The organism is Streptococcus jiangjianxini (assembly GCF_040225085.1).
GTDB lineage: Bacteria > Bacillota > Bacilli > Lactobacillales > Streptococcaceae > Streptococcus > Streptococcus jiangjianxini.
The window spans coordinates 1-53,759 of the sequence record NZ_JBEHGL010000011.1 but is presented as its reverse complement, the minus strand read 5'-3'; the positions used below and the strand labels follow the sequence as shown (position 1 = coordinate 53,759).

Annotated in this window: 76 protein-coding genes and 2 pseudogenes (1 of these 78 running past the window's edge); 70 read left to right on the top strand and 8 right to left on the bottom strand. The window is 39.2% G+C overall.

The window, feature by feature from the left end; genetic code table 11:
- The 3 genes in view from ABP870_RS06295 to ABP870_RS06285 are tightly spaced (at most 33 nt apart) and all read right to left on the bottom strand, a layout consistent with a single transcriptional unit that may run on beyond the window.
- A protein-coding gene (locus ABP870_RS06295; RefSeq protein ID WP_350014596.1) for a CPBP family intramembrane glutamic endopeptidase crosses the window boundary here: on the bottom strand, positions 1 to 18 show its beginning. It extends 654 nt beyond the left edge of the window; 18 of the gene's 672 nt are visible here — the first part of the coding sequence; the start codon lies at positions 16 to 18; the stop codon falls past the left edge of the window.
- A gap of 33 nt (positions 19 to 51) precedes the next feature.
- Complete coding sequence (locus ABP870_RS06290) at positions 52 to 504, bottom strand: hypothetical protein (protein WP_350014595.1); 453 nt, start codon at positions 502 to 504, stop codon at positions 52 to 54.
- A 12-nt stretch (positions 505 to 516) separates the two neighbouring features.
- Complete coding sequence (locus tag ABP870_RS06285) at positions 517 to 714, bottom strand: helix-turn-helix transcriptional regulator (RefSeq protein WP_350014594.1); 198 nt, start codon at positions 712 to 714, stop codon at positions 517 to 519.
- A gap of 956 nt (positions 715 to 1,670) precedes the next feature.
- Between ABP870_RS06285 and comGA the strand changes: the two genes are divergently transcribed.
- Both comGA and comGB read left to right on the top strand, forming a co-directional pair.
- The gene (gene comGA, locus ABP870_RS06280; protein ID WP_350014593.1) at positions 1,671 to 2,624 is read left to right on the top strand and encodes a competence type IV pilus ATPase ComGA; all 954 of its coding nucleotides are present in this window, start codon (positions 1,671 to 1,673) and stop codon (positions 2,622 to 2,624) included.
- Positions 2,518 to 3,576, top strand: coding sequence for a competence type IV pilus assembly protein ComGB (gene comGB / locus ABP870_RS06275; RefSeq protein WP_350014618.1), 1,059 nt, complete (start codon positions 2,518 to 2,520; stop codon positions 3,574 to 3,576). Before comGA ends, comGB begins: the two co-directional genes overlap by 107 nt.
- Positions 3,577 to 3,656: 80 nt before the next feature.
- Here comGB and ABP870_RS06270 read toward each other — a convergent pair whose 3' ends face one another.
- The 3 genes from ABP870_RS06270 to ABP870_RS06260 form a co-directional block, all read right to left on the bottom strand.
- On the bottom strand, positions 3,657 to 5,102 hold the full coding sequence (locus ABP870_RS06270; RefSeq protein ID WP_350014592.1) for a recombinase family protein: 1,446 nt from the start codon (positions 5,100 to 5,102) through the stop codon (positions 3,657 to 3,659).
- Positions 5,103 to 5,588: 486 nt separating this feature from the next.
- A complete protein-coding gene (locus ABP870_RS06265; protein ID WP_350014591.1) occupies positions 5,589 to 5,942 on the bottom strand; it encodes an ImmA/IrrE family metallo-endopeptidase in 354 nt (117 codons plus the stop codon).
- Positions 5,943 to 5,947: 5 nt separating this feature from the next.
- Entirely contained in the window at positions 5,948 to 6,304 is a 357-nt protein-coding gene (locus tag ABP870_RS06260; RefSeq protein ID WP_070043648.1) for a helix-turn-helix domain-containing protein, read from the bottom strand.
- Positions 6,305 to 6,613: 309 nt separating this feature from the next.
- Between ABP870_RS06260 and ABP870_RS06255 the strand changes: the two genes are divergently transcribed.
- From ABP870_RS06255 to ABP870_RS06240, 4 genes are read left to right on the top strand one after another with little or no spacing between them, the layout of a single operon-like run.
- On the top strand, positions 6,614 to 6,832 hold the full coding sequence (locus ABP870_RS06255; protein ID WP_350014590.1) for a transcriptional regulator: 219 nt from the start codon (positions 6,614 to 6,616) through the stop codon (positions 6,830 to 6,832).
- The gene (locus tag ABP870_RS06250) at positions 6,829 to 7,341 is read left to right on the top strand and encodes a hypothetical protein (protein WP_350014589.1); all 513 of its coding nucleotides are present in this window, start codon (positions 6,829 to 6,831) and stop codon (positions 7,339 to 7,341) included. The genes ABP870_RS06255 and ABP870_RS06250 overlap by 4 nt, the downstream gene beginning before the upstream one ends.
- Positions 7,338 to 8,045, top strand: coding sequence for a phage antirepressor KilAC domain-containing protein (locus ABP870_RS06245; protein ID WP_350014588.1), 708 nt, complete (start codon positions 7,338 to 7,340; stop codon positions 8,043 to 8,045). The genes ABP870_RS06250 and ABP870_RS06245 overlap by 4 nt, the downstream gene beginning before the upstream one ends.
- A gap of 10 nt (positions 8,046 to 8,055) precedes the next feature.
- Positions 8,056 to 8,193 carry a hypothetical protein gene (locus ABP870_RS06240; RefSeq protein ID WP_350014587.1) on the top strand — a complete coding sequence of 46 codons (138 nt, stop codon included), beginning with the start codon at positions 8,056 to 8,058 and terminating at the stop codon, positions 8,191 to 8,193.
- On the opposite strand, the gene ABP870_RS06235 is transcribed toward ABP870_RS06240, so the two are convergent.
- Positions 8,190 to 8,717: a hypothetical protein gene (locus tag ABP870_RS06235; protein WP_350014586.1), complete on the bottom strand. Its 528-nt coding sequence runs from the start codon at positions 8,715 to 8,717 to the stop codon at positions 8,190 to 8,192. The genes ABP870_RS06240 and ABP870_RS06235 overlap by 4 nt on opposite strands.
- Before the next feature lie 83 nt (positions 8,718 to 8,800).
- On the opposite strand from ABP870_RS06235, the pseudogene ABP870_RS06230 reads away from it, so the two are divergent.
- From ABP870_RS06230 to ABP870_RS05915, 64 genes and pseudogenes are all read left to right on the top strand, one after another.
- A pseudogene (locus ABP870_RS06230) lies at positions 8,801 to 8,987 on the top strand (helix-turn-helix domain-containing protein).
- Between the two features lie 126 nt (positions 8,988 to 9,113).
- A complete protein-coding gene (locus ABP870_RS06225) occupies positions 9,114 to 9,869 on the top strand; it encodes a polymer-forming cytoskeletal protein (protein ID WP_350014585.1) in 756 nt (251 codons plus the stop codon).
- 65 nt (positions 9,870 to 9,934) lie between these two features.
- Complete coding sequence (locus ABP870_RS06220; protein WP_350014584.1) at positions 9,935 to 10,099, top strand: BOW99_gp33 family protein; 165 nt, start codon at positions 9,935 to 9,937, stop codon at positions 10,097 to 10,099.
- Between the two features lie 2 nt (positions 10,100 to 10,101).
- Positions 10,102 to 10,269 carry a hypothetical protein gene (locus ABP870_RS06215; RefSeq protein ID WP_350014583.1) on the top strand — a complete coding sequence of 56 codons (168 nt, stop codon included), beginning with the start codon at positions 10,102 to 10,104 and terminating at the stop codon, positions 10,267 to 10,269.
- Positions 10,235 to 10,432 carry a hypothetical protein gene (locus ABP870_RS06210; RefSeq protein WP_350014582.1) on the top strand — a complete coding sequence of 66 codons (198 nt, stop codon included), beginning with the start codon at positions 10,235 to 10,237 and terminating at the stop codon, positions 10,430 to 10,432. Before ABP870_RS06215 ends, ABP870_RS06210 begins: the two co-directional genes overlap by 35 nt.
- Positions 10,433 to 11,242: a phage replisome organizer N-terminal domain-containing protein gene (locus ABP870_RS06205; protein WP_350014581.1), complete on the top strand. Its 810-nt coding sequence runs from the start codon at positions 10,433 to 10,435 to the stop codon at positions 11,240 to 11,242. It begins immediately after the preceding gene.
- Positions 11,243 to 11,251: 9 nt separating this feature from the next.
- Positions 11,252 to 12,097 (top strand): ATP-binding protein, encoded by an 846-nt coding sequence (locus tag ABP870_RS06200; RefSeq protein WP_350014580.1) that lies wholly within the window; start codon positions 11,252 to 11,254, stop codon positions 12,095 to 12,097.
- Positions 12,098 to 12,259 (top strand): hypothetical protein, encoded by a 162-nt coding sequence (locus ABP870_RS06195; RefSeq protein WP_350014579.1) that lies wholly within the window; start codon positions 12,098 to 12,100, stop codon positions 12,257 to 12,259. It abuts the gene before it with no gap.
- Between the two features lie 136 nt (positions 12,260 to 12,395).
- Complete coding sequence (locus tag ABP870_RS06190) at positions 12,396 to 12,575, top strand: hypothetical protein (protein WP_350014578.1); 180 nt, start codon at positions 12,396 to 12,398, stop codon at positions 12,573 to 12,575.
- A complete protein-coding gene (gene bet, locus ABP870_RS06185; RefSeq protein ID WP_350014577.1) occupies positions 12,572 to 13,300 on the top strand; it encodes a phage recombination protein Bet in 729 nt (242 codons plus the stop codon). Before ABP870_RS06190 ends, bet begins: the two co-directional genes overlap by 4 nt.
- 3 nt (positions 13,301 to 13,303) lie before the next feature.
- Positions 13,304 to 14,287, top strand: coding sequence for a DUF1351 domain-containing protein (locus tag ABP870_RS06180; RefSeq protein WP_350014576.1), 984 nt, complete (start codon positions 13,304 to 13,306; stop codon positions 14,285 to 14,287).
- A gap of 541 nt (positions 14,288 to 14,828) precedes the next feature.
- Complete coding sequence (locus tag ABP870_RS06175) at positions 14,829 to 15,266, top strand: RusA family crossover junction endodeoxyribonuclease (protein WP_350014575.1); 438 nt, start codon at positions 14,829 to 14,831, stop codon at positions 15,264 to 15,266.
- Positions 15,247 to 15,474 (top strand): hypothetical protein, encoded by a 228-nt coding sequence (locus ABP870_RS06170; RefSeq protein WP_350014574.1) that lies wholly within the window; start codon positions 15,247 to 15,249, stop codon positions 15,472 to 15,474. The genes ABP870_RS06175 and ABP870_RS06170 overlap by 20 nt, the downstream gene beginning before the upstream one ends.
- Complete coding sequence (locus tag ABP870_RS06165) at positions 15,471 to 15,674, top strand: hypothetical protein (RefSeq protein WP_350014573.1); 204 nt, start codon at positions 15,471 to 15,473, stop codon at positions 15,672 to 15,674. Before ABP870_RS06170 ends, ABP870_RS06165 begins: the two co-directional genes overlap by 4 nt.
- A gap of 32 nt (positions 15,675 to 15,706) precedes the next feature.
- Positions 15,707 to 15,859, top strand: a complete 153-nt coding sequence (locus ABP870_RS06160; RefSeq protein WP_350014572.1) for a hypothetical protein — start codon at positions 15,707 to 15,709, stop codon at positions 15,857 to 15,859.
- Positions 15,852 to 16,079, top strand: a complete 228-nt coding sequence (locus tag ABP870_RS06155; protein ID WP_350014571.1) for a hypothetical protein — start codon at positions 15,852 to 15,854, stop codon at positions 16,077 to 16,079. Before ABP870_RS06160 ends, ABP870_RS06155 begins: the two co-directional genes overlap by 8 nt.
- Positions 16,069 to 16,383, top strand: a complete 315-nt coding sequence (locus ABP870_RS06150) for a hypothetical protein (RefSeq protein WP_350014570.1) — start codon at positions 16,069 to 16,071, stop codon at positions 16,381 to 16,383. The genes ABP870_RS06155 and ABP870_RS06150 overlap by 11 nt, the downstream gene beginning before the upstream one ends.
- A gap of 2 nt (positions 16,384 to 16,385) precedes the next feature.
- Positions 16,386 to 16,691: a hypothetical protein gene (locus ABP870_RS06145; RefSeq protein ID WP_350014569.1), complete on the top strand. Its 306-nt coding sequence runs from the start codon at positions 16,386 to 16,388 to the stop codon at positions 16,689 to 16,691.
- A gap of 101 nt (positions 16,692 to 16,792) precedes the next feature.
- Entirely contained in the window at positions 16,793 to 17,419 is a 627-nt protein-coding gene (locus ABP870_RS06140) for a DUF1642 domain-containing protein (protein WP_350014568.1), read from the top strand.
- On the top strand, positions 17,409 to 17,540 hold the full coding sequence (locus tag ABP870_RS06135) for a hypothetical protein (RefSeq protein WP_350014567.1): 132 nt from the start codon (positions 17,409 to 17,411) through the stop codon (positions 17,538 to 17,540). The genes ABP870_RS06140 and ABP870_RS06135 overlap by 11 nt, the downstream gene beginning before the upstream one ends.
- Before the next feature lie 3 nt (positions 17,541 to 17,543).
- The gene (locus tag ABP870_RS06130) at positions 17,544 to 17,933 is read left to right on the top strand and encodes a YopX family protein (RefSeq protein ID WP_350014566.1); all 390 of its coding nucleotides are present in this window, start codon (positions 17,544 to 17,546) and stop codon (positions 17,931 to 17,933) included.
- Between the two features lie 201 nt (positions 17,934 to 18,134).
- Positions 18,135 to 18,299, top strand: coding sequence for a hypothetical protein (locus ABP870_RS06125; protein WP_350014565.1), 165 nt, complete (start codon positions 18,135 to 18,137; stop codon positions 18,297 to 18,299).
- On the top strand, positions 18,300 to 18,509 hold the full coding sequence (locus ABP870_RS06120) for a hypothetical protein (protein WP_350014564.1): 210 nt from the start codon (positions 18,300 to 18,302) through the stop codon (positions 18,507 to 18,509). It begins immediately after the preceding gene.
- Positions 18,509 to 18,919, top strand: coding sequence for a hypothetical protein (locus tag ABP870_RS06115; protein WP_350014563.1), 411 nt, complete (start codon positions 18,509 to 18,511; stop codon positions 18,917 to 18,919). The genes ABP870_RS06120 and ABP870_RS06115 overlap by 1 nt, the downstream gene beginning before the upstream one ends.
- 208 nt (positions 18,920 to 19,127) lie before the next feature.
- On the top strand, positions 19,128 to 19,544 hold the full coding sequence (locus ABP870_RS06110) for a DUF1492 domain-containing protein (protein WP_350014562.1): 417 nt from the start codon (positions 19,128 to 19,130) through the stop codon (positions 19,542 to 19,544).
- 389 nt (positions 19,545 to 19,933) lie between these two features.
- Entirely contained in the window at positions 19,934 to 20,812 is an 879-nt protein-coding gene (locus ABP870_RS06105) for a DNA adenine methylase (RefSeq protein ID WP_350014561.1), read from the top strand.
- Positions 20,813 to 21,133: 321 nt separating this feature from the next.
- Positions 21,134 to 21,463, top strand: a complete 330-nt coding sequence (locus ABP870_RS06100; RefSeq protein WP_350014560.1) for an HNH endonuclease — start codon at positions 21,134 to 21,136, stop codon at positions 21,461 to 21,463.
- Between the two features lie 161 nt (positions 21,464 to 21,624).
- Entirely contained in the window at positions 21,625 to 22,095 is a 471-nt protein-coding gene (locus ABP870_RS06095) for a phage terminase small subunit P27 family (protein WP_350014559.1), read from the top strand.
- Positions 22,096 to 22,098: 3 nt separating this feature from the next.
- Positions 22,099 to 23,847 carry a terminase large subunit gene (locus ABP870_RS06090; protein WP_350014558.1) on the top strand — a complete coding sequence of 583 codons (1,749 nt, stop codon included), beginning with the start codon at positions 22,099 to 22,101 and terminating at the stop codon, positions 23,845 to 23,847.
- Between the two features lie 187 nt (positions 23,848 to 24,034).
- Entirely contained in the window at positions 24,035 to 24,562 is a 528-nt protein-coding gene (locus ABP870_RS06085; RefSeq protein ID WP_350014557.1) for a hypothetical protein, read from the top strand.
- Positions 24,563 to 24,621: 59 nt separating this feature from the next.
- Entirely contained in the window at positions 24,622 to 25,863 is a 1,242-nt protein-coding gene (locus ABP870_RS06080) for a phage portal protein (RefSeq protein WP_350014556.1), read from the top strand.
- Entirely contained in the window at positions 25,805 to 26,467 is a 663-nt protein-coding gene (locus ABP870_RS06075; protein WP_350014555.1) for a head maturation protease, ClpP-related, read from the top strand. The genes ABP870_RS06080 and ABP870_RS06075 overlap by 59 nt, the downstream gene beginning before the upstream one ends.
- Before the next feature lie 22 nt (positions 26,468 to 26,489).
- Positions 26,490 to 27,668 carry a phage major capsid protein gene (locus ABP870_RS06070; RefSeq protein ID WP_350014554.1) on the top strand — a complete coding sequence of 393 codons (1,179 nt, stop codon included), beginning with the start codon at positions 26,490 to 26,492 and terminating at the stop codon, positions 27,666 to 27,668.
- The gene (locus ABP870_RS06065; protein ID WP_405054644.1) at positions 27,634 to 27,795 is read left to right on the top strand and encodes an Ish1 domain-containing protein; all 162 of its coding nucleotides are present in this window, start codon (positions 27,634 to 27,636) and stop codon (positions 27,793 to 27,795) included. Before ABP870_RS06070 ends, ABP870_RS06065 begins: the two co-directional genes overlap by 35 nt.
- A gap of 12 nt (positions 27,796 to 27,807) precedes the next feature.
- The gene (locus tag ABP870_RS06060) at positions 27,808 to 28,119 is read left to right on the top strand and encodes a head-tail connector protein (protein ID WP_350014553.1); all 312 of its coding nucleotides are present in this window, start codon (positions 27,808 to 27,810) and stop codon (positions 28,117 to 28,119) included.
- Positions 28,106 to 28,456: a head-tail adaptor protein gene (locus ABP870_RS06055; protein WP_350014552.1), complete on the top strand. Its 351-nt coding sequence runs from the start codon at positions 28,106 to 28,108 to the stop codon at positions 28,454 to 28,456. The genes ABP870_RS06060 and ABP870_RS06055 overlap by 14 nt, the downstream gene beginning before the upstream one ends.
- Complete coding sequence (locus tag ABP870_RS06050) at positions 28,453 to 28,830, top strand: HK97-gp10 family putative phage morphogenesis protein (protein WP_350014551.1); 378 nt, start codon at positions 28,453 to 28,455, stop codon at positions 28,828 to 28,830. The genes ABP870_RS06055 and ABP870_RS06050 overlap by 4 nt, the downstream gene beginning before the upstream one ends.
- On the top strand, positions 28,827 to 29,270 hold the full coding sequence (locus ABP870_RS06045; protein ID WP_350014550.1) for a hypothetical protein: 444 nt from the start codon (positions 28,827 to 28,829) through the stop codon (positions 29,268 to 29,270). The genes ABP870_RS06050 and ABP870_RS06045 overlap by 4 nt, the downstream gene beginning before the upstream one ends.
- Position 29,271: 1 nt before the next feature.
- Positions 29,272 to 29,829 carry a major tail protein gene (locus ABP870_RS06040; protein ID WP_350014549.1) on the top strand — a complete coding sequence of 186 codons (558 nt, stop codon included), beginning with the start codon at positions 29,272 to 29,274 and terminating at the stop codon, positions 29,827 to 29,829.
- A gap of 55 nt (positions 29,830 to 29,884) precedes the next feature.
- A complete protein-coding gene (gpG, locus tag ABP870_RS06035; protein WP_350014548.1) occupies positions 29,885 to 30,211 on the top strand; it encodes a phage tail assembly chaperone G in 327 nt (108 codons plus the stop codon).
- A 23-nt stretch (positions 30,212 to 30,234) separates the two neighbouring features.
- Complete coding sequence (locus tag ABP870_RS06030; RefSeq protein WP_350014621.1) at positions 30,235 to 30,408, top strand: hypothetical protein; 174 nt, start codon at positions 30,235 to 30,237, stop codon at positions 30,406 to 30,408.
- A 12-nt stretch (positions 30,409 to 30,420) separates the two neighbouring features.
- On the top strand, positions 30,421 to 34,644 hold the full coding sequence (locus ABP870_RS06025; protein ID WP_350014547.1) for a phage tail tape measure protein: 4,224 nt from the start codon (positions 30,421 to 30,423) through the stop codon (positions 34,642 to 34,644).
- Positions 34,645 to 36,138, top strand: coding sequence for a distal tail protein Dit (locus ABP870_RS06020; RefSeq protein WP_350014546.1), 1,494 nt, complete (start codon positions 34,645 to 34,647; stop codon positions 36,136 to 36,138).
- Positions 36,138 to 41,906: a phage tail spike protein gene (locus ABP870_RS06015; protein WP_350014545.1), complete on the top strand. Its 5,769-nt coding sequence runs from the start codon at positions 36,138 to 36,140 to the stop codon at positions 41,904 to 41,906. Before ABP870_RS06020 ends, ABP870_RS06015 begins: the two co-directional genes overlap by 1 nt.
- A complete protein-coding gene (locus tag ABP870_RS06010; RefSeq protein WP_350014544.1) occupies positions 41,899 to 43,923 on the top strand; it encodes a DUF859 family phage minor structural protein in 2,025 nt (674 codons plus the stop codon). Before ABP870_RS06015 ends, ABP870_RS06010 begins: the two co-directional genes overlap by 8 nt.
- A gap of 15 nt (positions 43,924 to 43,938) precedes the next feature.
- Positions 43,939 to 44,355 (top strand): DUF1366 domain-containing protein, encoded by a 417-nt coding sequence (locus tag ABP870_RS06005; RefSeq protein WP_350014543.1) that lies wholly within the window; start codon positions 43,939 to 43,941, stop codon positions 44,353 to 44,355.
- A gap of 13 nt (positions 44,356 to 44,368) precedes the next feature.
- A complete protein-coding gene (locus ABP870_RS06000) occupies positions 44,369 to 44,503 on the top strand; it encodes a hypothetical protein (protein WP_350014542.1) in 135 nt (44 codons plus the stop codon).
- The gene (locus tag ABP870_RS05995; RefSeq protein WP_350014541.1) at positions 44,493 to 44,786 is read left to right on the top strand and encodes a hypothetical protein; all 294 of its coding nucleotides are present in this window, start codon (positions 44,493 to 44,495) and stop codon (positions 44,784 to 44,786) included. The genes ABP870_RS06000 and ABP870_RS05995 overlap by 11 nt, the downstream gene beginning before the upstream one ends.
- 1 nt (position 44,787) lies before the next feature.
- Positions 44,788 to 45,042, top strand: coding sequence for a phage holin (locus ABP870_RS05990; RefSeq protein ID WP_062707836.1), 255 nt, complete (start codon positions 44,788 to 44,790; stop codon positions 45,040 to 45,042).
- 11 nt (positions 45,043 to 45,053) lie between these two features.
- Positions 45,054 to 45,782 carry a CHAP domain-containing protein gene (locus tag ABP870_RS05985; RefSeq protein ID WP_350014540.1) on the top strand — a complete coding sequence of 243 codons (729 nt, stop codon included), beginning with the start codon at positions 45,054 to 45,056 and terminating at the stop codon, positions 45,780 to 45,782.
- A 156-nt stretch (positions 45,783 to 45,938) separates the two neighbouring features.
- A complete protein-coding gene (locus tag ABP870_RS05980; protein WP_350014539.1) occupies positions 45,939 to 46,361 on the top strand; it encodes a hypothetical protein in 423 nt (140 codons plus the stop codon).
- A gap of 9 nt (positions 46,362 to 46,370) precedes the next feature.
- Positions 46,371 to 46,679, top strand: a complete 309-nt coding sequence (locus ABP870_RS05975) for a hypothetical protein (RefSeq protein ID WP_350014538.1) — start codon at positions 46,371 to 46,373, stop codon at positions 46,677 to 46,679.
- 164 nt (positions 46,680 to 46,843) lie between these two features.
- Positions 46,844 to 47,152: a hypothetical protein gene (locus tag ABP870_RS05970; protein WP_350014537.1), complete on the top strand. Its 309-nt coding sequence runs from the start codon at positions 46,844 to 46,846 to the stop codon at positions 47,150 to 47,152.
- Between the two features lie 5 nt (positions 47,153 to 47,157).
- A complete protein-coding gene (locus tag ABP870_RS05965; RefSeq protein WP_350014536.1) occupies positions 47,158 to 47,445 on the top strand; it encodes a hypothetical protein in 288 nt (95 codons plus the stop codon).
- Between the two features lie 78 nt (positions 47,446 to 47,523).
- A complete protein-coding gene (locus ABP870_RS05960; RefSeq protein ID WP_350014535.1) occupies positions 47,524 to 47,778 on the top strand; it encodes a DUF7720 family protein in 255 nt (84 codons plus the stop codon).
- 103 nt (positions 47,779 to 47,881) lie between these two features.
- Positions 47,882 to 48,439 (top strand): ImmA/IrrE family metallo-endopeptidase, encoded by a 558-nt coding sequence (locus tag ABP870_RS05955; RefSeq protein ID WP_350014534.1) that lies wholly within the window; start codon positions 47,882 to 47,884, stop codon positions 48,437 to 48,439.
- Positions 48,432 to 48,890 carry a hypothetical protein gene (locus ABP870_RS05950; protein ID WP_350014532.1) on the top strand — a complete coding sequence of 153 codons (459 nt, stop codon included), beginning with the start codon at positions 48,432 to 48,434 and terminating at the stop codon, positions 48,888 to 48,890. Before ABP870_RS05955 ends, ABP870_RS05950 begins: the two co-directional genes overlap by 8 nt.
- A gap of 62 nt (positions 48,891 to 48,952) precedes the next feature.
- Positions 48,953 to 49,186, top strand: a complete 234-nt coding sequence (gene comGC / locus ABP870_RS05945; protein ID WP_350014617.1) for a competence type IV pilus major pilin ComGC — start codon at positions 48,953 to 48,955, stop codon at positions 49,184 to 49,186.
- Entirely contained in the window at positions 49,167 to 49,583 is a 417-nt protein-coding gene (gene comGD, locus ABP870_RS05940) for a competence type IV pilus minor pilin ComGD (RefSeq protein ID WP_350014531.1), read from the top strand. Before comGC ends, comGD begins: the two co-directional genes overlap by 20 nt.
- A 22-nt stretch (positions 49,584 to 49,605) precedes the next feature.
- Complete coding sequence (gene comGE / locus ABP870_RS05935; protein ID WP_350014530.1) at positions 49,606 to 49,854, top strand: competence type IV pilus minor pilin ComGE; 249 nt, start codon at positions 49,606 to 49,608, stop codon at positions 49,852 to 49,854.
- Positions 49,832 to 50,269: a competence type IV pilus minor pilin ComGF gene (gene comGF / locus ABP870_RS05930; protein ID WP_350014529.1), complete on the top strand. Its 438-nt coding sequence runs from the start codon at positions 49,832 to 49,834 to the stop codon at positions 50,267 to 50,269. Before comGE ends, comGF begins: the two co-directional genes overlap by 23 nt.
- Positions 50,235 to 50,651 (top strand): competence type IV pilus minor pilin ComGG, encoded by a 417-nt coding sequence (comGG, locus tag ABP870_RS05925; protein ID WP_350014528.1) that lies wholly within the window; start codon positions 50,235 to 50,237, stop codon positions 50,649 to 50,651. The genes comGF and comGG overlap by 35 nt, the downstream gene beginning before the upstream one ends.
- A 42-nt stretch (positions 50,652 to 50,693) precedes the next feature.
- Positions 50,694 to 51,647: a class I SAM-dependent methyltransferase gene (locus ABP870_RS05920; protein WP_350014527.1), complete on the top strand. Its 954-nt coding sequence runs from the start codon at positions 50,694 to 50,696 to the stop codon at positions 51,645 to 51,647.
- A 60-nt stretch (positions 51,648 to 51,707) separates the two neighbouring features.
- Positions 51,708 to 52,898 (top strand): acetate kinase, encoded by a 1,191-nt coding sequence (locus ABP870_RS05915; RefSeq protein WP_350014526.1) that lies wholly within the window; start codon positions 51,708 to 51,710, stop codon positions 52,896 to 52,898.
- Between the two features lie 85 nt (positions 52,899 to 52,983).
- Here the strand turns inward: ABP870_RS05915 and ABP870_RS05910 are convergent.
- A pseudogene (locus ABP870_RS05910) lies at positions 52,984 to 53,759 on the bottom strand (ISL3 family transposase); the annotation flags it as partial.

The following is a 53,759-nucleotide window of genomic DNA, read 5'->3' as shown; positions in this document are numbered from 1 at the left end:
TTTGAAAAACTGTTTCATGAAAACTCCTTAAAATGAACTAGGACTATTTTATCATAAAAAGCGATTGAATAGGACCTTCATTCCTATCATACAAAATAGACTAAAATAAATAAGACTCACTAATAATAGTCGGTAGGAAATACCTATCCCAAAGAGACCGTCCAAAAAAACTAGAAGGCTCATGACCATAATCAAAAAGGTTAAAGTCCAAGTAGTCGTCAGCTTATTAATAAGCAAATTGCGCTCATCATAGGCTTTGATATAAGCTTGGTGTAGCTTCTTTGGATTTTTTTGTGTGATGTAACTTGACCAAGCAAAAATAAATAATCCGAAAGCCAAGCCTACCAGCATTCCCTGCTGATATGATGTCATCTCAAGGATAGGCAATAGCAAAAACAAACAAAGACCACCGATAAAACCAAGCACCGTCTGTTTCCTTAGCAGCTTAGCATAGGCTTCTTCTGTTTTCTTTTTTCCCGTATTTTTTATCATTTGCAACAACATAACTTTCTCCTCCTATTCTTCTTCAAAAATAAAGACATCTTCAATACTTAAGCCAAAAAACTTGGCTAATTTATAAGCTAGTTCAAGTGATGCATTATAGCGTCCTTTCTCTAGTGAAATAATCGTTTGCCGTGTAACTTCCATGGCATCAGCTAAATCAGCCTGACTCAACCGCTGCGACTTTCGCAGTTCCTGAATGCGTGTTTTCATTTCAATCCTTTCTAAAAATAGCAATCGTATTTTTAACACTTCAACTGATAAAACGAGTGATACTCAACAATAAAGATATGGTAAATAAGATGCTGTACATTTTAATAAATTCACTTTTCTCCAAGTCTTCATCTTTAGTTTGTTTAAGAAGCATTATCCAACTACCTTCCGCTATCAATATGATATATAATTGTATAGTTAACTTTACATTTATAGTATAGTATACTTTACATTTTATGTCAAGGGAACTTTACACAAAAATTCAAAAAAAGGCTCTATAATTTCTGTAGTGGGTAAATTCCCATCGGAGATTATGGAGTCTTTTTTGACTATAGCAAAAAAGTTCCATAGTAACTTCCATGGCATCAGCTAAATCAGCCTGACTCAACCGCTGCGACTTTCGTAGTTCCTGAATGCGTGTTTTCATTTCAATCCTTTCTAAAATAATAATTACCGTCCATATGTCAACCGAAAAATAGACAACTAGCATTTATCAAATAAACCATACACACTAATAAAGATATAATAAGAAAGACCCTGTTAGCCTTAACGGATTCACATGATAAGGCTATCAGTAAACAGGATAGCCCAGATAATAGATTGCACAGGCTAGTTTTTTTCATAACTATGTCCGTCCTTTACTTCATAGGGTGAAAAGACAACACTATTTTGCACAACTTTTATAAAGTGTTTTCTCAAGTGATAACTCGCTTGGTCATGGAGGTGGTAATTGAGCCACTGTTGTCCTGTTCTAGTTTCAGTTGACTATAATTTAGTTATTTCACTGTCCACTATAAGGGGAGCCTATCAGTTTATTTAATCTTCTTATTAAATTGTCCAAAAACTGACTATATCGATAATTTAAGAGCTTGCCTGCATTCTGACACTTTATCGTGAGATAAGGTTTTTTTTCTTGTTTTGGGAAATGGTTACGAATAAATAAGTAAGGAGGTTTTATGGTTCAAGATTTAGCAAAAGAAATTATTGCTCAGGCGGTTGAATGTGAAGCTCAGGATATTTATATTATTCCCCGCAAAGATGACTATGATGTGTTTATGCGAATTGGTGATGAAAGGAGATTTATTGGAACTTATGGCTATGATCGTATGGCTAGTCTTATTAGTCACTTTAAATTTGTGGCAGGAATGACTGTTGGCGAAAAGCGTAGAAGTCAATTGGGATCCTGTGATTATGATTTTGGTGGCGAAGGATTGGTTTCATTGCGGTTATCTACTGTTGGGGATTACCGAGGTCACGAAAGTTTAGTAATTCGCTTGCTTTATGATGGGCGTCATAATTTGCACTATTGGTTTGATGGTATGCGAGAAATCATGAAGGTAATTAACTCTAGAGGGCTTTATCTTTTTTCGGGACCTACTGGGAGTGGCAAGACAACGCTCATGTACCAACTTCTTCAAGAAAAGTTTAGCGATAAACAAATTATTTCGATTGAAGACCCTGTTGAAATTAAAGATGATAGGATTTTGCAACTACAGCTTAATGAAGATATTAACATGACTTACAACAGTTTGATTAAGTTATCTCTGAGGCATCGGCCAGATGTCCTGGTCATTGGTGAAATTCGTGATAAAGAAACGGCACGAGCTGCAATACGTGCCAGTTTGACAGGAACCATTGTCTTTGCCACCATTCATGCTAAGAGTATTTCAGGAGTTTATCATCGCTTGATTGAACTAGGTATTTCGGAGGATGAAGTAAAAAATAGTTTAGCGGGTATTTGCTACCAACGGTTGATAGGAGGAGGTGGATTGATCGATGTGGCAAAAGATAATTTCAAAGATCATGTTCCAAACCGATGGAATCAGCAGCTGGTTGAGCTTTTTAAATCAGGACATCTCTCTGAAGAACAAGTCCAAATCGAGAGTATTAGCTACCAAAAAGCAGGTTAAAATCATTCAACTTTTTAATAATCTCTTGAGCTCTGGTTTTAATCTGCCTGAAACAGTTGATTTTTTGAAACGCAGTCAATTGGTACCAGATCAACAAATTCAGATTATGCATGAAACCCTATTGAATGGTTTTGGTTTACCGATTTTGATGAAAAATCTGGGATTCTCAGAGGCAGTTGTTACCCAGTTATCTTTAGCAGAGACCCATGGTAACACCCAAAAGAGTATGACCAAAATTGAAAGCTACCTGAGACGGGTCAGTTTAATGAGGAAAAAGCTAATAGAAGTGGCCACTTATCCGATTATTTTACTGCTGTTTTTGGTCCTAATAATGCTTGGCCTTAAAAATTATCTTTTGCCCCAGATAGAAGAAGGCAATGCAGCGACGGCTCTTTTGGAACATTTTCCTCTCGTATTTTTAGTTGCAATAGTGACGTTTTTTTGTCTTAGTTTATTGGCAATTTATTTTGGTAAGAAAACAGAACCCATTAAACTCTATCGTTTTTTGAGTGGTTTTCCTTTTATCGGTTATATTATCAAGCTTTATCTGACAGCTTATTATGCGCGTGAATGGGGAAATCTTTTGGGACAAGGAGTTGAAATGACCAGCATTGTGTCGCTGATGCAGGAACAGGAATCACGACTGTTTTCAAGTATAGGTCGTGATATGCAGGCTGCTCTGTTGTCTGGTCAATCTTTTCACAAAAAGGTTTTGGACTATCCTTTTTTCTTGAAAGAATTAAGTTTGATTATTGAATATGGCGATGCCAAAGGTCATCTCGGTCAGGAGTTAGATGTCTTCTCAGAAGAGCTTTGGGAGCAATTTTTCTATCGTTTGAATAAGGCCATGCAGTTGATTCAACCTTTTATTTTTATCTTGGTTGCGCTTATGATTGTCATGATTTATGCAGCCATGCTATTACCAATGTATCAATCTATGGAGGTTATGTAAGTGAAAAATTATTTGAAACAAGTTAAAAGAAAATCAGTAAAAGCTTTCACACTGATTGAGATGAAGGATAGTAAAACTCTTTATATTTTCCATTTAATAAAGACATCCTCAGCGGTGACTTGTACTTTGTTTATAAGGCTTCTAACCATTGTCTTCTGACCCTCGTAATCCATCGAGAAAATATCCTCAGCACTAAGTATCTTTCTCATGGCGCTTTTTCTTTCTTTTTGTTTAAGTGCAGGGTCATTTTCTAGTTCAACTTCAAGAGCGGTTCTCATATTAGTAAATTTAGCAGATTTATCTTGCAGTTCCTCTAGTGTGATGCGGTCATTTATGTACAGGTCATTTAATCTGCTAAGTTTCTTGGTTAACTCGTCTATCTGTTTTTCATAGTTGTCACGATCAATGGTCTCGTTGCTGGAGGTAGAAAATAATTCATCTAAATAATCAGGGTCATTTTGTAGTTTGTTAATCTCTTTTAACACATAAACTTCAACGTCGTCTTTGTAGTAAAATCCCGAGTCACATTTTTCGTTATTATTATAGACTGTAACTCCCTTAGTTTTTCTTGGATGTCTTTGTTTACATTCGTATTTTACAAATCTGGTGCCATCTTTTTTGATCATGCCCATAATAATCGTGAGTGGCGCGTGACAATAGCCACATTGAGCAATACCCGACAACATATACTTGGCTTGGAACGGTCTAGGGTTGAACTTCTCGGCAGCTGTACGTTGCCGTATCTTGAGCTCTTCCTGCGTTTTATTATAAACCTCCTCGGCGATGATAGCTTCGTGGTTACCGGGATAGACTTGGCCTTTGTATTGATTGTAGCCGCAGTATACAGGGTTAGCCAAAATTTGTCTGATTATCCTGTAGCTCCAAGCTGGGGTTTTAGGGTATTTATCATTAATTTTGTCTCTTAGTTTAGTAATAGACATCCCCTTGAGATAAGAGCGGAATATCTCTTTGACCACAATAGCCTCTAGTTCGTTGACGGTCATTGTACCTGTCTCTTTGTGATAGTCGTAGCCATACGATGTTTTAGCCCACATCATAGACTTGCCTGATTTAGCACGACCTAACTTGCCTAATGACATGCGCTCTTTGATTTGTTCGCGTTCTAACTGGGCGAATACGGATAGCAAACCGATCATCGCCTTACCAAAAGGAGTTGAGGTATCAAAATTTTCTTGTAAGCTAAAAAAGGCTATGTCGTTTGCGATAAAGACATCCTCTATCAGATACAGTGTATCTTTTTGACTACGGCTCAGGCGATCTAATTTATAGACTAGTACCGTATCGAATTTTTTATTTTTAGCATCTTTAATGAGTTTTTCCAAGGCTGGTCGGTCTGTATTAGATCCTGAAAAACCACCGTCCGTGTAGATGTCGTAAATGTTCCAGTCTTTAATATGGCAGTAGCTGGCGAGCTTGTCTTTTTGCTCGTCAATAGAGTAGCCTTCCTCTGCCTGATTAGTGGTGCTAACTCTTACGTAAATCGCCACTTTGTTTGTTGTTATCATTGTTTTTGTACCTCTTTTCTGATAAAATGGGTACAATAAAGAGGGCTTTTTAATGCCTGTCTTTATTGTGTGATTTATCCCTACACTTAAGCTTGGCGGTGGAGAGTGTAGGGATTTTTTTGTTTGTTAGTTGGTAAATAGGCATTGTCGCACGTCAACCAAAATTGCTATTTCATTAAAACCTATTTATTGGCTATAAAAAAACTCCTGATTTCGTTACTCCCCTTATGGTGGGGGAATTACTCTCAGGAGCTGCGTTTACTTATCTTATGACTTCATTATATAAAATCATATTTTAGTTATCAACTCTTTTGAGCATTTTTTAAAATTAAAATATTCCTCCATCACTTCATCAGCGATGGTTTTTTATACTGTCATTTGTCAGTGATAATGTGGGATTTTCGTTTAAACCTTATAAACTTCTATGGATAAAATAAAACCCAGATCCTCACTCTTGTGACTGTCTTATAAATCAACTCCATTTTCTCACATCCTGATAATGTTTTTAAATTCTTCTTTGATCATTACTTCGTCAGCTATGGTTTTTAAATTATACTTTTCCATAAAATTTAAATAGTTGAAATTTTCGAGATCATCGAGTAGAGCAAGTTCCTCTTTTAAAAGGTGGTGGATCATATTGCGATTTGCTTGTAATTCACATCGTTCGCGGTTAAACTTATAATCGACTTTGGTGTGATTGACGTGACCTAGTTCGTGGTAGGTCACTTTTTTCTTTTCAATGTCGTCAAGATAGACATCGACAAAGACAACATCAAGAGGTTTATTATAGACTCCTTTAATGCCGGTATCTCTGCCATCAACGTAGATGACTTCGGTCATATGCATCAATCCTTATCTTTATTTTTATAGTAGGAATCTAGCCATGCTGTCATCATGTCAATTTCATAGCTTTCCATGTGTCGTCCATCGTAGAAAAAGCTTTCTTTTGCGAGTTCTTTGAGATCAACGTGTGAGGGTTTATCGTTTGATGTTGCAATTCGTGGATTATCTGTCCGTCCCAAGAGATAGTCTGTTGAGACGTTAAAGTAGTTTGCGATTTCAGCAATACGTTCAGAATTCGGTGTTGATTTCCTCATGTTATAGATTGTATTTCTACTATACCCAAGTTTTTCTTCAATTTTATTTAAAGATATTCCTTGTTTATCTGCAAGATATTTTATTTTTTCGTATGCCGTAAACATTGATTTGATAACCTTTCTAAGGCATTACAAAAAATATTAAATAAATTTACTACAAAAACATTGACTTATGACAATAAATTTACTACAATATAGAATGTAAAGCGAATAAATAAGCGAAACAAAAAGCAAAAAGATAAAACTAAAAAAATAAACTTTGGCGAGTTGAATTGTAGTGTTATCAAGCATTTGTTTAGGTGTTTTTACTATGCATTAATATTAATAAATTTATTGAATGATGTCAAGAAATAACACAATAATTTCACAAAAAATTTCGCTTTACTACTTTTATAGAAAGTGAGAGGAGAAAAAATGAGTCAACAACATCAAAAATGGGTCGCACTCGTTGAGCAACGACTCCAAGAAAAGCATTGGACAAAAGCTGACTTGACACAAGCGGTTGGCTTACGCAGTCAAGGAACAATTACAGATTTGTTAAAAAATGGTAAAGGAAGTGCTGACTTAAAAATCAGAGTTTCTAAGTTGCTCGGAATCCGTGAACCTTGGGAAGAATTTGAGGAAGTGAGATGAAGGATACAGACACAATAACCATCAGCAAAGCTGAATTACAAGAAATGATTGCCGAAGCGATTGCTAATAATACTCTTCCACGGAAAAAGAAAGATTTTAGAGACGTGGCAATAAGGGATAAAGAATTAGAAGAAATAAATTCTAATTTTCCGATTATCGCAGAACGGTTGAAGCGCAGTTTTGCTTCACAGCAAACGGATGAACCATCAGCAAAGGAATTGAGGACGGGCTTAAAGTCGTCTCAGGGTATTTATACACGCAGACGTTACGAAAATGGATACAGCAATTATACGCATCGAAAGTTATACACGCCAAATGTATCAGACATGATTAGACATCTTAGTTTAGCGGTCATGGGTGCTTCGATCATTAAGGATTTAGATGATGATGAATTCGAGCATTGTTTAGAAGTCTATGGTGAATTAAAGAAAGTGTTTCTTGGTCTTTATAAAAAGAGATTGGAAGCTGAAGAAAGAATATTGGAAACCAAATTAGAAAGGACTTTATGAAAGAACTAATTAACGTAACATTAAACGACAATCAGGAACCAGTGGTTTCGGGTCGTGATTTACATAAAGCATTGGAAATTAAAACAGCTTATAAGGACTGGTTCCCAAGAATGGCTGAATATGGTTTTGAAGAAGGTCAGGACTTTAGCTCATTTTTGAGCAAAAGTACAGGAGGCCGTCCTAGTCAGGACCACGTTTTGAAACTCGACATGGCTAAAGAAATCGCCATGCTTCAACGTAATGATAAATCAAAACAAGTCCGCAAGTACTTTATCCAAGTTGAGAAGGATTTCAACAGCCCTGAAAAAATCATGGCGAGAGCCTTGTTAATGGCTGATAAGAAAGTTCATAAGCTAGAAGCGCAAATCGAAGCGGACAAGCCAAAGGTTATCTTTGCAGACGCTGTAAGCGCTAGTCACACCTCTATCTTAGTAGGTGATCTAGCTAAGTTAATCAGCCAAAACGGCTATAAAATCGGCGCAAATCGCTTGTTTGCGTGGTTGAGAGAAAAAGGTTACTTGATCAAGAAGCGCGGTTCTAGTTGGAACATGCCAACACAAAAGAGCATGGAGTTGGGGTTATTTGAAATCAAAGAAACCAATATCCAGCATGCCGATGGTCATATCAGCATTAACAAGACTTCAAAAGTTACTGGCAAAGGTCAGCAATACTTTATCAACAAGTTTTTGGATGATGTGGCATAGAAAGGACACTATGCAAGAAGCAGAAGTAAAATACGAAATAAGCGCAAAAGATGCTAATGAAGCAATTGATATAAAAAATAAAATCCTTGCCAATACAATCGACAAGGAAAAAATTAGTTTAAAAATTTATGTAGGTAATGGATTTTAACGTAAATCTCGTAGCAAAGCCATGGTTGATTGTCTGATAGCAGTAGAAATTTCTTTATTTTTATTGGACTCGTTGACAGTATAAAGGAAATCTTCTGTCATTCTTGGATTTAGTTTGAATGTATCTTTGTAAATTTTCCCATGTTGGTCAGTGTATTCAATATTTACCGAGGCATTACCTTTATATGATTTTTCCATCGAAGAGGTTAGTTTTTGCCCTGGTGCAAGCATATTACCTACAAGGGATTGGAATTTGTACCTGTTATTATACTCATCTAATTCGCCTATGATTTCAATTTTAGTGATATAAGCTGGCGATTGACCAAAGTTCTTGATGACAAATAGGCGTTGCCGGTCTTTGACAGATACTGCATCAACATAGAAATTGACATAAGGCTTAGCCATATCTTCGGTAGCTTTCTTTGTCTGCCAGAGGGAAATGGCATTGAAAATGAACCCTAAAATGGCAATTACCACAGTTGCGTATAAAGTCCACATTTGGACGTCAATTTCAGTGATTTTCATAAAATTACCTCGTTTTATTTACTATTATACCAAACTAGAAAGGACACCATGAAACCAAAACGATACCCGAACAGGAGGAAAATATGTGGGAGAAAATTGAACAACTATTGGCTGAAAAAAATATGACGATGTATCGCTTGAGTAAAGAGGCTGGTTTGAATCAGAATAGTTTGATTGATTTAAAAACTGGTCGTAAAAAAAACACTTAGATTTGATGATGTTGTTAAGATAGCTGATGTACTAGACATCAGTTTAGACGACTTTAGATAACCAACGTTCTCCCCGATAGCCTCGGCGCTATCAAGCAATCTCCTTATGAAGCGTTCTCCAATACATTTTTTACAAAAGTCTTGGTAGCGTCACGGGTGTCGGGGAAAAAAAGAAAAGGAAACTAAAATGACTAAAAAATATGAATTATTGGCAGAAGACACAATCGAAGTGTTTGGCAGGAAACTATTTAGAATCAAAGCATTTATCAGTTTTGGGACTGTAGACGAAGGCGATCTTGGTGGTTACGTAGAAAAAGGAGCTAATCTGTCTCAATACGGCAACGCATGGGTATACGGCGACGCAAGGGTATACGGCAACGCAGAGGTATACGGCGACGCAGAGGTATACGGCGACGCAAGGGTATACGGCGACGCAAGGGTATACGGCAACGCAGAGGTATACGGTGACGCAAGGGTATACGGCAACGCAGAGGTATACAGCAACGCAGAGGTATACGGTGACGCAAGGGTATACGGCAACGCAGAGGTATACAGCAACGCAGAGGTATTCGGCAACGCAAGGGTATACAGCGACGCAAGGGTATACGGCAACGCAGAGGTATACGGCGACGCAGAGGTATACGGCGACGCAAGGGTATACGGCAACGCAGAGGTATACAGCGACGCAAGGGTATACGGCAACGCAGAGGTATACGGCGACGCAAGGGTTAAGTCATCAAAAGATTACATTGTTTTTAAAAACACATGGTCTAGCTTTAGATGGTTTACCTATACAAAATCTAACCAAATGTGGCGCGTTGGTTGTTTTTACGGGACAGGTCAGGAGCTGATTAAAAAGGCGTACAAAGACAGTGAGTTGTCTGGAAAATGCTACGAAGCGTATGTCAATCTCGTTTCGGAGTTAGAAAAAATCGAAAACTAACGCGGAGTAGAAAAAAAGTCCGATTGCAGTCGGACTCAAAATTAAACATACAAGAGGATTATAACATGAAAAAAGAAAAAAAGAAATGGACACCAAGGATAACGAACCTGCGCAAGGTCATCGTAAACGGCGAAGAGCAATGGATTGAATTTGATCCTGCTAATTATGTTATACCGGCAGGTCACGCTTACTACGACGTGCTAAAAGGTATCAACGAAAAAGGAGCATAGCAATGAGAATTTTTGAAAAACTATTTAAACAAACACGAGAACAGTCGACGCCGGAATATGTATGGGAGCCATGGGAAGTCAAAGCGCAACGGTTTGACAAAGCTAAAAAAGAATTTGAAAAGGGGTTGAATCTAAGTGGATATGATACAAGATTTACTCTCGGAGAATAATTTTCTACGCAACGAAAACCAACGCTTAAATCGTGAGTTCGATGAACTATACGAAAAAGCAGAACGATATGACCTGCTTATCAAGTGGGGATTGGTAACTAAACACACACAAGATAAGTTAGATCAAGCGGTGATCCGAAATGCAAGGGAGATAGGGGGATAGATGGGAAAACTTAAAGAAAACAAGCGATACTTTTGGATTCAATTAACACAAGATTTTTTTAAATCAAAAGAAATGAAGCTACTTCGTAAAATGCCGGGCGGTGACACTTACACAATTATTTATCAAAAAATGTTACTGGTTAGCTTAGAAGACGGAGGAAAAATCTACTACGACGATTTAGCTGACGATTTAGCAGAAGAAGTCTCTTTATTAATTGATGAAGACATTGAAGCGGTTAGGATGACTTTACTCTTCCTAGAAAATAAGGGTCTGCTAAAAAGAAATTCCGAGAGAGAGTATTTTTTTGAGCAAGTTCCAGAGATGGTTGGTAGCGAAACAGCTAGTACAAGGCGTTCTCGCAAGCATAGGGAACAAAAGGCGTTGCAATGCAACACTAATGCAACATCAGGCAACGGAGATATAGATATAGAGAAAGATATAAAGATAGATATAAAGACAGAAGTAGATATAGAGGGTTCTGCTTCTGCTGAAAAATCGAATGTTTTTGACTACTATCAACAACGCATAGGGGTGTTAGATGGATATCAAGTTGAAAGGCTGGAAGGGTATATGAATATTGATGGTTTAGAACCCGACCTAGTCAAGCGAGCTATCGACCGTGCAGCAGATAATAGTAAGCGAAATTTTGGCTATATCAACTCTATCTTAAAATCTTGGGCACAAAATGGCATTAAAACCGTTGTGCAACAGGATGAAGAGCAACGGAACTTTGAAGCTAAAAAGCAAACAGGTATGACAGATAAAGAGAGAGAAGATCTTAAACAACCTGATGAGTTTTATGGATTTTAGGAAATTTTAATGAGTGAGCATTTTAAAAAATTAGGAAGCGCCATGACTTTTAAAGGCATGATTAGCTCAGGGTTATTAGTTGATACTGGGAAAGTCTGCGACAAGCATAATGCACCAATTTACTTACGGACAAAGCCCGAAGAAAAGCAAGCTGAATTGTGTTGGGCTTGTGCTCAAGAGGGTATCGACAAAAAGAAGCAAAGTGTTGACATTGCTTATCAAAATCAATCGATGTTGGCCAGAGGTTATCAAGTGTTTTACAACGAGAGCATCTTATCCAAAGAAGTTGCGGTTGCTAGTTTTGCTAATTTTGAAGTCAAAAACGATTTAGATCAAAAGGCGTTAAATTACGGCAAAAGATTGGTTAGAGACTATATCAAAGGCATGCAAGGCAACGCTATTTTAAAAGGACCCACTGGTGTTGGTAAGAGTCACTTATCGATAGCAATTGCTAAACAACTAAACGAGACGTTTAAATCATATAACCAATCAAAATCAGTTGTGTTTATTTCCGTAGCCCAACTAATGCACTTGCTAAAAGCTAGTTTTGATAAAAAAGATAGCAAGTACAACCAAGAACGGATGACTAAGATACTAACCGAATGTGACTATTTGATTTTGGATGACTTGGGAAAAGAGTCAACGACGGGTAACAGCGTACGGTCGACTGGTGATTGGAAGTATAGTTTTTTGTTTAACATTTTGGATAACAGAGAGATAACAATCATCAACACCAATTTCTCGGTAAAGGAATTGCAAAAAATATACGATCAAGCGTTTGTCTCACGACTAACCAAAGGGGCGAAAAACAATATCTTTAGTTACCCAGACAATGCAAAGGATAAAAGATTTTAAATGACTAAATTAGAGATTTTGGAAGCTCTTGAACAAGAACACGGTCAGTTTTGGAGCGATGACAAACGTCAACGAGTGCTAGAGCAGCCAACAAATAGCTTTTTGAAAATACTTGCGGAGTGGCAAGATTGGTACGTGATTGGAGGAAAGGTTGAAATATGACAAGAATATATTACTGCCGTGAATGCGGCTATCACTTTGAAAGCGACGAGCGGGAAGAAGTTTGCTGGGAATGCTGCAGCGAGTATTTAATGCACGAGGTAAACTACAGCGACGGCTATCTTTTCTGAGGTAGCTTATGAACAAAGAACACTATGATGATAACAAATTTTGGAGAGAGAAATATCATGGCATGTTGCTGGAATTTGGCGACATTATCAACAAACAACAAGACATTATCGCAGCACTAAAAGCGGAAAATGAACGCTATAAGCGTGAGAATTGGAATTTAAAAAATACAAAAAGGGGAAGAAGATGACTAATGAATTGACACAAACAAAAGGCAGTTACCTAACGGATTTGCAACAACTTGACGGTAATACGTTACGAAGCTTTGTTGATCCAAAACATCAAGCTAGCCCGCAAGAGCTACAAACCTTGCTTGCCATTGTTAAAAACAGAAACTTAAACCCATTTACCAAAGAAGTGCACTTTATCAAATACGGAAACAATCCCGCTCAAATTGTTGTGAGCAAAGGCGCTTTTATGAAACGAGCCGAGCAAAACCCGAACTATGACGGCCTTAAAAGTGGAGTAATCTACGAAGACGAAAACGGCGAGTTGCAAAATAAAAAAGGCATCATCCTACCTAAAGGAGCTACGCTAATAGGTGGTTGGTGTGAAGTCTACCGGAAAGATAGAAGCCGTCCAGTCTATCGTGAGGTAGAATTATCTGCTTACACGACTGGCAAGAATTGGTGGCAGAAAGCTCCTGGTCAAATGATTGAAAAGGTTGCTGTCGTTGCAGCAGTCAGAGATAGTTTTTCAGAAGATGTTGGAGACCTATATACGACAGATGAAATGGAACAAGCATCACCAATCGATGTAACTCCACAAGAAACCCAAGAAGAAGTAAAAGCACGTAAGATAGCGCAGATTGAGCAACAAAAGCAAGAAATGCAGGCACAAGCAGAAGAACAGACGGATTTGTTTAGCCAAGCTGATATTCCAGATGAAGATATGCCGTTTACCGTGGAGGGATAAGATATGACAGTAAAAGAAGCAGAAAAACCTAATTATTTAGATAACATCGAAATCAATTACAGTCCTGCGACAGTTGAATTCAACGATTTTGAATCCTTTGAAAAAGGGATTGAGATTGCAGTTGCTCAATATAGTGCTTTTGACCTGGAAGTCAATACAATTGAGGAAGTTAAACAAGCACGAACTGAACTTAATGCTCTTAGTAAAAAGCTTGAAGATAAGCGTAAAGAAATTAAACAAGGGATTAATAATCCTTATACAGAGTTCGAAAAACAATACAAAGGTCCTTATTCAAAATTAACAGGATTAATTTCGGAATTAAAAAAACAGATTGATGATTACGAAGAAAATCAAAAGGCCCTTAGAAAAGATAAAGTGCGAGCTTACTTCCACGAGAAAGCAGAAGAGGCCGATTTGAATAAACAGGTCTTTGACCAGTATTTAGACGACTTCCTAAAAGCAAGCGACTTTACATCAACATTCAATTTTAAAAAAGCAACTCAAGAGAAGCTAGACAACATTATTATCCAAGAAATCGACAAACAGAATCAACGAGATGCAGACATGGTAGTTATCACAGACTTGTGCGCCAAAAACAATCTTGGTCCAGCAAGTTATATCCGTCAATACGATAACGGGGCGACACTTGCAGAAATTCTCGGTCTTATCAATCGTGATGTTGAAGAAATTGAGCGACAAAAGCAAGAATTAGAAACTAGACGATTAGCTGAGGAACAAGCCCAAACTCAACTCCAAAAAGAAATCCAAAAACAAGCAGTTGCTAACGCCAAAGAAAATATTGTCGCTGTTGACCAAGAAACAGGGGAAATCATAGAAACCCCAGTTAAGGTTACTAAGTACAAAACGACTATCGAATTTATATTTGATATGGATCAAGCTAAAGAATTTAAAAAATTCCTCGATGATAAAGAAATTAAATTTACGACAATTAAAGGGATGGAAAAAGTAAACGATTTTTTTAAATAAATAACCAACTTCCAAAAGATTGTCACGGCTTTTGGATAAGAATTATCGTGACAAGAAAGGAGAAATCCTTCTTACGCAGTTACTGATCGTGGGATTGGTCGGACAACGTAAGAATTTCGCAAGTCCCGTCTTAGCCATATTCTCACACAATAAAAGGCGGGCTTGATTTTAATTATGAATTTGCAATGGATTGATTGGGTAGAACGAGAGCCCAGAACAATAACAGAAATACAAGAAAAAATAAAAAATGACGGATACACTTATCCGCACTACGATAAAACAAGAAACAGAGTGAAGTTTGAAATTAGTGAAATGGATATTGCACGAGATTGCGATAGGTTGAATATACCTATTACAGATGTCTATCCACTGCAAACAAAACTGTTTGACTAAGGAGATAACAAAGAGAGATCACTGTTAGAAGTACTTATGGAGCAAAAGAGTTGAAGAAAGAGATTACTGAAATCCAAACTCTATTGGAATTTTTAGAGGAGAACACTAAAGAAATTTTCAATCAACTTGGTTTTAGAGGGGTTCTTGGATGACCAAGCTTACAATACCAATCGAACCAAAACCACAATCACGACCACGTTTTAGCAAGTGGGGGACATATGAGGATCCCAAAATGAAAGCGTGGCGAGAGAAGTGTAGCAACTTGCTAGCAGAGGAGCTGCTGCTATATCCAGTAGATGATAAAAAAGCCTATAAGATGGATATTGTCTTTTATATCGAACCGCCGAAATATATTGCCAAAGTCAAAAAAAATCAACCACTGCTCGAAAATGAGACTATGCCAGTATCTAAAAAGCCTGACACGGACAATTACATAAAGGCGCTGCTTGATAGTTGGTCGGGGTTTATTTTTAAGGATGATGGGCAGGTATCTGATATCAGTGCTCGAAAAAGATATAGCTACAATCCCAGAATTGAGGTAGAAATAGAGGAAATGGGGCAAAAAAATGACAACAATGCGCATTAAACAAGATTTTGGGTTACCTCCTAAAATTGCTAAGATCCGAGGTAAAAAACCAATGCCCAAAAAAGTTATCGGTCAAGTTTTGTTTGAAAATGTCAACGACTACATCTCAATTGTAGATGGTAGGCGTGTGATGTTTGATAAGCTGACTAACCTTGAGGTTAATACTAAAAATTGGCCACAAATCGCAAGCGAGAGAGGGATTGTATGAAAGTATACCACGGAAACGATGAATCTCGCTCATTGATTGGCGAGTGTCAAACGCGAGAAGAAGCTTTTGCCCTCGTTGAAAAAGACGTTGAGTGGGCACCGCATCATTATCGGTTTTGGAATATAAACGACGAGCTTGTCATCGACTATGGCAGTTATCGCTATTATTACTATATTGATTTTGAAGGGAGTAAGAAATGAGGTTAGGGATTTCTTCCGCAGAAGTAAGACTTATGACAGAATTTTTGAATCATCAAATCCAGTCTGAAGAAAACGCTAATTTAAAAGCCGGATATATCCAAGGGGTCAACGACTTGGGCAAATTGATTTCAGCAAGAATTTTGGAAAACCTAGAATTTTATACGTTTGGGGTGGATGATGATTAAGAAAGTAAAAATAACAATGGCAGATGACCTGGAAGCAGGATTTGAAATATACGATTTGCCTGATGAGTTCGAAAATGAACTTTTATATCGTTATGAAAACAATCAACTGCTAGGGGTTGAGGTTAGTGAACATAAATTTATCTATATTAATTTAAAACATGCAAAATTTATTGAGATTGAGAGAGGTGCTGATGATAAGGAGCTAGAAAATGAAACGTAAACCATTTAATTTAAATCCTCTAATTCAAGCCATATTAATCGTCTGTACGATTTTAAGCTTATGGGTGGCACTATCTACCACAAGAGCAAACGAAGAGCTTAGAGAGGAAAATAAACGCCTTTCCGAACGTGTAGCAAAATTGCCTGAAGCATTTGGAGGTGTTGGGTACATCAGCGCCATTAGCCGAGATGAGTTGTATATCGAGGTGGTTGGTTATGGCAGATTTTTGATCACTCCTGATGAGAGTCAGTTTTTACAGGTTGGTGATAAGGCGCCTACGTATATTTTGGAGAGGGGACAATAATTATGGCGTATTTAGCGGAAGAACGTGAGACGGTTATTCGGTACGATGAACAGGATAATACTTGGTATTTCGAAAGCAATATCAGAAAGCATATTACTAAAATCTTAAAGACTGAAGACGCTTTTGAATCGGTTGATAAAGAGATTGAAGACGGTCGTGTTATTTCGGTATGTACTAAGTTATCGAATCTGGATGATTTTACGGTCAATCCTTTTGTCAAAAATAGGCGAAAATTATCTGACGAACAAAAACGAAAGATGGCGGAACGCTTAAAACATAATTTAAGTTCTAAATCGCCGACAGATTAGGACGAAAAACGACACAACTATAATAGATGGATAAATTATTCACGCAAGGTAGTTAGGTGTCTAAAAACGAGCATGTATCGAATGTTTAGAAAGGATTTATTATGACAGAATTTAAAAAAGGCGACACTGTTTGGGTAAAGGCAGTGGTAAAAAAAGAGATGTACTCAGAGGGCGATTTGTGGGTAAATGAATATGGTTTTGAGACGAATGAATTTGTCGCCAATGTTGAGAATGTTGCAAGACATAACCAAGAAAAACCAGTATTAGTGCTTCCGGAAATTCCGCGGGAGTTAGCGAATTGGATTAAAAAGGTTAAACATGATTACGCAATAGGTTCGGTAGTTGAAGCCTTTGACGCTATCTTGTTTGATATTAGTGAGGGTATTTTAAGTAAATCCATAGATGAGTGGTATAACTTTGAGGGTGAAATAGCTGGAACATACCCTAATCAAGAGGTGTTTGCTATCGCATGGATCTATGGTTATACATTTGAAAAAGAGAAGCTTTATACAGTCCAGATTCCTGATCCCAACAGCAAAAACACGATCACCTACCTAAGTAGAGAAGATGGTGAAATAGTGATAAATGGTATATTTTACTATGATTGTTTACCTGACAACGAATGGAAAGATGATGAGGATGCACAATTAACCGAAGCTGAAATCAAGAAAGATTTTGATTGGGCTTGGCAGTTTGCTAAGCCGGTGGAGGTAGACAATGAAAATTGAAACATGCGAACAGTGTGGCTGTAAGTATCGTGAGGGGACAGCAGATTATGACAGTATCTATCAAACAGCTTATTGCGGCGATTGCCTTGTCGATCGTGTAGAAAATGGGAAGGAGTGGTAAGCATTGATACCGAACTTTAGAGCGTGGGATAATCATTTTAAAGTGATGTATGAAGTTAAAAGTATAGTCTATACGCTTGGTAGTATGCTTTGTGTAAATCGTAATGCACTATATCCCGAACGGACACTATACTTTGAGGATGCACCACTAATGCAATCCACAGGAATTTTAGATAATAATGGTGTAGAAATTTTTGAGGGTGATATTATTAAGGCAACCTATAAAAGTGATTATTATGACTTTGATAGAGAGTATATAGGAGAAATTAAATATATTGGTAGTTCTTGGATGGTTGTTTCAAATTCGGAACTAATGTGGCTTATAACAGACTTTGACACTAATGAAGTTATAGGAAACATTTATGAAAACCCTGAATTGTTGGAGGAGGGATAAATGAAAATAATTTTTAACGGCAAATTCTCAATACCACTAACGTTCATGTTCCATTGGATTATCTTAGATTTTATTTGGACACAGCTAGAAACTGTTTTTTACGGGCATACAGCACCAAGTGCAGAAGATTCAATCGTCCACATAATTGTAGTAACGTATATCACTTATATATTGTCGAGGGAACAGATAAGGAGATGAATAATGAGTATCGGAACAAGTTTAGTTATTGTCACAATGATTATTGTTATTACTTTTTTTATCGGTATTGCGATCTTTATTTACGCCTTCAGACATATGATAAAAGGAATGGATAGTCATATCAAAAGTCGGGAAGAACGGATCGTTAGAATGAAGAAGAGGCAATAAATGACTGAACACCTAGGAATCGTAGTCATTGACTCGCAATTTAGTGATGGTATTGCATACATTGCTAAAGGGGAAGTTGGAGACTATCAGCAGGAAATTAAAGCGGAAGATTTATCAAAAGCCGTGGGTAATGCTTTAAAAATGACAAAAGCTGAAGCTGCAGATTTATACCCTGACGGCACTTGGTATAGTTTGGAGGAGATAAAATAATGGGAAAACCATTACCGGAAAGAACAGTGCGTGAAATCAAGTATTTGTTAGCAAATAGCGATCTTGATACAGGTAAGATTGCTACACGATTTGAAGTTGCGAGGTCTACGGTCAACAAAATAAACCGTAGGTTTGCTATCAGGGAAGTTTCCCGGAAAAAGTGGACAGCAAGAGAGGTTGATTTTTTGAGATACAATCATGATAAGCTAACTGTTGAGCAGATGGCGTATCGATTAAATGACAGGACAGTGCAATCGGTACAGCAAAAGTTGTATGGTTTGGGGTTATTAACTAAAAAGCAAGCGTTTATAGATATTGACCAATTGCGAGAGTCGGAATATATTGCCGAGATTAAGCGTAGGCCTAAAATTACAGTTGATGACTCGTTTACTAGACGAAGACCAGTGTGAGCACCTAGCGAGTCTGCAATGGCTCGGCTGGTATAGACCGAAATAACTATAGAAACGAGGGAAAAATCTCCTGATGAAAGTACAAAATCTAAACCTGCTTTAACGGTCGGCGGGGATTATCCAAGCGTTAAGCTGCAAAAAAAGACCAGCACTCGCCGGCCTCCGTGTTAATAAACATTGCAATCTTATTATACCACGGAGGTTGAAGGTGAGTAAAGGTCAAACGAGAGCAGAACTATTATTAAATGAGTTGCGAGCGATACCGAAATTAATACAAGAGTTACAACGTGACCTTGAAGCAACACGGTCGTCTTTACTCACGTCTCCGCAATGGTCGGATATGAGGGTTGAGGGTGGTGTCCGTATGTCGCAAGAGGATAAAAATATTAAGATTATAGACAACTGCGAATGGCACGTTAAACAAATCAACCAACTTAATAGACGTAAGACAGAGATTATGGATATTATCTTTAAGCTTGAGGATAATGACCAACGTAGAGTTTTGATAGCTGCTTACCTTACTTATGATAGTTATGTTGAGGCGTGTGATGCATTGTATATGAGTAAAGCTAAGTTTTTTACCATCAAGGGTAAGGCTGTTAAAAACTTAAATAGACTAATTTAGACTTTTTTAGACTAAAAAAGAGTATTTTAGTATTAATTAGACTAATTTAGACTGCATTAGACTAACTATTATGATATTATAGTATCAGTTAAAAATAGCGAGAAGCGACAATGCTTGAATCAGCGTATATCATTTACGGCAAAGGTTTTTATTGGTCAAACTCGCTATTTTAGGAACATGAGCCATGATTGGAAAATGGCGAGGGTAGCGCCCTGAGCAAGTACGTGTGACGTCCACGTCGATACGCTATGTGCAGGTTCGATTCCTGCTGTTCCTTTACGAGAGCGTGTAAGCATACGTGCGCACGGCTCGAAAGGTTAGGGAATCGCGTATCGCCCTAACTTAATACGCTAGTCATCCGTAAGGGTGGCTTTTTATTTTGGAGGAATATGTTAAAGCTTGATGAAAAGAAAATCCGAAAAGGCAAGCCAATAGGCCTGCCTTATCAAGGAAGTAAAAAGAAAATAAGTAAAAAGATCATTGAAATTATCAAACAAAATTTTGGCACGGAAAAACCTATCTATGATGTTTTCGGTGGAGGAGGAGCAATCACTGCTGAGTGTTTATTGCAAGGGTTAGATGTCAGGTATAATGATATTGATAAAGATATAACTGATATATTTCAGCGCGTTATCTCGCAAGATAGAAATTATTTAAAAACACTCATTATTAGTCGTGATGAGTTTATTGATATTGTTAATAAAGATAACAAAACAGTTGATGATAACCTAAAGCTTTTGATTAATTCGTTTGGTAATAAACGCAAAAACTATCTTTATGGTAAAGAGCATGCTGATTTAAAATATCAGTTAGCTGTTGAGATTATACAAAAACACGATGTCTTTAGTGGTTATCATCATACTGAGACTTACCAGATGTTCTTTGCAGATATTCGCGATTGTAGGCTTTCCACGAGCGAAAGATTACAGCAACTACAGCAACTACAGCAATTACAGCAATTGCAACAACTGGAACAACTGGAAGTTACAAACTTAGATTACAAAGCATTCTCGGATATTGAGGGTGCTATTTTTTATCTTGATCCACCGTACGAAAACACTTATCAATACTATGACGGCGACACTTTTGATAGCGTTGCTTTTTATGATTGGGCCTATGAGATGAGCAAAAATAACATTGTGTTAATCTCAAGTTATGACATCAGTGACCCAAGGTTTAAAGCGGTCTATGAGTTTAAGACGGCTAAGTCCACCCTTCAGATCGGCGGTGCTGGTAAACACCATGAGAAGTTGTTTATGGTTAAGTAAGCACGCGCCTATTTATTTTGGGGCAAACAAAAAAGCGCAAGTAAAAATTCTTACGCTTTTAGCCACATGATATTTGTGACTTTTCCCTGCTACCTCTTCCACCTCTAGCCTATCACGCAAGCGTGATGTTGGCTAGGTGAAAGGAGGTGAGCGCATGGAAAATATCCTACTAATCCTTATTTTACTATACTTGCTCAAGCATGACAAGTAGAAGCTAGGCTAAAAGCATAACCGCCCAAAGTCAAATGCCTTTGGGCGGGTCTTAAGGGATAGCGAGACGATAGTATCTATATGAGTAAATGATAATCGGAGACGCGAACGATGAAACCAAAAAGAATTACAATGACAAATGGAAGACGAACAATGGTTGACTACGATAGCAGAAGCGAAGAGTATCAATCATACAATCGCAATCGTTGGAAGTATGATAGGAAAGTCAAACAGTTTTATAACTCAAAAGCTTGGAGAGAGACAAGCAAAGTTATCTTGCTTAAAGCTGATTATGTTTGTGCAATGTGCGGAGGCGAAGCAACGATGACTGATCATATTATTAGTGTTAAAAAAGATTGGAATAAACGATTGGACGTTGACAACCTACAAGCTAGCTGTAAAGCTTGCAATGATGCTAAAGCTTTGAGGGAAAAATACTAAGCACAAAAACCGCACTGAATAAGCAATAGGGGTATGTATTATTCGGATATACCCCCTATCTTTTTTATCGGGGGTAGGAACGTTCGGGTTTTGAGAACGCCGCCCCTTTCCGTGCAAAAAATTCCCTTTTTGAAATTTTTGAAAGGAGGTGATCAGCGTCAATGGGGCGTAAACTAAAGGTGGTTGAAGCGACAAAAAAACATTTAACAAAAGAAGAAAAAGAAGTGCGAGAAACCGCACAGGAAAAGGCTTCGGACGGACTCACAAAGTTACAGATTACACCTCCGAAACACTTGAACGAGGTGGCTAGAGCAGAGTATCGTAGGGTCATAAATGACCTCCAAAGCCTACCCATAAGAAATTTGGATAGAGCTATTTTGGAGACTTATTGCTCGTGGTACTCCGTCTATAAAGATGTGTCTTCTAAGCTGTCAGAAACGGGCTATACGGTATTTGATGAGCAAAAAGGTATGATTGTACCATCACCATTGATTATCACGCTGGAAAAGGCTAGTAACAATATTAGAAGCACTGCTAGTCAATTAGGATTAACAGTTGATAGCCGAATGAAAATGTTTATTCCAAAACAGGAAGAAAAGTCAGAAAGTATCTTTGATAAATTCGGAGGTTAGAAAGTGGCATACGATTTTGCGAATATTGATGAGCGATATCGTGATGTCGCTTTTTATTATGCTTTATCCATTGTTGACGGCGAACGAATAGCGAGCCAAAAAGTTATTAAAGCTTGCCAACGGCATCTGGATGATTTAAGTAAGATTGGTGATAGTGATTTTGGTTTTGTCTATCACCCTGAAAAAGCACTTGATCCAATCAATTTTATTGAGATATTACCTGATGTCAAAACTGGCAAACCTTACCCGCTCGCAGAATTTCAAAAATTTATTTTAGCTAGTCTGTATGGTTGGCGGGTCAAGGGAAATGAAAATGTCAGACGATATAAAAAGGCTTTGATTTCGCTTGCTAGGAAAAACGGTAAAACTATTATTGTGGCTGGCATTGCGCTATATGAGTTTTTATTTGGTAAAAATCCAGCGATGTCACGACAGATATTTTTTACCGCAAATGACAGAGCGCAGGCGAATATTGCGCGTGAAATGGCACGTAAACAGTTGGATGCCTTGCGGTCGCAAAACGAAGAAATCAGGAAAGCGACTAAAATTGTACGCGATGAAATGCGTAACCTAAAAGACGAATCCTATATGCGAGCACTCAGCCGTGATACTGGTGCGGTTGATGGATTTGAACCATATCTTGGGATTTTAGATGAGTTTGCAGCATCCAAAACCAACGAAATGCTTGAGTTGTTAGCATCTGGTCAAGGGCAGTTGGACAACCCATTAATATTAATCATCTCAACGGCAGGGATGGATTTAAACGCTCCTATGCACACAGTAGAGTACCCATACATCGAAAAGATTTTAGATCGTAAAGTGATTGATGACAGTTATTTTGCTTTTATTGCTGAACAGGATAACGAAGCCGAAATCAAGGAAGAAACAAACTGGATTAAATCCAATCCAATCCTTGAGGTTGACAGCTTACGTGATAAATTGATGGATTACCTACGAAAACGGCGAAAGGTATCTCTTGAAACAGGTACGGTTAACGAAGTCTTAATCAAAAACTTTAACATGTGGCGTCAATCTAGCGAGGAATCTTACATGGATAAAACCAGTTGGGCGATGGCTAAGATTGATAAGCCTGACACAACCAAGCGCCGAGTTTGGATTGGTGTTGATGTCGGGCGTGCTAGTGATTTATTTTCCATCAGTCCGATGGTGATGATGGATGACTATTGGTATGCTGATAGTTTTAGTTTTGTCGCTACTAAGTATGGTTTAGTGGCTAAAGAAAAACGCGATGGTGTCTCTTATACTAACCTTGAGCGACAAGGCGAATGCGAGATTACAACGCTTGAATCTGGTGTTATTGATGACGAACGTGTCATGGAGAAGTTGGAAGAAATGATTTATATCAACGACTGGGAAGTACAAGGAATTTATTTTGACCCTTATCAATTCGGCTCGATGTTAACAATGATTGAAAAACGGCATCCAGAATGGCAATTAGTGCAAATACCACAGACGACTATGGTTTTAAATATGCCAACTAAACAATTTAGAGATGATGTCAAACTAGGTAAAATTAAGCATAGCGGTAATCAATTGTTAACAATGGCGATTAACAACGCTTATACTAAGGTTGATCAAAATGGTATGCGGATTGATAAAAATAAAAATAGCAATAAAATTGACCCGCTTGATGCACTTTTAGATGCCTATGCAGCCTGTTATTTAGAGCCGTTTGATGGTGCTGGCTATTGGACAAATGAAAAAATATTGGGGGCGGAAAGTTTATTTTGATGAAGTTATTAAATTATATCCATACTATATTGTTATTGGTTGGTTTTGGGTTGCTGTCTTACGGATTGTTTAGAATTAATTTAGAAGTTGGATTTACGGTAACTGGTATTTTGTTAATTTTATTTGCGTTTTATATAGACAAGGCTGAATGATAGTAGTTATAATATTTCCATAAGGAGGAAATATTATGAAAAAGAAATTGTGGAAACAATGGCGTTTTTGGCTTGAGGTTGTGTTGGGATTATTGGTTGTATTTTTCGCTTTTGCTGCCTTTGCGCTCGGAAATGAAATATCTGATATGAATGATGCATTAGCCAAATACAATTATTTTTATGATTCAGACGAAAAAGATATTTTTATAAACTCAGATAAATTAACTTCTACTGAAAAAAATAAAGCGCAATATGGGAAAACTTTGCTAGAACCAAATGAATTTGCAAACTTGCTAGACCAATTGGTTTTAATGGCTGAAGACCCTAATTCCTTTGATTATGAGGAAGCAGAATCTGTTTTAACAGACCTAGAGTCAGAATTATATATAAGAAAAATAACGACTCAAGAAAAAGAAAATGGTAAAGATATGATTTCCCAAATATTGGAAATATACTCTAATGCTGATAAGTACGACAAAGAAATTACTGATACCGCAACTTCGATAATAGCAAATAACCTAAGCGAGATCAGTAAGCTTTTACCTAAAACATATAAAAACTAAATATCACTAGCACCTACGGGTGCTTTTTTTGTACCCGAAAATAGAAAGGAGGTGAGACAATGAGTTTTTTTCAATCGCTAAATTCATCAAAAATATCCTACGATGACTATATAGATAGCGTTTTAGCTGGGAGTGCATCACCACAGTACACTGGTATTTCTGCTTTGAAAAACAGCGACGTATTAACAGCTGTCTCTATCATTGCTGGTGATATTGCTCGTTTTCCCTTGATTAAAAAGGATTTAGACGGGGATATTATCGGCGATAAAGACATCAATTATCTGTTAAATATCAAAGCTACTAAAAATGCATCTGCTAGGACGTGGAAATTCGCCATGGCAGTTAACGCCATCTTAACTGGGAACTCTTTTTCCAGGGTGCTACGTGATCCCAAAACTGGTAAAGCGCTTGAATTCCAGATGTACAGACCGTCTGAAACTACCGTAAAAGAGTCAGATAATCACGAGATTACCTACACATTTAATGATAGATTGACTGGAAAGGAAATAAACTGCCATCAAAACGATGTCGTACACTGGAAATTTTTTAGTCATGATGGCATTTTAGGACGCTCGCCTTTGTTGTCGTTAAATGATGAAATATCTCTACAAAATAGCGGTACAAATACACTTTTAAAGTTTTTTAAAGATGGCTTTTCCAGTGGTATTATCAAACTTAAAGGTGCTCAATTAAATGGAGAAGCCCGCAAAAAGGCCCGCATGGATTTTGAAAAGATGCGTGAGGGGTCAACTGGTGGCAGTCCTTTAATCTTTGATGCTACTCAAGAATATACGCCACTTGAAGTTGATACTAATGTTTTGCAGTTGATTACAAGTAATAACTTTTCGACAGCACAGATTGCTAAAGCTTTACGAGTGCCTGCCTATAAATTAGGTGTTAACAGCCCTAACCAATCCGTTGCACAACTCATGGCGGATTATGTATCAAACGACCTGCCGTTTTATTTAGATGCCATTACTAGTGACTTAACGCTTAAAGTGTTTACCAAAAATGAGCGTAAAAAGTATATGCTTGAGTTTGACACAAGGGAGGTCACTGGACGAAATGTAGATGACGTTATCAAGCTTGTCAATAATGGTATCATCACTCCAAATCAAGCGTTGGTAGAACTTGGAAAACAAAAATCTGACGATCCTAATATGGATAGATACCAATCAAGTTTAAACTATGTTTTCCTTGATAAGAAAGAGAAATATCAAGATGTGAAAGGAGGTGATAAAAATGAAACGAATCCAGATGAGGGGACCACTGATTCCGAACAACAATCAGGAGGCCTATGATTATTTTGGTATGGAGGCAACCAGCGCAAAGAAAATCATTGACCAGTTGCCTGATGACGGGTCGGATGTTGTCTTGGAAGTTAACTCAAATGGTGGTGTTGTGACTGTAGGAAGTGACATTTACACTGCTTTAAAAAATTATCCAGGGCACATCACCGCCGAAATAACAGGCATGGCAGCTTCTGCAGCATCTTTCTCCATTATGGGGGCGGATAAAGTTGTCATTAGCCCGACGGCTCAAATCATGATCCATAAAGCGTTAGTTTTATGCGCTAGTGGCAATAGTGACGAGTTAACATCTATGGCTGATGCGCTTGAAGCTAGTGACAAGGCAATTGTTAATGCTTATGTGTCTAAAACAGGTTTAGATGCTAGTGAAATCATGGCTATGATGCAAAAAGAAACATATATGTCTGCCCAAGAAGCCGTTAACAGAGGTTTTGCGGATGAAGTGATGACCTTTGAAGTAACTAACAGTTTAAATGCTGGTTTGCTACCACAAGCGGTTGTGGATGACTTTTATAATCGGCATGCAAAACGTAAGTCGGAAATCGACTCGATGAGATTAGCTATTGAAAAAGATGAAATATTAAGTGGCCTTTAGGCCTTTTTTAGTGGAGGAAATTATGTTTGATGAAAAAATCACAGAACTAGAAAACTCAATCGTTGACATCAACAACTCAATTGTTGAGAAAACTAACAAAGTCAAAGAATTGCTTAACGAGGATAACCTTGAAGAAGCACGTACCGTTAAATCTGAAATTGAAGCTAAAAAAGCTGAACTTGAAGATATTAAAAACGACTTGAAATTATTTAAAGAAGCAGAAAAAGGAGAAGAGAAACCAATGACAGAAAATAAAGTTGTTGTTGATCCAGAAGTCAAAACAAATCGCGAAGCGGTGAATGATTTTATCCGCTCAAAAGGAAAAATCACTAACGAAGTACTAGAATTTGGCGAAGACCGTGATGTCCTTATCTCGTTTAACGAGATTACACCAACGACTGATGGTGTTAAGAAAACAGATACCAAACCAATCACATCCGAGGAAATCCTATACACTCCAACTCGTGAAATCAACACTGTTACCGATTTAAAACCATTTACAACGGTTTATCCTGCAAAAAAAGCGTCTGGTAAATACCCAGTGTTAGCGCGTGCTACTGCTAAACTTATCTCAGTTGAAGAGCTCGAAAATAATCCAGCGCTTGCTAAACCAGAATTTAAACACGTTGATTGGAGCGTTAAAACGTACCGTGGCGCAATCCCACTATCACAAGAATCTATCGATGATGCTGATGTTGATTTGGTGTCACTAGTGTCAGAATCCATCACACAAATGAAAGTTAACACTACTAATGATGCTATTGCTACAGTGCTTAAGTCGTTTACCGCTAAAACTGTAACAAAACTTGATGACATCAAAGAGTTGTTTAACCAAGGATTTGACCCAGCATACAACATCGGCTTGATTGTATCTCAATCGTTTTACCAAACCCTTGACACTTTAAAAGATGGCAATGGTCGCTATCTCTTACAAGATGACATCACCTCAGCATCAGGTAAAGTATTACTTGGCAAACCTGTATTTGTACTGTCTGATGATGTTTTGGGCGCTAATACAGCCTTTATTGGTGACTTTAAACGCGGTGTATTGTTTGCCGACCGCAAGGAGTTAGGTTTGCGTTGGGCTGATAACGATATTTATGGTCAATACTTGCAAGCTGTTCTACGCTTTGGCGTGTCTAAAGTTGACGAAAAAGCTGGTTATTTTGTCACTTACCCACCCACACCCAGCGAAGCCTAGTAGTGAGCCAGTAGTTGTTCCTACGGAGGCAAATACGGTTGTGGAAATCAAGGCTTACTTAGATAGCCAAGGCATTAAATACACGAGTGGTATGTCTAAAAGCCAACTATTAGCACTTGTTAACTAAGCGAGGTAAAACATGGCAGTAACACCAGATTACCTAAAAAAAGTGAAGCTTTATTGTAAGATTGATTATGATTTTGAAGATGATATTTTAAAAATGGTCATCGAAGGGGTCCAAGAGCAGTTGTGTTTTGCGATAGAAGAAGGGACAACCCCCAAAGATTTTGCAAATCACCCCAAGTTCGACTTGGCAGTCATGAAGCAAGTCAAAGAAGAGTATGAACACCGTGGTTTGTCAGCGGACAGTATGCGCTATCCGCTAGCTAACGGTGTTTTAAATATTATCCATCAATTAAGATTGCGAGGTGAAAACGATGATAACACGTAAGATGAATCAGCGTATCACTTTTTTTACTTTGATTGGCGGTCAAAACGAAGATGGCGAAGTCTTAGAAGGTATCAGAGAAGATGTCTGGACTTGCTGGGCGGAGGTCTCTAAGACATCTGTTAAAGATTTCAGAGAAAAAACAGGCAAATCCGATAGCATTGAAAATATGGTGACATCGACTGACACAAAAGTCTTTTTGATTCGCTATTTGCCTAAATTACCATTTGACAACTCCATGCATATTGATTTTGAGGGTAGAGATTATAAAATCACAGCAATTGAGATTGATTATGCAAACAAAGAAATGATTATGGTCAAGGGGGCGAGAATAGCATGACAAAAGGACTAGACGAAATCTTGAACAACTTGACCAAGTTGCAAGTTAAAGCTCCTAAAGTGGCACGAGAAGCTGTCACAGAAGCTGCTGAATCGTTTGAAAAGCAGTTGAAGGTAAATACCCCTGTTTATGGTTTTGAAGCAGGGGAACACCTTAAAAACGATACAACAATAAGTGGTTTTAAAGGTGCAAATGAAGGTATCATCTCTAAAAACATTGGCTATGGGGCTAAAACAGGTTGGCGGTCACGTTATCCAGATGACGGGACAATCTATCAACCGAGTCAGGACTTTAAGGAGAAGACCATCAATCAAATGACACCAAAAGTCAAAGAAATCTATGCTAAAAAAATAAAAGAGGCACTTGATTTATGATTGCTGAAACATATGCTTATAAATTATTAAGCAACGATACAGAGCTAAATGAGCTCTTTGATGGCTTTCGGGGGTCAAAATTTGGTAATGGATTTAAACAAGGTATTTTTACTTATGATATCCCAGAGAAGCCGACAGACCTGAAGAAAGCTAATTTGGCACCGTTTATGCGTATTAATGGCACTTTTGAAAGTCCGAAGGAATACGCTGATGATGGGGCAATTTGCATCGAAAAAAGAATTGTCATTAATTTTTGGTGCAAGACAGCGTCACAATCTGAAAAAATTGTTGCACGCATCGACAAAGTATTAACAAACGGTGGCTTTGAATGGTACACCGCAAACGAAAATCCAAGATATAAAGATAGTGATATTGACTTGCTGATAAACGTAAGGAAATATCGCTTTTTTGATTGGTTAGAAAATAAAGAGGAAAACTAAAATGGGTAAAGTAAAATTTGGACTTAGTGGATTTGAATATGGCAAGGTATCACCAGAGAATACAGTAACCGAAACCAAAAAAATCCCCGGAATGAAGTCAGCTAAATTAGAGTTGACAAACGAACTTGTGACAGTTGCTGCAGATGATGGACCATATGTAGTATTGTCTGCCGGCATCACAGAAGCAAAACTAGAGATTGAAACACTAGATTTGAATTCTGATGCCCGTAAAGATTTTTATGGCATCGAAATCGCTAACGGAGTTGAAAAATACAATAAGAGCCTCACACCTAACGACATCGCATGTATTTTCCGCACTCGTATGGACGACGGGAAATATATTTGGGTTGGTATGTTAAAAGGCAAATTTACAGTACCGGGCATGGAAATGCAGACTAAAGATGGCGCTCCTGATCCAAAATCAGATACAACCACTGGTAACTTTGTGGCTCGTGGAGATGACGAAGAAGGGGATATCTTGTATATCGGTCGCGAAGATAACTCAGAGTTTGATTTGGCAGCTTTTAAGAAAATGGTCTTTCCGACTGCGGGTGCTTAATCAGTTGGGTAGGCGTAAAGCTTACCCTTTTTATTTTGTTAAATAGGAGTGGAAAATGTACGCAATTACTTTAAAAATCGGCGGGACTAAAAAAGAATTTTCGAAGGATTTTATTAACGTTGAAGATAATCTCTTAGCGGTAGAACATCAAGTGCGACAAACAGCATTATTTGAAAACGAAAAAGATGTAGTGAATCCTAAAAAACACCGCCAAGTTAACGAAGCTTACTTGCAAATGTTTGTAGATATGTATGCCGGTCAATTTACAGTCACTGATTTAAAACAGGCGAATGTTGAGGTGCTTGAGGTTTTAAATGATCTTTATATCGATGCACTAGGTGGTAAAAAAGAAAATGAAGAGGGTGACGAAAAAAAGGAATAACCCCGCAAGAAGCTAGAGAAAATTTGCTTTTATGGGTACAAAACTTAATGAACAACGGCTATACCATTTTGGATATTAAGAAAATGCGTATATCTGACATTGAGTTGATGGTTGAAGCTATGGAAGTCAAAAACACTACCAAAGAAAAAGTAGTTGAAACGACACTTGATAAAGCATTTCCATTTTTGTTTAGCTAGAAAGGAGGATAAATGTCTAGCAATATAGGTGATTTAGTTGCAACCGCAACATTGGATATTGCCCCTTTTATAAGCAATACCAAGAACCTAAAGACACATATGAAAAGCTTGGACAACTCCTTGAGGGCTGTTGAGAAAAGCTATAAAGGCAGTGGGAACAAGCTAAATGGCTTGAGAGCTATTTATAACCAAACTGGGCGATCTTTGACCGGTTATCAGTCATTGTTATCTAAACAGACAGCGCATTATAACAAACTAAAAGCAGATATCGGCGATGTCAATAAAGCTACTGCCGAACAAAAGTCTCAATTACTTGGGGCTCAGTCAGCGATGACCGCGACAGCATCTAAAGTGGCGGAATTACAAAGCAAATACAATAGCTTAGGCAAAGAAATTGCTGTCCAATCTAGTATATTTACGAGGGTTGGTGACAAGCTGCAATCGGTCGGTGGGAAATTACAAACGGTTGGTGATAGTGCCCAATCAGTCGGGCGTAGTTTTACCAGGGGTTTAACAACCCCGATGGTAGCTGGTGCGGGCTTAGCTATTAAAGCGGCCGTTGATTATGAGTCGGCTTTTGCGGGAGTTAGAAAAACGGTAGACGCGTCAGAAGCTGGTTATCGTAAGTTATCTGATGGTATCCGTCAAATGGCGAAGGAAATGCCAGCAAGCGCTGCCGAAATCGCTCATGTCGCTGAAACAGCTGGTCAGTTAGGTATAAAGCAAAATGACATCTTAGCTTTTACCAAAACCATGATTGACATGGGGGAGTCAACCAACCTATCTGCTGACGAAGCAGCAACATCCATCGCCAAAATCGGTAATATCCTTGGATTGACGTCGGCTGAATACTCACGTTTTGGCTCATCTGTTGTAGCCTTAGGTAATAATTTTGCCACTACCGAAAAAGATGTTGTCGAAATGTCTAACCGTTTGGCGGCATCAGGTAAGCTTGCAGGTTTGACAGCACCAGAAATTTTAGGCTTGGCAACCGCAATGAGTAGTGTTGGGATCGAGGCCGAGGCTGGTGGAACAGCCATGAGTCAAACCCTCACGCAAATCGGTCAAGCTGTAGATACTGGTGGCGACAAACTTAATAAACTTGCTGAAATTGCGGGGATGACCGCTGAACAATTTTCGGCCAAGTGGAAAGAAAAACCTATTGAGGCGGTAGAAGCCTTTATTAAAGGACTCGGAAACCTCGGAAACGAGGGTGAAAGTGCCTCAAGCGTTTTAGACGAATTGGGTATGTCAGGTATCAGACAGTCCAACATGCTTAAATCATTAGGGTTGGCTTCTGACAAAGTTTCTGATGCTGTTAAAACGTCATCGGAAGCGTGGAAAGAAAATAGCGCATTGACCGACGAAGCGTCAAAACGCTACGAAACAACACAATCAAAATTAAAAATCCTCAAAAATAAGGCGACTGATGTCGCTATTGAATTAGGTGGTCCACTTGCCGATGCGTTGACAGATGTTTTGGAAGCTGGGGAACCTTTAATTGAGAATATCGCTGACTTAGCTAAACAATTTAGCTCGCTTGATAAAGAGCAACAACAACAAATCATCAAGTGGGGGTTGATCGCAGCGGGAATTGGTCCTGCTTTATCCATTTTTGGCAAAGCTACTAGCGTTATTGGTGGAACAATAGGTGCTTTTGGTAAGTTGAGTTCTGGGATTGGAAAAATCTCAGGAATGACAAATGCTGCAACAACCATAGGCGACATTGGGGCATCTGCAGAAGGTGCAGCTGGTGGTGCAGGTTTGTTAGGCGGAAAATTATCAGGAGTAGCGGCCGCTATTATGTCGCCAGTTGGATTGGTAGCTGGTGCAGCATTACTTGCGGGAGGTCTAGTTGCTCTAGGAAAAGCCAAAGATCATGCAAGGGAAAAAGCTGAAGAATGGGGGACTACTCTAGACGGTAAAACGAAAACCGAATTAAATAATTTTAAATCAAAAGTCGATGAAACAAATACAGCTATTGTTAACTTTGATTCAAAAGGTACGCCGGCGGTCGAAAACGTCAAAAAAGCTTTTGCTGATCTTTTTGCTGAAATTGAGAAATCGCAAGTGAGTGCTAATAGTCGCCTTGAAGAGTTGGGCAAAAAACTGGGTTTGACAGACGAGCAAATCCAAAAAGGCAAAGACCGCAATCAACAAATCGTAGACAATGCCAGAGAAATGACGGACCAAATCAAAACTATTTATGATAAACATAATGGTGATGTTTCGCAGTTGACGGCAGCTGAAAAAGCGATTGTGGAAAATAACCAACGTGAATTAGTCAACGCTAAATTATCTTTGATGGACTTGTCCAACAAACAGGAGATGGCTGTCAGACAAGCGTTTAGCAATGACATCTCAACGCTAAATGAGACTCAACTCAAAAAGACGATGTCGGCTCTTGAAAAAGCGATGACTGCTGAACGAAAAGCCTATAAGCAAAAAAATGCTGATTTAAAAGAAGCGTTAGAAGCTGGAATGATCACCCAAGAAGAGTATAACGCAAGAAAAACTCAAAATGAATCAGAGCATCAAGCGACAATGGATGCACTTGGTGAGAAATATGCTAAAGCTGCAGAAGCTCGTGACGCAAAAGCTAGGGCGCGTTTACGTGATAATACGACTAACTATCAGGTCAACGCCGAAAAAGCGAAGAAGTTTTTGCAAGATGTTGGTTTATCATACGATGAGTTAGCCAATAAAGTTGACGCGGCTGCTAAAAAAGGTGGCAAAGGAACTGAGTTGTTAGCACAAAGCACTGCTAACATGACTAAAGAAACCAAAGAAGCCAATGCCCTTTGGTCATCGTTAACTTTTGACGAAAAGAAAATGGAAGTTAAGTCAAATGCCATCGAAGAAGTCATCAAGGCATCTCAATCTGAAGAAGGTTGGAATCAATTGATGTTTATGATGAAAGAGGCAAACTTAAGCACAAACGCTCGGATGCAAGTTGCAGAAGCTTTGCAGGCTAATGGCGATTGGAATGACATGACACCAGAAGAGAAGAAATTGGTGGTCAATGGTCAGGAAGGTATGTTAGCTATCCTTGAAAGCAAGAAACACCTTGAAACTTGGAATAGCATGCCAGAAGAAGTAAAAAATCTTTTGGGTGAAAATAAAGACTTTACCTCCAAAGCTGAGACTGCCAAAGCGATGTTAGATCACTGGAACAGCCTTAGCCCTGAAATGAAAAAGCTTTATGCTGAAAACTTAACACAGGGTGGGGTTGCAGCTGCTAAATGGGAAATCGATACACTCAAGAATAAAAATGTTTTACTTGGCGCAACAGATAACACACTAGAGCCAACGACAACGGCTAAAGCAAATGTTGATAGTGTAAAGCAAGTGTACGGTCCCGTCCAAATCAATGCAGAAGATAAGACCTCCGAAGCTAGTACATCAGCACAGTCAAATGTTAATTTACCTCATCAATTAAAACCAATTGACATGTTCGGTGCGGACAAAACAATGGCTGCGGTTGCTCTAACTAGTAAGTCGGTTAATAGTCCAAAGCAAAAGAGCCCTATTGGCATGTTTGGTGCAAATAAAACAGGTCCTGCTGTCAATTCGGCGAAATCATCTGTTAATAGTGTAAAAGATAAAACGGTAACTATTAGAGCTAACGACCAAGCTTCTGGAGTTATCAAAGGTATCAAAGGTTGGGTTGATAGCTTAAAAGACAAGTGGGTAAATATTTTTACTCGTCACACCAAAAACGAAAAAGGAACTAATTACCACCCCGGCGGACTAGCCATGGTCAACGACCAAAAAGGTCCAACTTATCGAGAGTTAGTTACCTTACCATCCGGACAAAGCTTTATCCCAGAGGGTCGTGATGTTATGCTTCCATTGCCTAGAGGATCTAAAGTCCTTAGAGCAAGTGAGACTAAAAAATTATTCCCGCGCTATGCTGATGGTATTGGATTTGAAAACACTAATATTTCCAAACTCGCCCAAAGAATGGGGACTGTTAATTCTGGCGTAATCGTAGAGCAACAAGCTAATCAAGATAATGATTTACGGAGATTGATCTTTGAGTTAGTCGATGCTATTAAAAGCTCAAATAATGACAAAACAATTGCTCAAGCGCTAGATATAGCTGAGCAAGCTGTTGAGAGACCTGTTAATTTGTACTTACAAGATGGCGCTTGGATGGGGCGTGTTGCTGATAGGTTGTCAAAACATCAGAGTAGCAAAGCTCTAATTAATAATCGATTGAGAGGAGAAATATAGTTGAGATTTTTTTATGACGGTATTGATATGTCAAAGTTTTTTAGGATATCGAGAGTTGAGAGGTCAATCAGTAACGATCGGTACTTTAACGTCTTTGATCAACCTAAAATCGGTGCGTTAGTTAGCGATGTGCGAACGGGTCCCAAAATTATAAAGGTTTACATTGAGCCGTTGGAAGTCAGTAATGTCTTGACAGAGTCCTTAAAACATGAGTTGGCGGGTGTTTTAAACGTAAGCGAGCCGAAGCGTATGCAATTTGGGGACGAGCCGGATAAATATTATCTCGGCTTAGTGCAAGGCGAGGTATCGACGGAAAAAGTAGCAAGATGGTATCAACGTGCCGTTATTACTTTTTTTATCCCCGACGGTGTCGCCCACAGCTCAACTTACAAGCGTGTGGTTGATTACACGCAAGAGGGAAAAGCCTTAACTTTTGCCATCGAAAACAACGGGAACGTAGACGCATATCCTATCATTAATATCAAAAACAATGAGGAAGCTGGTTATTTTGGCGTTGTTAATCAAAACGGCCTTTTGGAAATTGGTAATGCCAAGGAACAAGACACAGAGGAATTTAAAGCAACAGAATACCTGATAGATTTTAAATCTAACGCTAGCGTACCCTTTACTAAAAATGTTGGCATTTTTAATGATAATGCTTGGGCATTGACTGGTGATGTTGGTTTTTTAAATCGTAGCGGACGAACGTTTACTGAGATGACGCAAATTAATAACAAAAATGGACAAAACGGGAGTTCTCTCACGTTTACTATCCCAGCGGATTCTAATGGTGAGATCGGCTCCCTTTTTGATTACTTACGTTGGCGACAAAGCTTTGAGATGGTCCCTGACGCACAGGGGATTTTTAAAATCTCGGTCACAGACGATCAGGATGAGTTTTTATACGGCATACAGACTGTTAAGTACGCTAACGGTTGGGGCGCTTATTACGATGTGCTAGCTCGTAACGACGAGGGGGCATCAACGGTTGTTAAACGGTTTAATTTTAAGGCAAATAATAAAATTGGCGATAACCCCTTAAACTTATTACGCGGAAACTCGGATTTAAGACGTGTTGATGATAAACTGACTGCTTATTGGGATACCAAATATTATGATTTTTTTATCCCAGGAATAAAAGGTAAAAAATCAAAAAAAATCCATTTTTTGTTTGGTAATTTTGGCAATAAAAAGTATCCGATGCGCAGTAATTACAATAATGGCTGTAATTATCTAGAGTGGTTTAGATATGCTAAAAACTTTGTGGTCAAAGAGCAGGATATTAAAAACAAATACCCCGCAGGTACTCAGATTATCATAAACAACGAGGATAACACGGTAAGAGTTGATGGTTTACCACAAGCAAATGATGTTGTCCATGGGTCAACCTTTTTAACAATTCCACCGGGCAAGTCGGAGTTGAAGTTATACATGTCAGACTGGATAACCAAAACGCCAACGGTAACCATCAATTTTGAGGAAAGGTGGCTATAATGCAACTAACGATACATGATGCCACTTTGCGCAAAGTGGCTTTTATTGATACCGAGCGCCAAGGAACGCTTAATTTTTATCAAGATAGATGGATTCGTGAGCTTGAGAGTAGCGGATCCATTTTTGAGTTTACTGTCTTTAAAAAAGATTTAAAGTACGACACGAGCACAGACAAAGCCTACCATCATATCAATGACAGGGCTTTTGTTAGCTTTACACATAACGATAAATCACACTTGATGACAGTCTATCAAACGGAAGAGACAGAGACCTACATCCGTGTCACTTGCCAAAGTCTTAACATGGAGTTGCTCAACGAGTATTGCGGTAAGTATAAGGCGGATAAAGCATACACCTTTAAAGAGTATTGCGATATGTGGGAAATCCTTAGCTTTTCCGCCTTAAGCATCGGCACCAACGAGGTTAAGGACAAACGTTTAACACTTGAGTGGGAAGGTGAGGACACCAAGCTTAAACGCCTATTATCCATCGCTAATAAATTTGGCGCTGAGATTGAGTTTGAAACAAAACTCAATTACGACTCTAGTTTAAATCAGTATACGCTTAACATTTATAAAGAGCATGATGATAATAATCATGGGGTTGGGCAACGACGGGCAGATGTTGTTTTAGAGTACGGCAAAAATATCGGCGGCATTAAACGTACTGTTGACAAATCAGAGATTGTCAACGCGATTAAGCCAAGCGGAAAAAAAGAAGTCACTGAAAAAACAGTGACAAAAATCCCTAAAACTCGCAAGGTCACCAAGAAAGTCAACGATGCTAAAAACGTCACTAAAAAATACACGCTTGGAGATTTGCGGTACGCAGGGCATACACTTAAATCATCCGTGGTGCAACAAATATTGGACTTATGTGTGCAGTATAAGATTTTACCATCAGGTGTTTTAGCACAAATTTACCTTGAGTCTTGGTGGGGTGCTTCTAACGTCTCTAAACGCGATAATAACTGGACTGGGTTAACTTGGACTGGATCAACCACGAGACCAAGCGGAATTAAAGTCACACGAGGGACTGCTCGCCCATCTAGCGAGGGTGGGCATTATATGCATTTTGCCAATGTGTCTGATTACATCAAAGATTACTTGTACCTGTTAGGCAAACAGGGGATTTATAAAGTATCAGGCGCAAACAATATCGACGCTTATACCAAAGGGCTTTTTAGAGTTGGTGGTGCCAAATATGATTATGCTGCCGCAGGTTATGGGCACTATGCGCCAATGATGCGCTCTATCCGTAATGGTGTCAATAATGCTAACGGTAAAGCCATGGATAAGATTGACCAGCTTTACCGAGATAGCGGTAAAACAGCTAGTGGAGCGCCAAAAACAACGATCACCAAACGAGCGACTAAAGTTGAGGGAGCACTTAAAAAAGTTGCCTCACTAAAGGGCAAACGTGTCGGTACTGGGCAATGTTACGCCTTGTCAGCATACTACGCTAATGTATTGGGCGGTCCAGGGCTTAATGGTGGTGTAACAGGCTTTAGGGGACGTATTGGAGCCGGTGTCCGCGCTAGTCACATCGGTACCGATTACGCCTGGTCTAATTACGGCTGGAAATCATTTGCGCCTACAAAAGTTGCAGATCTCAAAGCTGGGGCGATTGCCAATATCAAACCTAATGCTAGTGCACCAGCCATTATTACTGGGTATTATGGTCATACGGTTGTCATTAAATCCTTGAGTGGTGATAAGCTCACTGTCTACGAGCAAAACTATGCCAACCGTCAGTGGGTTGAGGAGCGCACTTATCCAGCTGGTGCTTATTTAAGAGCGGTACAAACGGTTTGTTACCCGCCCGAATTAGCACAAGGGTCGGTAGTTGGTGGCATCAAAACCACAACTAGCGACAGTGGCACAGTTACTGTCACCGAAAATTATTTTGAGGAAAAAGTCGAAGAAACTCAAAAGACAGTTGACCTGTTTATTAGTAATAGCAATAAACAAGAGTGGAAAAACGAGGCGGGTGAAGTTGAGTTTTACGTCAAAAACGGTCTGCTTTATGCCCCTTTATCCAAAGCGATGTATCCGTCTGTCTTGTCAGGTAGCGAAACGGATGACAACTGGATTAGACGTGACATTGAGGTAGATACCGACAAGGAATCTGTCTTGGTCGCAGAAGCTCTTAAAAAGCTAAAAGCTAATGCTTATCCCAAAATCACTTACGAGGTTGAGGGTGTCACTGACCTCGATTTGGGGGATACGGTCATGATCCGCGACACTGGTTTTGTGCCGACCTTGCTTTTAGAGGCAAGGGTTGTGCAACAAGAGCTGTCCTTTACTGATCCAAGTCAAAATAAAACGGTTTTTGCAAACTTTAAAGAGCTAGAAAGTGAAGTATCAGACGGTATCGTAGCGCAGCTAGAAATCATGCGGGAAAAAGCGACACCGTTTGAACTCATGCTCTCAACGTCACACGGTACTGCTTTTAAAAATAACGAGGGGGAATCATTGTTAACCGTCCAGCTATCCAAGGCTGGCAAGGTCTACGATGATGCCCTTATTTTTTATAAAGTTGATGACGATATTATCGGTAGCGGTAAGGATTTACTGGTACATGCCAATGACTTTGAAAAAGTCTGGAACATTACAGTAGAGGCTTATCTCGATAATGACATTGTGGCGAGTCGTCAAGTCACGTTTACGGACACTGTCGACGGCAAAACACAATATACCCACAAGGCTTACGCCAATAAAAATAACTCAGGTCAAATCGTTGATTTTTCCATTCTCGATCCAACAAACAGAGCCTATCTCGGGTTATACGTGGACTTTGAAGCTGTTGCAAGTACAGACCCTAATGCCTATAAATGGTCTTTGATTAAGGGTAAAGATGGTAGAGATGGCGCTGATGGTATTGCGGGTAAAGATGGCGTGGGGCTAAAGAGCACGGTTGTCACTTATGCCTTAAGCACAACGAGCGAGACGATACCGACCTCATGGACATCGACCGTACCAAGCTTAGTTAAGGGGCGTTTTTTATGGACCCGTACTATTTGGACTTACACCGATAATACCAGCGAGACAGGGTATCAATCTACTTACATCGCTAAAGATGGCAACAACGGTAATGATGGCCTACCTGGCAAAGATGGGGTCGGTATTAAGACGACAACCATCACTTACCAAGCTTCCACTGGCGGTACAACACCACCAACAGGCGCTTGGACAACGACAATACCCAGTGTCCCTAGTGGGCAATACTTATGGACCCGTACTATTTGGACTTACACTGATAATACCAGCGAGACAGGTTATACCGTGGCTCTTATGGGACCTAAAGGTGACAAGGGTGACCGTGGTGACCGTGGGGAACGTGGTTTGCAGGGCTTGCAAGGGGAAAAAGGTGATAAGGGTATCCAAGGTGAGAGAGGGGCAGATGGGAAATCAAGCTATACTCACATTGCTTATGCGGATAAATCGACCGATGTCTTTTTAGATGCGGTGCCAACCCTTGATAATCCATATCTTTATAATGGTGCGACTGGGACGAGTACAAAAATCAACGGTGGCTATAAGATAGCCATCAGTGGTGGAGGTCATCGCCAAAAGCACGTGTTGTCTTTTAATGGTACGACTGGTAAACGTGTTTATGTTTATCTAAAACTCAAAAACACCCATCCGACTAACGATTTAGTGGTTAGCTACAACGGTATCGGACCAACATTAAATAGTAATTTTAGCGAGGTTACTGTTAAACCAAATCAAACTTATGTTGATTTAAGACAGGGTGTTTGTCGCGATACTTATCCTTTTGTGCAAATTAATATCTTCTCGCCAATCGTCGCAAATGACTTATCGTACGAAATTTATGAGTATGCACTATACAATTCGATGCCATTTGTTAATTTTTCGACGGGTGCCAATCTCAACGCAGAGTACATCGGTATGTATACCGATACGACTGTAGATGATAGCACAGACCCAACAAAATACAATTGGTCATTAATCAAAGGTTTGGATGGTGCGCAAGGCATCCAGGGTCCAGCTGGTCCAAATGGTAAAACCCCTTATCTACACATCGCCTATGCAACCTCAGCCGATGGCAAACAAGGATTTTCCACGACTGACAGTATTAATAAGTTGTACATTGGTGCTTATACTGATTTTACACAAGCAGACTCAACAGACCCAACGAAGTATCGCTGGACCTTAATTAAAGGGGAAAAAGGCGATAAAGGAGACAGAGGTCCTCAAGGTATCCAAGGGCTACAAGGTCCAAAAGGTGAGCAAGGCATACCTGGCGTACCTGGTAAAGATGGTCGCACGCAATATACCCATATTGCTTACGCCGACACGGCAACGGGTGGTGGTTTTAGTCAGACGGATCAATCCAAAGCTTATATCGGCATGTACGTTGATTTTATTGCGACGGATAGCACCAATCCTAGTGCCTATAAATGGACAAAATGGCGAGGTGCTGACGGCAGGGACGGCGTACCTGGTAAAGCGGGTGTCGACGGGCGAACACCATACTTACACATCGCTTACGCTAATAGCGCCGATGGACGTACTGATTTTAGTCTCACTCAAACAGGCAACAAGCGCTATTTAGGCACGCTAACAGATTACACGCAAGCTGATAGTACCGACCCGACTAAATATCGTTGGGTTGATATGGTTGGTAGCGTTGAGGTTGGGGGAGTCAATCTTTTGCCTAATGCGGATTTTAGCAAACTGCTAACCTCATCAGAGCAGTTTACAGTGGCTGGTACGACATACACTAATAAATACATTATCGGATGGCAAAAACCATACAACGGTGGCATCCCAAATGCAGCTACTAACTATCACGCTTGGGTCAATGAGGCATTTTCCGATGATGGTCCAGTCGTGGAATTTAACGAGAGCAACGGTAGTCGAAACTGGAAGGCTATGAACGTTATTATCCCAAGTAAAGATTTAATGGTCGGCACTTATCATTTTTCCGCTGACCTTTATGCGACTGGTGCTGGTACTAAAATCTTTTTTGGATTTTATTACTTTAACAAAACTGGTGTGAGAAATTTTTACTCCGGTCAGACGACTATCATCGTTGATAAAGTGGGCAGTTGGGCTCGCTATGGCGGATCTATCAAGATCAATGATGATGTTGACTTGACTAAGGATATCGGGTTTTACATTTACAGTTATGGCTTTAGCACCAACTCGATTTTGTATCTCAAAAAACCAAAATTGGAAAAAGGGAACATTGGCACGGCTTTTAGCCTAAATCCAGCTGATATTGATGCCAAAATCGATAGTAAAGCCGACAGCGAACTAACCGCCGAACAACTCAACGCCCTCGCCGAACAAGCGGAAATCATGAAAGCGGATCTAGCCGCAAAAGCGAGTCTTGCAGCGCTTGATGAGTTGGTAGCTGCTTATCAAAAATTTGCCGAAGAAAACAAAGCGTTGCGACAAGAATCGGAAGAAGAATTCCGCCGACTTAGTCAACGGGTGGTGGCAGTCACTAATGACCTTAGAGACCAAGCTGAGCGATGGAACTTTTTGGACAACTATTTTACCGTTGCCGAAGAAGGGCTTGTTTTTGGTAAAAAAGACTCGTCCAGTGCGATCAAGATTACCGACGACCGAATCTCAATGTTTTCTTCGGGAGAAGAAGTCATGCATATTACCCAAGGCGTGTTAGAGATTAAACACGGTATCTTTTCGGTGAGTGTACAAATTGGAGATTTTCGCGAGGAACAACACCCAGTAAACAAGGCCATGAATGTAATGAGGTATGTAGGACAAAATGGTTAATTTTTACTCAAATAGTGACCGTGGCTACTCGCTAGTCCTAGAGGTCACGCAAACAGGACAAAATAAAGGCGCTAACCAATCGACGGTTAGGTCACGCTTGCTTTTGCGCAACACGTATACCACCTTTGCGCAGTACACCGTCACAGGAAGCATGGTCATTAATGGCACTACGCATAGCTATAACGCTCGACCGGCCATGTTATCTAACAACTCAACAATTACATTGTTAGATAAAACGCAAACGGTCACGCATGATTCCAATGGTGCTAAAACGATTAATGTCAGTGCCTCAATCAGAGGTTCTGGTGGTTACTCTCCAGGCAGTTTATCAACGGGGACTAAGAGCTTTAGGCTAACGGATATCCCCAGATCTAGTACCGTACAGATTAGCAACGCCATTATTGGCAGTAGCGCTACGATTACGATTAACGCTAGCGATAGTAGCTTTACGCATAATCTAAGATATGGTTTTGGCTCTTTATCAGGCTATATTGCAAGAGGTGTCAAAGGCTCAACCACTTGGGCTATCCCGATGGACTTTGCCAACCAATTACCTAACGCTACGTCTGGTGGTGCGACGATTTGGTGTGAGACCTACTCAGGCTCAACTAAAATTAGTGAGAGCCGTCGGGATTTTGTAATCAGTGTCCCTGAGAGTATCAAGCCAAGTTTATCAGGGTTTGATGTAATGGAGACGTTTAGCCCTGTTAAAGCACTCAATTTAGGCGCCAATCAGTTTGTCCAAATTTTATCTAATCCGCAAGTCGGATTTAGTGGCGCTAGTGGTATTTTTGGGTCGTCTATCACAGGGTATAAAGCGGAGATTGTCGGCAAAAGTCAATCCACCAACCAAAACGGCGGGACACTTGGAACAATGCCTTTTGACGGTCAAGTCACCATCAGAGCTAGCGTCACTGATAGCCGAGGACGTACGAGCAATCCCGTTGATAAAACGGTAACGGTGTTGCCGTATCATCCGCCGGTATTAAACTTTACGGCGGTACGTAAACCCCAAAATAAGACAAACTTAATTGTCACCCGTAATGCTAAAATCGCACCTTTAACAGTCGGCGGTGTGCAAAAAAACAAGATGACGCTGACTTTTAAAACAGCGCCACTAGGGTCAACAAGTTTTACGACTAACTACAGCAACGCCTCAGGCACTTACACAAGTACGTCTAGTCTTATTAATTTGTCAGCGGATCTATCAGGCACGTTTGCGACAACCAGCTCGTTTGATGTTTTAGGCATCTTAGAGGACGCCTTTACTAAGACAGAGTTTAAAGTGACCGTGGGAACCGAGGGCTATGTCTTTAGCTACGATAGATATGGTATGGGCGTGATGAAAGCTCGGGAGCGAGGAGCGCTTGATGTTAATGGCGACGCTTATGTCAGCGGTAATATTTACGCTGATGGCAAACCAATACAGCAACATCAGTTAACGCAACATAGCGGTCAAGCCTTGCAGGCTAGTGGTGATTGGAATAACTATACTCAAACAGGTTTTTACATGGGCCATAGTATGGCAAATATCCCAAGTGGAACTCACCCGTGGAAGTTTGTGCAAGTCATGCACCACAATGCCAATTACGTAACGCAGATGGCTTATGACTTTTCTGGGAGTTTTTTAGCTTATCGGGTTAAGTATAACGGTACTTGGCAAGAGTGGAAGAAGTTAGCAACAATCGATGACATCAATGCTGCAGATTTTGTTAAAGCAAACCACCAGAATCTCATTAATACGGGGTGGAAACATGTTGGTAACAGCTTTTACTATAAACGCGTTGGTGACGTGGTTTATCTAAAATATGACTTTACGACAGTTGGCACCAAACGTTTTGTGGCGGGAACACTACCGTCTGAATTAGTCCCAAGCGAAATGATGTTTATGCAAACGTCTTGGACGTTAGACCAGTACCCTATCACTATCCAAGTTGGGAGTGACGGTAAGGTTGAGTGGATTAATAACAAAGGTTACGCCTATCGCTATGCCGGTCAAATCTCATGGGCCATTTAAAAAAAGGAGACAAAAATGAAGCTAGAATTTGGCAGTAAGTCGCTGGCTTACGATTCAGGCGGTCACGCATCCGCCACAAAAGTTATTTTGACAAATGCGGAAGGGGCAGTTGTGCCTGTTAATCTATCCGCCGAAAGCATTGACTTGAGTAATACAGAGCTACTTGAGTCAGCACTTGAGGCAATTTACGAGGAAAATTTCCCACAGCGGGCGGAAAACGAGAAGTTTAACACGCTTGGCGAAAAGATTGCTAAGTTTGACGACATGATGGAAAAAATGCAGGAAGCTATCAAAGAGTCACAACGAGCAAATGAAGAAAATCATGAATTAGTTAAGACAGTCTCGCTAACCATCAACGAAGTGTTAGCGATAGTTTATAGCGAAGAAGAAACCGAGGAGGCAGTCGATGAAGAGCCTACTCAAGAAAATTAAAGGAGGAATCGCAATGATGGTAAACTTTTTTGTAATGCAAATTGAACAAGGGTGGATTACGGTTGAGGATGTGCCAAAACGTTGGCGCGAAAAAGTCCGTGCACTCGTCGAATTAGCTGGAATTGAAGGAGATGAAGATGACCGTTGATATTGTCCAAATTGCTACCTTTGCGGGCGCTTTAGTGACGATTTGGACTTTAGTTAAACTGGTTGTGAGACCCTTTCAAAACGCTATCGCTAAAAACGATAGCACGATGAAATCACTACAAAACACTATCCAGACAATGACTTTTGAATTAAAAGAGTCACAACGTGATAGAGATAATATCCATAAAGTGCTGGATCGCCACGAGGAACGCATTGGCAAAAATGAAGATGCGATCATTGTTAATAATGAACGCATTGCAACACTTTTTAAAGGAAGGAAATGACATGGAAATCAATTGGAAACTACGACTTAAAAATAAAAACTTTTGGCTGTCAGCCATTCCAGCCGCCTTGCTGGTTGCTCAAGCTTTTGCGGCTATCTTTGGCTATACGTTGGAGGTCGATGATTTTGGCGCTAAGTTACTAGTTTTTGTCAATGCTGTATTTGCGCTACTAACCATTACAGGTATCGTTAATGACCCAACCACCACTGGCTTAAACGACAGCTCACGAGCAATGTCTTACCGCGAGCCTAAATAGAGGAGGTATTTATGACAACAGTAAATGAAGTCGTCAATTGGGCAAAAAACCTCGCCAATCAAGGCGGAGGCGTGGATTACGACCTCGCCTACGGCCGGCAGTGTGCCGACCTCCCCAACTGGATTTTAGGTAAGTTTTTTGGCAAGTCCATCTGGGGCAATGCCATTGACTTACTAACAAGCGCTAAACAGGCAGGCTATACCGTGATTAATGATGCCCCTGGGGTTAATCCTAAAGCGGGTGATTTATTTGTCATGCGTACCTATGCCCATCCATACGGGCATACTGGGCTTGTTATCGCAGATAGTGACGGTTATACGTTAAAAACCATCGAACAAAATGTCGATGGTAATGCCGATGCACTTGTCGTCGGTGGTCCTGCTCGCTATGTGACAAGACGCTTTAATCAAGCAGATGGTAAAGTCATCGGCTGGATTCGTCCACCGTATAGCAATGCGAGTGCACCAAAAGCATCTAGCGCTCCTGCTGGCAAGCTCAAAGACGAGCGAGCAACCTTTACAGTCAATGTATCGCTGTTAAATGTACGTGATAAACCAAGTGTTAAAGGCAAAATTGTAGCACAGTACGGCAAGGGCATGTCGCTTAACTATGACAGTGTCTACGTCGCTGACGGCTATATCTGGGTATCGTACGTCTCACGCACTGGAGCACGTCGCTATATCGCTTGCGGAGTTGCTCAAGGTAATCGCAATGTAGCGCCTTATGGCACGTTTAAATAAAATAGATTAATCGTAATTAAGACAACCCTCGCATTTGCGGGGGTATTTTTTTGTGGAAAAATAAAAAAAGTTTGCTAAAACTGTTGACAAGCCACCCAATGAGTGGTATTATATATGTGTAAGATAAATAAAACAAAAAACAAAGGAGAACTTACAATGAAAAACCAACTTATCGAACTGATTGAAACTTTTGGACTTACGGTTGAATTAAAAGACACTTGGAAAGGGGTCTCTAAACCATTACCTGCTATTGAATCGGATTGGATCGTTATCGATAATCTTGAAGATCCTGCAAAAAGCGAAAAAGAGGTAAACAATCTCTTGTTAAGTATCTTAGGAGCAATCAACGAACAAGGCGCTGAAAATTTGAAACATCAGATTGAAGTTAATTTAAAAGTCAATGAAAAAGCTGAAGGTCTTTATGTATATCCAATAACACACTATTACAATCAAGTCCCAAAAGTTAAACTGGTTGATCAGAACGAAATTTTAATTTTAGAGAAACCTGCTCCTACTTATACACATGCAAACGGAGCAACTTGGGAAAGTGAATTAGCGGCAGTGTTAAAGATAAAATAGGAGATGAAAATGAAATTTAACTTATTTAAGGCGCTATACGATGAAGCGTTGGAAGAGACAACATTGGAATATTACATCGCCGAACGGGGATGGGAAGACTGGATGGGTGACTATGACGCTCAGGAAGTAGCAGACATACTAACTAGCATCTATACGCTAGCAAACAGCCCACTCAAAGATAGTCGTAGCGCATCAAGGGCAGAATTCGGGAGAACGTATGATGTCCCTTTAAGGACTTTGGAAAACTGGGATTCAGAGGATCGCACACCGCCATCATACGTCAAGTTATTGCTTGATTTTGCACAATTCAATAATTAAAAAAACCCCTCAAAAAGGAGGGGTGTAAGATAAAGCGGCACAAAGGTGACCGCTTTATTTATTATAGCAAAAATTTTTAAAAAAATTGATAAAAACTGTTGACAAGCCACCCAATGAGTGGTATTATATATGTGTAAGATAAATAAAACAAAGGAGAACTTACAATGATTAAAGTAAACAACACAACTAGCAGCGATTTGGAAAACGTAGTAATTGACGGGCAACTTGTTTTAGCAAACTCAAAAGCCAAGAGAGCATGGGTCGCAGAAATCGTCGGAACACACCCAACTTACAAATTAGATCGCAAATTTATCGATGAAGATGACAATGGAGTAGGGTGGAAAGCTTGGGATTTGGAAGAAAACAAAATCTATTGCGTTTGTGAGACCAAAGACCAATACTTTGTAACTCTTAAAAATGGTGAACTCAACGAGTTAACAAAAAAAGAGGTAGAAGAAATTGTAAAGGGGTGAATGATATGTTCGTTGGAGTAAGTCAAAAATACGATTGGGCGTGGAAGATAGATGTCATCAAATTTCCTAACAGAATATCGGCTGAAACTTGGTTAGAAAAAGAGGAATATGATTTTAGAGAAAGATTTATATTCAATGACGAAGAAGAGGCCCTTGAACATTTAACTAAGCTAAAAGGTTTTAATTGGGCGAAAAACAGCCTAGAAGATGCAGACACAATGACTCTCCTCAAAAACGGAGAGTTTGAAATTGAATTTAGCGATAGCTACATCAACAAGCAAATGGGCTGGTGAGAGGTTTCCTCTCACTTTTTTTGAACTAATTTTACATTTCTTCAATTTTTTTTCCGAATAAATAGTTAGGAGGAAAAAATGAAAATCACTGAATTAAAAATGACAACACCAGAACTCTCACAATTAGGTTATGAACATTGGATCGATGTGACTTATCGCATTGACCGCAAAACATATCATCTAACAAAACTGCTAATCCACGACGCAGAAATAACGGATATGTCTAAAATCAAAAAGATGATTTTGTCCGATATGATGGAGCTACTTAGTCATGCTTACGAGGTGCTTAAATTAAACCGTGAGCGGATGAGGGAGAATTGGTGGTTGTTTTAAAATATTTTTCTAAAGTCGGATGTGCAACTTGACAAAATCGATATATATTAGATAATTATTGTGTAAGGAAGTATTTTTTAAACAGTAGAGGGGGGAGAAAAGTATGAACACTGATTTATATAAAGATTATGTCAATGCTTTAAGAAAAGAATATCCGTCGTTATCTCTCGAATCTACTATTGATGATATAGAAAAAACTATTGAAACATTTGGTATAACAGTTAAGTATTCAGACATGTCTCATATAAAGACAGATGAAGAAATAAGTGGTTACGTTCATGTTGTTGATGGAAAACCAGAAATTGTGATTAATGGATTGCAACCAAAAAGAAGACAAAGATTTACAATGGCACATGAATTAGGGCACGCTTTAATTCATTGGGAATGGTTGCCAGGCAAGAAATTGCCGTCTGATTTAGTAGAAATTTCATATAGAAGAGAATATTATTCCACTGATGTTATTCAAAGAGAAAATCAAGCTGATAATTTTGCAGCAGAATTTCTAGCACCTATTGACGATGTCGTTTCTTACATTGAATCTATACAAGAAGACACAATAGATAAAGAATTGCAAATTAGTTTAATTTCAGATAGATTTAACATTTCAAATGCATCGGCTTATTATCGTTGGGTAAAGGCGCAGAGGTTTTTGAATGGCTAGAGAGTTAGAAAGTTTAGCGAGAGAAATTTCAACTTCCGAGGATGAAAACTATCCTAGATTAGATAATAATGATTCGAATTATGATGTAAAACAACAAATAAGGGAATATGAAGGTTTTGATAATACTTTCGATGATTCTAAGTCCTTTAATGATCATATTTCTCATATGCGAGAAATTATAGAAAGCGAATACGAACAAAAGAAAAAATTCAGGAAAATAGCTACATACGGAGCTTTTGGACTTGTGATATATTCGATATGTTTTATTTCGTTCGTGTTTTGGTATCTAATTGTAAAAAAAGACTATACTCCCAGCGCTTCAGTTCTAATAGGTTTGTCTGTTAGTTTTGTGGCAAACATTATAGGGTTGGCAACTGTAGTTTTTAAATATGTGTTTAGTAGTACTAAAGAAACAACTGACTATATTAGCAATATGGGTAATAGAAAGTAAACAAGCTATTAAAAATTATAGCCTGTTTTTTTTTACGGCGAATTTTACTATCCTTGATTGAAATGTTAGTCGTCCTTCTTATCATCAGTGTGCTTATGCTTTTATTTGTGCCTAATTTAAGTAAACAAAAGGCAATTGTTGATGAGAAAGGGAAGGCGGCTGTCGTTAAGGTTGTGGAGAGTCAAATGGAATTGTATGAAATGAACAAAGATGTTAAACCCTCAATTCAACAATTAGTGAGCGATGGCTACATCACCCAAAAACAAGCAGATGCTTATGCTAAAACTAAACCTTAAGAAGGTTGGGGCTTTTACTTTGATAGAAGCTCTGATAACTTTATCAATAATCACCTTTTTAGCTTTAACGACTAGTGCTTCTCTTAACAGTATTTTTAATCAGGTACAAAACAAACTCTTCTTTATGGCATTTGAACAAGTTTATCGTGAAACGCAGCGCTTCAGTGCCAGTCAAGAGAAAGAAGCAGTCCTACGAATTGGCAGTAACTATGTGGAAAATCCATTGGGACACTATGCCATTCCTAGTGCTGTTGTTCCAGAAAAAGAGCAGGAGATCGTTTTTAATAAAGCTGGTGGTAATTCTTCTTTAGCTAAGGTTATCTTTAAAACGCCTGAGGAGCGTGTGACTTATCAACTATACTTAGGGAGTGGTCAATATCAAAAGAAAAAAGATTAGAGCCTATATTTTATGGGAAAGTTTGTTAGCGACAGCTATTTTAGCTAGTTTGGCAAGTCTTCTTTTGGGTCAACTAAATTATCACCAAAGGCAATTAAGCGATTTAGACAATCAAGCGCAAGCATTGTCTGTGGCGATTATGGCGGTGCAAACCCATCAACAACATTTGCAAAAGAATGGGCAGGACATCACTATTAGCCAGTTTGGTACTGAAACTGTTATTAAGTCTAAGGGAAAGGACATTTTTCGTGTTAAAAAGCTATCGCCTTAAGGCCTTCACATTGCTGGAATGCTTACTTGCCCTTGTAGTGTTGTCGGGATCGATTCAAGTCTATCAAGCTATGACTAAGGTCGTTTCAGCTCATATTCATGAAATCAGTCAGCCTAAAGATAAGGATTGGCTACTCTTTTGTCAGCAATTTCGCTCAGAATTAGCGAATTCTCAGTTGGTTAGGGTATCTGATAATAGACTAGTTGTTTTAAAAAATACTCAAACATTGGCTTTTGGAAAATCGAAAAAAGATGATTTTAGAAAAACAGGTAGCGATGGTCGAGGATTTCAACCCATGATCTACAAGGTGAAGTCCGCTCATTTTACCCAATTTGGCCAGACCATAAGTGTCCAAATGACTTTTGAAGATGGAAGGGTGCGTGAATTTCTTTATGCTTTTGAAAAAGCATCTTAAAGCAGGTGTTCTCTTGTACGCATTGTTGATGGCAGCTGTCTTATCTTTACTCTTGAACTTTTATACGGATCGTTTAAAAGCGGCTTATCGTATTCAAGCAACTCAGTTGGCATCCAGTCAATCCTATGTTTTAGCTGAATTGGCGAAGCCTATGGTCAAAGAACCGTCAGGAGAAATCCTTTTTGACAAAGGAAGGGTAGCTTATCAGTTTCGAAAGGATACTTTAGAGGTAACAGTGACTACTGGTCAGCAAGTATTTTCCTACCATTTTCTCCAAGAAACTCCCCCATTGTCGGCAGATAAACAGGAAGAAAAGACAAGGACAAAAACAGAAGAAAAAGCTCCTCAAGCAAGTTCAGATAGGAAGCCTGCACCTTTATAATATCACCGAAATTTGGTATGATAATCAAGTATCGGAGGATTTATGAATTTTGAAAAAATCGAATCAGCTTATCAGTTGATTTTGGAAAATACTCAGCTTATTGAAAATGAGATTAAGACTAATATTTACGATGCCTTGATTGAACAAAATGCCTTTTATTTAGGTGCTGAACATGCGCTGGAAAAAATTATTGAAAATAATCAGACTTTAAAATCCTTAGCTTTAACCAAGGAAGAATGGCGTCGTGCCTACCAGTTTATTTTTATCAAGGCTAGTCAAACAGAGCAGCTACAAGCTAATCATCAATTTACGCCAGATACGATTGGATTTTTAGTACTTTACCTTTTGGAAAATTTGACCAATCAAGCACATTTGGACGTTATTGAAATCGGTAGTGGAACAGGAAATTTGGCTCAAACATTGCTTAATAACAGTGATCGGGAGCTAGATTATCTGGGATTGGAGTTGGATGATTTGTTGATTGATTTGTCAGCTTCTATCGCAGAAATCATGGACTCAAACGTGCGCTTTGTTCAAGAGGATGCTGTTCGTCCGCAACTGTTGAAAGAAAGTGACGTCATTATCAGTGATTTGCCCGTCGGCTATTACCCTAATGATGCCATTGCTAAGCGCTATCAAGTCGCTTCGACTGATGAGCACACTTATGCTCACCATTTGTTGATGGAGCAATCTTTAAAATACCTGAAAAAAGATGGTTTGGCTATCCTTTTGGCACCAACCAATCTCTTAACGAGCGGTCAAAGTGATCTTTTGAAAAAGTGGTTGTCAGGCTATGCGGATGTTTTGGCAGTAATCACTTTGCCAGAAACGATGTTTGGTCATCCTGCTAATGCTAAGTCTTTGTTTGTTCTCCAAAAGCAGGCTGAGAGTAAGCCGGAGACTTTTGTTTACCACCTGTCCGATATTCAAAATCCAGAAGTTTTACAAGATTTTATGGCAAATTTGAAAATCTGGAAAGATGATAATGCCATTTAGGCGAAATTTTTGCTATAATGGTTAATGTATTACAGTAAACGATTTCAGAAGAGGTGACTTATGTCTAAAACAATTGCAATTAACGCTGGTAGTTCAAGTCTTAAATGGCAACTTTATAAGATGCCTGAAGAAAAAGTTCTTGCTGCGGGTATTATTGAACGTATCGGTTTGAAAGATTCAATCTCTACGGTAAAATTTGACGGTAAAAAAGAAAAAGACGTTCGTGATATTGTTGACCACGTTGAAGCTGTCAAAATACTTCTTAATAACTTAACAGAATTTGGTATCATTGCATCATTTGATGAGATTACTGGTGTCGGACACCGTGTGGTAGCTGGTGGAGAAATCTTCAAAGAATCAACCCTTATCGATGATAAAGTTTTGGCACAAATCGAGGACTTATCAGCTTTAGCACCTCTTCATAACCCAGCCAATGCAGCTGGTATCCGTGCTTTCAAAGAAATTTTACCAGATATTACAAGTGTAGCTGTATTTGATACAGCCTTCCACTCGACAATGCAAGAACCTACTTACTTGTATCCAATCCCACGTCAGTACTATACTGATTTGCAAGTTCGTAAATACGGTGCTCACGGCACAAGCCATCAGTATGTGGCGCAGGAAGCGGCTAAACAACTTGGTCGTCCACTTGATGAGTTAAAACTGATTACTGCTCACATCGGTAATGGTGTTTCTATCACTGCTAACTATCATGGTCAATCAGTTGATACCTCTATGGGATTCACACCGCTTGCCGGTCCAATGATGGGAACACGTTCTGGTGATATTGATCCAGCTATCATTCCTTACTTGGTTGAACATGCGGATGATTTAGAAGATGCAGCAGCTGTTATTAATATGCTTAACAAACAATCTGGTCTCGCTGGTGTGTCAGGCGTTTCAAGTGATATGCGTGATATTGAAGCTGGTATTCAAAATAAAGACAAGGGGGCGACTCTTGCCTACAACATGTTTATCGACCGTATCAAAAAATTCATCGGTCAATACATGGCAGTGTTGAATGGTGTTGATGTGATTGTCTTCACCGCTGGTATGGGTGAAAATGCCTACCTGATGCGTCAGGATGTGCTTGCTGGTTTGACATGGTTCGGTATTGAAGTGGATCCAGATAAGAATGTCTTCGGCTACTTTGGTGATATTACCACTCCAGAATCAAAAGTCAAAGTTCTGGTCATCCCAACTGATGAAGAGTTGATGATTGCGCGTGATGTGGAACGTTTGAAAAAATAAGATTTAATAGATGAAAGAGGACTCAGTGATTTCGATCATTGAGTCTTTTTTGGCTCATTGTCAACTGTAGTGGGTTGACTTATAACTAACACCGAGAGAGAATCAGATGGTTTCTCTCTTTTGTTGTGTTCAAAGCAAGATAAATCCGTTTTTTGAAGTTTTCATCGTCCTAAAGCCAAAAGTATTTCGCTTAATGACTTTAATAAGGTTGTTGGTCGCCTCTAGTTTGGCGTTGGAATAAGGTAGTTTCAGGGCATTGATAATCTTGTCTTTGTCTTTTAGAAAGGTTGAAAAGACGGTCTTAAATATAGGATGAACCTGTTTGATGGTATCAGAAATGAGATCAAAGAAGTGTTTCTCCTGCTTTTCTTGGAAATGAAAGAGAAGGCATTGGAAGAGGTCATAGTGGTGGCGTAGTTCATCAGAGTAGCCCAAAAGACGTTGCACAATCTCCTGATTGGTCAAGTGCATACGAAAAGTCGGGCGATAAAATCGTTTATCACTGAGTTTTCGACTGTCTTGTTGGATGAGTTTCCAGTAACGTTTTAAGGCCTTATATTCCTGAGATTGACGCTCAAATTGGTTCATGATTTGGATACGGAAACGGTTCATGGCGCGAGATAGGTTTTGAACAATGTGGAATCTATCGAGTACAATCTTCGCCTTAGGAAAGAGTGTCTTAGTGATGTCATAATAGGGGCTAAACATATCCATGGTGATGACTTTGACACGATTGCGCACCTTGTGAGAATACCGCATGAAATGATTTTTAATGACAGCTTGCGTCCGACCATCAAGGATAGCGATAATCTTGTTGGCATCGAAATCTTGGGCAATAAAGCTCATCTTTCCCTTCTTGAA

Excerpts from the sequence above, each read along its gene's own strand:
- ABP870_RS06290 (WP_350014595.1), bottom strand. The coding sequence starts at position 504 with ATGTTGTTGCAAATGATAAAAAATACGGGAAAAAAGAAAACAGAAGAA.
- ABP870_RS06285 (WP_350014594.1), bottom strand. The coding sequence starts at position 714 with ATGAAAACACGCATTCAGGAACTGCGAAAGTCGCAGCGGTTGAGTCAG.
- comGA (WP_350014593.1), top strand. The coding sequence starts at position 1,671 with ATGGTTCAAGATTTAGCAAAAGAAATTATTGCTCAGGCGGTTGAATGT.
- comGB (WP_350014618.1), top strand. The coding sequence starts at position 2,518 with ATGTTCCAAACCGATGGAATCAGCAGCTGGTTGAGCTTTTTAAATCAG.
- ABP870_RS06270 (WP_350014592.1), bottom strand. The coding sequence starts at position 5,102 with ATGATAACAACAAACAAAGTGGCGATTTACGTAAGAGTTAGCACCACT.
- ABP870_RS06265 (WP_350014591.1), bottom strand. The coding sequence starts at position 5,942 with ATGACCGAAGTCATCTACGTTGATGGCAGAGATACCGGCATTAAAGGA.
- ABP870_RS06260 (WP_070043648.1), bottom strand. The coding sequence starts at position 6,304 with ATGTTTACGGCATACGAAAAAATAAAATATCTTGCAGATAAACAAGGA.
- ABP870_RS06255 (WP_350014590.1), top strand. The coding sequence starts at position 6,614 with ATGAGTCAACAACATCAAAAATGGGTCGCACTCGTTGAGCAACGACTC.
- ABP870_RS06250 (WP_350014589.1), top strand. The coding sequence starts at position 6,829 with ATGAAGGATACAGACACAATAACCATCAGCAAAGCTGAATTACAAGAA.
- ABP870_RS06245 (WP_350014588.1), top strand. The coding sequence starts at position 7,338 with ATGAAAGAACTAATTAACGTAACATTAAACGACAATCAGGAACCAGTG.
- ABP870_RS06240 (WP_350014587.1), top strand. The coding sequence starts at position 8,056 with ATGCAAGAAGCAGAAGTAAAATACGAAATAAGCGCAAAAGATGCTAAT.
- ABP870_RS06235 (WP_350014586.1), bottom strand. The coding sequence starts at position 8,717 with ATGAAAATCACTGAAATTGACGTCCAAATGTGGACTTTATACGCAACT.
- ABP870_RS06225 (WP_350014585.1), top strand. The coding sequence starts at position 9,114 with ATGACTAAAAAATATGAATTATTGGCAGAAGACACAATCGAAGTGTTT.
- ABP870_RS06220 (WP_350014584.1), top strand. The coding sequence starts at position 9,935 with ATGAAAAAAGAAAAAAAGAAATGGACACCAAGGATAACGAACCTGCGC.
- ABP870_RS06215 (WP_350014583.1), top strand. The coding sequence starts at position 10,102 with ATGAGAATTTTTGAAAAACTATTTAAACAAACACGAGAACAGTCGACG.
- ABP870_RS06205 (WP_350014581.1), top strand. The coding sequence starts at position 10,433 with ATGGGAAAACTTAAAGAAAACAAGCGATACTTTTGGATTCAATTAACA.
- ABP870_RS06200 (WP_350014580.1), top strand. The coding sequence starts at position 11,252 with ATGAGTGAGCATTTTAAAAAATTAGGAAGCGCCATGACTTTTAAAGGC.
- ABP870_RS06195 (WP_350014579.1), top strand. The coding sequence starts at position 12,098 with ATGACTAAATTAGAGATTTTGGAAGCTCTTGAACAAGAACACGGTCAG.
- ABP870_RS06190 (WP_350014578.1), top strand. The coding sequence starts at position 12,396 with ATGAACAAAGAACACTATGATGATAACAAATTTTGGAGAGAGAAATAT.
- bet (WP_350014577.1), top strand. The coding sequence starts at position 12,572 with ATGACTAATGAATTGACACAAACAAAAGGCAGTTACCTAACGGATTTG.
- ABP870_RS06180 (WP_350014576.1), top strand. The coding sequence starts at position 13,304 with ATGACAGTAAAAGAAGCAGAAAAACCTAATTATTTAGATAACATCGAA.
- ABP870_RS06175 (WP_350014575.1), top strand. The coding sequence starts at position 14,829 with ATGACCAAGCTTACAATACCAATCGAACCAAAACCACAATCACGACCA.
- ABP870_RS06170 (WP_350014574.1), top strand. The coding sequence starts at position 15,247 with ATGACAACAATGCGCATTAAACAAGATTTTGGGTTACCTCCTAAAATT.
- ABP870_RS06165 (WP_350014573.1), top strand. The coding sequence starts at position 15,471 with ATGAAAGTATACCACGGAAACGATGAATCTCGCTCATTGATTGGCGAG.
- ABP870_RS06160 (WP_350014572.1), top strand. The coding sequence starts at position 15,707 with ATGACAGAATTTTTGAATCATCAAATCCAGTCTGAAGAAAACGCTAAT.
- ABP870_RS06155 (WP_350014571.1), top strand. The coding sequence starts at position 15,852 with ATGATTAAGAAAGTAAAAATAACAATGGCAGATGACCTGGAAGCAGGA.
- ABP870_RS06150 (WP_350014570.1), top strand. The coding sequence starts at position 16,069 with ATGAAACGTAAACCATTTAATTTAAATCCTCTAATTCAAGCCATATTA.
- ABP870_RS06145 (WP_350014569.1), top strand. The coding sequence starts at position 16,386 with ATGGCGTATTTAGCGGAAGAACGTGAGACGGTTATTCGGTACGATGAA.
- ABP870_RS06140 (WP_350014568.1), top strand. The coding sequence starts at position 16,793 with ATGACAGAATTTAAAAAAGGCGACACTGTTTGGGTAAAGGCAGTGGTA.
- ABP870_RS06135 (WP_350014567.1), top strand. The coding sequence starts at position 17,409 with ATGAAAATTGAAACATGCGAACAGTGTGGCTGTAAGTATCGTGAGGGG.
- ABP870_RS06125 (WP_350014565.1), top strand. The coding sequence starts at position 18,135 with ATGAGTATCGGAACAAGTTTAGTTATTGTCACAATGATTATTGTTATT.
- ABP870_RS06120 (WP_350014564.1), top strand. The coding sequence starts at position 18,300 with ATGACTGAACACCTAGGAATCGTAGTCATTGACTCGCAATTTAGTGAT.
- ABP870_RS06115 (WP_350014563.1), top strand. The coding sequence starts at position 18,509 with ATGGGAAAACCATTACCGGAAAGAACAGTGCGTGAAATCAAGTATTTG.
- ABP870_RS06105 (WP_350014561.1), top strand. The coding sequence starts at position 19,934 with ATGTTAAAGCTTGATGAAAAGAAAATCCGAAAAGGCAAGCCAATAGGC.
- ABP870_RS06100 (WP_350014560.1), top strand. The coding sequence starts at position 21,134 with ATGAAACCAAAAAGAATTACAATGACAAATGGAAGACGAACAATGGTT.
- ABP870_RS06095 (WP_350014559.1), top strand. The coding sequence starts at position 21,625 with ATGGGGCGTAAACTAAAGGTGGTTGAAGCGACAAAAAAACATTTAACA.
- ABP870_RS06085 (WP_350014557.1), top strand. The coding sequence starts at position 24,035 with ATGAAAAAGAAATTGTGGAAACAATGGCGTTTTTGGCTTGAGGTTGTG.
- ABP870_RS06080 (WP_350014556.1), top strand. The coding sequence starts at position 24,622 with ATGAGTTTTTTTCAATCGCTAAATTCATCAAAAATATCCTACGATGAC.
- ABP870_RS06075 (WP_350014555.1), top strand. The coding sequence starts at position 25,805 with ATGAAACGAATCCAGATGAGGGGACCACTGATTCCGAACAACAATCAG.
- ABP870_RS06070 (WP_350014554.1), top strand. The coding sequence starts at position 26,490 with ATGTTTGATGAAAAAATCACAGAACTAGAAAACTCAATCGTTGACATC.
- ABP870_RS06060 (WP_350014553.1), top strand. The coding sequence starts at position 27,808 with ATGGCAGTAACACCAGATTACCTAAAAAAAGTGAAGCTTTATTGTAAG.
- ABP870_RS06055 (WP_350014552.1), top strand. The coding sequence starts at position 28,106 with ATGATAACACGTAAGATGAATCAGCGTATCACTTTTTTTACTTTGATT.
- ABP870_RS06050 (WP_350014551.1), top strand. The coding sequence starts at position 28,453 with ATGACAAAAGGACTAGACGAAATCTTGAACAACTTGACCAAGTTGCAA.
- ABP870_RS06045 (WP_350014550.1), top strand. The coding sequence starts at position 28,827 with ATGATTGCTGAAACATATGCTTATAAATTATTAAGCAACGATACAGAG.
- ABP870_RS06040 (WP_350014549.1), top strand. The coding sequence starts at position 29,272 with ATGGGTAAAGTAAAATTTGGACTTAGTGGATTTGAATATGGCAAGGTA.
- gpG (WP_350014548.1), top strand. The coding sequence starts at position 29,885 with ATGTACGCAATTACTTTAAAAATCGGCGGGACTAAAAAAGAATTTTCG.
- ABP870_RS06025 (WP_350014547.1), top strand. The coding sequence starts at position 30,421 with ATGTCTAGCAATATAGGTGATTTAGTTGCAACCGCAACATTGGATATT.
- ABP870_RS06015 (WP_350014545.1), top strand. The coding sequence starts at position 36,138 with ATGCAACTAACGATACATGATGCCACTTTGCGCAAAGTGGCTTTTATT.
- ABP870_RS06010 (WP_350014544.1), top strand. The coding sequence starts at position 41,899 with ATGGTTAATTTTTACTCAAATAGTGACCGTGGCTACTCGCTAGTCCTA.
- ABP870_RS06005 (WP_350014543.1), top strand. The coding sequence starts at position 43,939 with ATGAAGCTAGAATTTGGCAGTAAGTCGCTGGCTTACGATTCAGGCGGT.
- ABP870_RS06000 (WP_350014542.1), top strand. The coding sequence starts at position 44,369 with ATGATGGTAAACTTTTTTGTAATGCAAATTGAACAAGGGTGGATTACG.
- ABP870_RS05995 (WP_350014541.1), top strand. The coding sequence starts at position 44,493 with ATGACCGTTGATATTGTCCAAATTGCTACCTTTGCGGGCGCTTTAGTG.
- ABP870_RS05990 (WP_062707836.1), top strand. The coding sequence starts at position 44,788 with ATGGAAATCAATTGGAAACTACGACTTAAAAATAAAAACTTTTGGCTG.
- ABP870_RS05985 (WP_350014540.1), top strand. The coding sequence starts at position 45,054 with ATGACAACAGTAAATGAAGTCGTCAATTGGGCAAAAAACCTCGCCAAT.
- ABP870_RS05980 (WP_350014539.1), top strand. The coding sequence starts at position 45,939 with ATGAAAAACCAACTTATCGAACTGATTGAAACTTTTGGACTTACGGTT.
- ABP870_RS05975 (WP_350014538.1), top strand. The coding sequence starts at position 46,371 with ATGAAATTTAACTTATTTAAGGCGCTATACGATGAAGCGTTGGAAGAG.
- ABP870_RS05970 (WP_350014537.1), top strand. The coding sequence starts at position 46,844 with ATGATTAAAGTAAACAACACAACTAGCAGCGATTTGGAAAACGTAGTA.
- ABP870_RS05965 (WP_350014536.1), top strand. The coding sequence starts at position 47,158 with ATGTTCGTTGGAGTAAGTCAAAAATACGATTGGGCGTGGAAGATAGAT.
- ABP870_RS05960 (WP_350014535.1), top strand. The coding sequence starts at position 47,524 with ATGAAAATCACTGAATTAAAAATGACAACACCAGAACTCTCACAATTA.
- ABP870_RS05955 (WP_350014534.1), top strand. The coding sequence starts at position 47,882 with ATGAACACTGATTTATATAAAGATTATGTCAATGCTTTAAGAAAAGAA.
- ABP870_RS05950 (WP_350014532.1), top strand. The coding sequence starts at position 48,432 with ATGGCTAGAGAGTTAGAAAGTTTAGCGAGAGAAATTTCAACTTCCGAG.
- comGC (WP_350014617.1), top strand. The coding sequence starts at position 48,953 with ATGTTAGTCGTCCTTCTTATCATCAGTGTGCTTATGCTTTTATTTGTG.
- comGD (WP_350014531.1), top strand. The coding sequence starts at position 49,167 with ATGCTAAAACTAAACCTTAAGAAGGTTGGGGCTTTTACTTTGATAGAA.
- ABP870_RS05920 (WP_350014527.1), top strand. The coding sequence starts at position 50,694 with ATGAATTTTGAAAAAATCGAATCAGCTTATCAGTTGATTTTGGAAAAT.
- ABP870_RS05915 (WP_350014526.1), top strand. The coding sequence starts at position 51,708 with ATGTCTAAAACAATTGCAATTAACGCTGGTAGTTCAAGTCTTAAATGG.